Annotated in this window: 51 protein-coding genes, 1 rRNA gene and 1 riboswitch (1 of these 53 running past the window's edge); of the genes, 24 read left to right on the top strand and 28 right to left on the bottom strand. The window is 63.2% G+C overall.

The genetic code is table 11. From position 1 onward, the window contains the following. Positions 1-405 carry the 5' portion of an Lrp/AsnC family transcriptional regulator gene (locus tag BM059_RS08705; protein ID WP_036998683.1) on the bottom strand. The gene continues 15 nt to the left of window position 1, outside the view, so only the first 405 of its 420 coding nucleotides appear in the window; it begins with the start codon at positions 403-405; the stop codon falls past the left edge of the window. Positions 406-528: 123 nt separating this feature from the next. Here BM059_RS08705 and yjeH point away from each other — a divergent pair, with 123 nt between their 5' ends. From yjeH to BM059_RS08685, 4 genes are all read left to right on the top strand, one after another. Then, positions 529-1,782, top strand: a complete 1,254-nt coding sequence (gene yjeH, locus BM059_RS08700; RefSeq protein ID WP_074938039.1) for an L-methionine/branched-chain amino acid transporter — start codon at positions 529-531, stop codon at positions 1,780-1,782. A 125-nt stretch (positions 1,783-1,907) separates the two neighbouring features. Beyond that, positions 1,908-3,233, top strand: coding sequence for a TAXI family TRAP transporter solute-binding subunit (locus BM059_RS08695; protein WP_074938037.1), 1,326 nt, complete (start codon positions 1,908-1,910; stop codon positions 3,231-3,233). Between the two features lie 264 nt (positions 3,234-3,497). After that, positions 3,498-4,505, top strand: a complete 1,008-nt coding sequence (gene yejK / locus BM059_RS08690; RefSeq protein WP_036998677.1) for a nucleoid-associated protein YejK — start codon at positions 3,498-3,500, stop codon at positions 4,503-4,505. A gap of 224 nt (positions 4,506-4,729) precedes the next feature. Next, positions 4,730-5,050, top strand: a complete 321-nt coding sequence (locus BM059_RS08685; RefSeq protein WP_036998675.1) for a glutaredoxin family protein — start codon at positions 4,730-4,732, stop codon at positions 5,048-5,050. Positions 5,051-5,068: 18 nt separating this feature from the next. On the opposite strand, the gene BM059_RS08680 is transcribed toward BM059_RS08685, so the two are convergent. From BM059_RS08680 to BM059_RS08665, 4 genes are all read right to left on the bottom strand, one after another. Then, entirely contained in the window at positions 5,069-6,004 is a 936-nt protein-coding gene (locus BM059_RS08680) for a glutathione S-transferase family protein (protein WP_074938034.1), read from the bottom strand. Between the two features lie 64 nt (positions 6,005-6,068). Further along, on the bottom strand, positions 6,069-6,350 hold the full coding sequence (locus BM059_RS08675; RefSeq protein ID WP_036998671.1) for a GIY-YIG nuclease family protein: 282 nt from the start codon (positions 6,348-6,350) through the stop codon (positions 6,069-6,071). Continuing rightward, complete coding sequence (gene pcsA, locus BM059_RS08670) at positions 6,347-7,066, bottom strand: phosphatidylcholine synthase (protein WP_074938032.1); 720 nt, start codon at positions 7,064-7,066, stop codon at positions 6,347-6,349. Before pcsA ends, BM059_RS08675 begins: the two co-directional genes overlap by 4 nt. 99 nt (positions 7,067-7,165) lie before the next feature. Continuing rightward, entirely contained in the window at positions 7,166-7,636 is a 471-nt protein-coding gene (locus tag BM059_RS08665) for a nuclear transport factor 2 family protein (RefSeq protein WP_036998668.1), read from the bottom strand. Positions 7,637-7,800: 164 nt separating this feature from the next. Between BM059_RS08665 and BM059_RS08660 the strand changes: the two genes are divergently transcribed. Further along, a complete protein-coding gene (locus tag BM059_RS08660; RefSeq protein WP_074938030.1) occupies positions 7,801-8,742 on the top strand; it encodes a GlxA family transcriptional regulator in 942 nt (313 codons plus the stop codon). A gap of 50 nt (positions 8,743-8,792) precedes the next feature. Here BM059_RS08660 and BM059_RS08655 read toward each other — a convergent pair whose 3' ends face one another. The 4 genes from BM059_RS08655 to BM059_RS08640 form a co-directional block, all read right to left on the bottom strand. Then, positions 8,793-9,554 carry an amino acid ABC transporter ATP-binding protein gene (locus BM059_RS08655; protein WP_036998663.1) on the bottom strand — a complete coding sequence of 254 codons (762 nt, stop codon included), beginning with the start codon at positions 9,552-9,554 and terminating at the stop codon, positions 8,793-8,795. A gap of 156 nt (positions 9,555-9,710) precedes the next feature. Then, positions 9,711-10,808 carry an amino acid ABC transporter permease gene (locus tag BM059_RS08650; RefSeq protein WP_036998658.1) on the bottom strand — a complete coding sequence of 366 codons (1,098 nt, stop codon included), beginning with the start codon at positions 10,806-10,808 and terminating at the stop codon, positions 9,711-9,713. 9 nt (positions 10,809-10,817) lie between these two features. After that, entirely contained in the window at positions 10,818-12,002 is a 1,185-nt protein-coding gene (locus tag BM059_RS08645; protein ID WP_179526879.1) for an amino acid ABC transporter permease, read from the bottom strand. A 97-nt stretch (positions 12,003-12,099) separates the two neighbouring features. Next, positions 12,100-13,128, bottom strand: coding sequence for an amino acid ABC transporter substrate-binding protein (locus BM059_RS08640; RefSeq protein WP_036998654.1), 1,029 nt, complete (start codon positions 13,126-13,128; stop codon positions 12,100-12,102). A 477-nt stretch (positions 13,129-13,605) separates the two neighbouring features. On the opposite strand from BM059_RS08640, the gene BM059_RS08635 reads away from it, so the two are divergent. The 7 genes from BM059_RS08635 to BM059_RS08605 all read left to right on the top strand — a co-directional run bounded on the left by BM059_RS08635 (position 13,606) and on the right by BM059_RS08605 (position 21,786). Next, a complete protein-coding gene (locus BM059_RS08635; RefSeq protein ID WP_036998652.1) occupies positions 13,606-14,265 on the top strand; it encodes an alpha/beta hydrolase in 660 nt (219 codons plus the stop codon). A 24-nt stretch (positions 14,266-14,289) separates the two neighbouring features. Continuing rightward, a complete protein-coding gene (locus BM059_RS08630) occupies positions 14,290-16,191 on the top strand; it encodes an acyl-CoA synthetase (protein WP_074938028.1) in 1,902 nt (633 codons plus the stop codon). A gap of 191 nt (positions 16,192-16,382) precedes the next feature. Continuing rightward, positions 16,383-17,321 carry a GGDEF domain-containing protein gene (locus BM059_RS08625; RefSeq protein ID WP_074938026.1) on the top strand — a complete coding sequence of 313 codons (939 nt, stop codon included), beginning with the start codon at positions 16,383-16,385 and terminating at the stop codon, positions 17,319-17,321. A 104-nt stretch (positions 17,322-17,425) separates the two neighbouring features. Beyond that, positions 17,426-18,589 (top strand): dipeptidase, encoded by a 1,164-nt coding sequence (locus BM059_RS08620; RefSeq protein ID WP_074938025.1) that lies wholly within the window; start codon positions 17,426-17,428, stop codon positions 18,587-18,589. Between the two features lie 110 nt (positions 18,590-18,699). Next, on the top strand, positions 18,700-20,148 hold the full coding sequence (gene rhlB / locus BM059_RS08615; protein WP_074938023.1) for an ATP-dependent RNA helicase RhlB: 1,449 nt from the start codon (positions 18,700-18,702) through the stop codon (positions 20,146-20,148). Between the two features lie 73 nt (positions 20,149-20,221). Further along, positions 20,222-21,361 (top strand): NAD(P)/FAD-dependent oxidoreductase, encoded by a 1,140-nt coding sequence (locus BM059_RS08610; protein WP_074938021.1) that lies wholly within the window; start codon positions 20,222-20,224, stop codon positions 21,359-21,361. After that, a complete protein-coding gene (locus tag BM059_RS08605) occupies positions 21,346-21,786 on the top strand; it encodes a hypothetical protein (protein WP_241766080.1) in 441 nt (146 codons plus the stop codon). Before BM059_RS08610 ends, BM059_RS08605 begins: the two co-directional genes overlap by 16 nt. On the opposite strand, the gene BM059_RS08600 is transcribed toward BM059_RS08605, so the two are convergent. The 5 genes from BM059_RS08600 to BM059_RS08580 form a co-directional block, all read right to left on the bottom strand. Beyond that, a complete protein-coding gene (locus BM059_RS08600; RefSeq protein ID WP_244154396.1) occupies positions 21,767-22,711 on the bottom strand; it encodes a hypothetical protein in 945 nt (314 codons plus the stop codon). The two genes, BM059_RS08605 and BM059_RS08600, sit on opposite strands and share 20 nt — an antisense overlap. 2 nt (positions 22,712-22,713) lie before the next feature. Continuing rightward, positions 22,714-23,283, bottom strand: a complete 570-nt coding sequence (gene mntP / locus BM059_RS08595; RefSeq protein WP_074938019.1) for a manganese efflux pump MntP — start codon at positions 23,281-23,283, stop codon at positions 22,714-22,716. Between the two features lie 5 nt (positions 23,284-23,288). Further along, positions 23,289-23,461: riboswitch (yybP-ykoY riboswitch) on the bottom strand. 77 nt (positions 23,462-23,538) lie between these two features. Further along, positions 23,539-23,841: a hypothetical protein gene (locus tag BM059_RS08590; RefSeq protein WP_051563877.1), complete on the bottom strand. Its 303-nt coding sequence runs from the start codon at positions 23,839-23,841 to the stop codon at positions 23,539-23,541. Between the two features lie 62 nt (positions 23,842-23,903). Beyond that, positions 23,904-24,890 (bottom strand): TerC family protein, encoded by a 987-nt coding sequence (locus BM059_RS08585; RefSeq protein WP_074938017.1) that lies wholly within the window; start codon positions 24,888-24,890, stop codon positions 23,904-23,906. 262 nt (positions 24,891-25,152) lie between these two features. After that, the gene (locus tag BM059_RS08580) at positions 25,153-27,516 is read right to left on the bottom strand and encodes a DNA polymerase II (RefSeq protein ID WP_208606098.1); all 2,364 of its coding nucleotides are present in this window, start codon (positions 27,514-27,516) and stop codon (positions 25,153-25,155) included. A gap of 211 nt (positions 27,517-27,727) precedes the next feature. Between BM059_RS08580 and BM059_RS08575 the strand changes: the two genes are divergently transcribed. The 3 genes from BM059_RS08575 to BM059_RS08565 are packed head-to-tail and all read left to right on the top strand — an operon-like array spanning position 27,728 to position 29,416. After that, a complete protein-coding gene (locus BM059_RS08575; protein ID WP_208606097.1) occupies positions 27,728-28,162 on the top strand; it encodes a group II truncated hemoglobin in 435 nt (144 codons plus the stop codon). Then, a complete protein-coding gene (locus BM059_RS08570) occupies positions 28,159-28,497 on the top strand; it encodes an FKBP-type peptidyl-prolyl cis-trans isomerase (RefSeq protein WP_036998640.1) in 339 nt (112 codons plus the stop codon). Before BM059_RS08575 ends, BM059_RS08570 begins: the two co-directional genes overlap by 4 nt. Further along, a complete protein-coding gene (locus tag BM059_RS08565; RefSeq protein WP_074938011.1) occupies positions 28,490-29,416 on the top strand; it encodes a class I SAM-dependent methyltransferase in 927 nt (308 codons plus the stop codon). The genes BM059_RS08570 and BM059_RS08565 overlap by 8 nt, the downstream gene beginning before the upstream one ends. Before the next feature lie 43 nt (positions 29,417-29,459). Here BM059_RS08565 and norR read toward each other — a convergent pair whose 3' ends face one another. Further along, positions 29,460-31,010 carry a nitric oxide reductase transcriptional regulator NorR gene (gene norR, locus BM059_RS08560; protein WP_074938010.1) on the bottom strand — a complete coding sequence of 517 codons (1,551 nt, stop codon included), beginning with the start codon at positions 31,008-31,010 and terminating at the stop codon, positions 29,460-29,462. A 192-nt stretch (positions 31,011-31,202) separates the two neighbouring features. Here norR and hmpA point away from each other — a divergent pair, with 192 nt between their 5' ends. The 3 genes from hmpA to BM059_RS08545 are packed head-to-tail and all read left to right on the top strand — an operon-like array spanning position 31,203 to position 33,816. Continuing rightward, on the top strand, positions 31,203-32,384 hold the full coding sequence (gene hmpA, locus BM059_RS08555; RefSeq protein WP_074938008.1) for an NO-inducible flavohemoprotein: 1,182 nt from the start codon (positions 31,203-31,205) through the stop codon (positions 32,382-32,384). Positions 32,385-32,402: 18 nt separating this feature from the next. Further along, positions 32,403-32,654: a hypothetical protein gene (locus tag BM059_RS08550; RefSeq protein ID WP_036998632.1), complete on the top strand. Its 252-nt coding sequence runs from the start codon at positions 32,403-32,405 to the stop codon at positions 32,652-32,654. Beyond that, positions 32,641-33,816 carry an NnrS family protein gene (locus BM059_RS08545; RefSeq protein WP_074938006.1) on the top strand — a complete coding sequence of 392 codons (1,176 nt, stop codon included), beginning with the start codon at positions 32,641-32,643 and terminating at the stop codon, positions 33,814-33,816. The genes BM059_RS08550 and BM059_RS08545 overlap by 14 nt, the downstream gene beginning before the upstream one ends. A 132-nt stretch (positions 33,817-33,948) precedes the next feature. Here BM059_RS08545 and rimI read toward each other — a convergent pair whose 3' ends face one another. The 3 genes from rimI to BM059_RS08530 are packed head-to-tail and all read right to left on the bottom strand — an operon-like array spanning position 33,949 to position 36,184. Further along, positions 33,949-34,401: a ribosomal protein S18-alanine N-acetyltransferase gene (gene rimI, locus BM059_RS08540; protein WP_074938005.1), complete on the bottom strand. Its 453-nt coding sequence runs from the start codon at positions 34,399-34,401 to the stop codon at positions 33,949-33,951. 32 nt (positions 34,402-34,433) lie between these two features. After that, positions 34,434-35,225, bottom strand: a complete 792-nt coding sequence (locus BM059_RS08535; protein WP_139220725.1) for an energy transducer TonB — start codon at positions 35,223-35,225, stop codon at positions 34,434-34,436. 20 nt (positions 35,226-35,245) lie between these two features. Continuing rightward, positions 35,246-36,184 carry a LysR family transcriptional regulator gene (locus BM059_RS08530; RefSeq protein ID WP_074938003.1) on the bottom strand — a complete coding sequence of 313 codons (939 nt, stop codon included), beginning with the start codon at positions 36,182-36,184 and terminating at the stop codon, positions 35,246-35,248. A gap of 110 nt (positions 36,185-36,294) precedes the next feature. Between BM059_RS08530 and BM059_RS08525 the strand changes: the two genes are divergently transcribed. The 3 genes from BM059_RS08525 to BM059_RS08515 are packed head-to-tail and all read left to right on the top strand — an operon-like array spanning position 36,295 to position 39,321. Next, positions 36,295-37,644: an acyclic terpene utilization AtuA family protein gene (locus tag BM059_RS08525; protein ID WP_074938001.1), complete on the top strand. Its 1,350-nt coding sequence runs from the start codon at positions 36,295-36,297 to the stop codon at positions 37,642-37,644. Then, positions 37,644-37,964: an AtuA-related protein gene (locus tag BM059_RS08520; protein ID WP_036998623.1), complete on the top strand. Its 321-nt coding sequence runs from the start codon at positions 37,644-37,646 to the stop codon at positions 37,962-37,964. Before BM059_RS08525 ends, BM059_RS08520 begins: the two co-directional genes overlap by 1 nt. A 49-nt stretch (positions 37,965-38,013) precedes the next feature. Continuing rightward, positions 38,014-39,321, top strand: coding sequence for a CitMHS family transporter (locus tag BM059_RS08515; protein WP_074937999.1), 1,308 nt, complete (start codon positions 38,014-38,016; stop codon positions 39,319-39,321). 61 nt (positions 39,322-39,382) lie between these two features. On the opposite strand, the gene BM059_RS08510 is transcribed toward BM059_RS08515, so the two are convergent. The 6 genes from BM059_RS08510 to BM059_RS08485 form a co-directional block, all read right to left on the bottom strand. After that, entirely contained in the window at positions 39,383-40,627 is a 1,245-nt protein-coding gene (locus tag BM059_RS08510) for a saccharopine dehydrogenase family protein (RefSeq protein WP_074937997.1), read from the bottom strand. Positions 40,628-40,786: 159 nt separating this feature from the next. Beyond that, positions 40,787-41,884, bottom strand: coding sequence for a carboxynorspermidine decarboxylase (locus tag BM059_RS08505; protein ID WP_036998618.1), 1,098 nt, complete (start codon positions 41,882-41,884; stop codon positions 40,787-40,789). Positions 41,885-42,160: 276 nt separating this feature from the next. Beyond that, complete coding sequence (locus tag BM059_RS08500; protein WP_074937995.1) at positions 42,161-44,488, bottom strand: hypothetical protein; 2,328 nt, start codon at positions 44,486-44,488, stop codon at positions 42,161-42,163. 11 nt (positions 44,489-44,499) lie between these two features. Continuing rightward, complete coding sequence (locus tag BM059_RS08495; RefSeq protein ID WP_074937993.1) at positions 44,500-45,090, bottom strand: DUF6160 family protein; 591 nt, start codon at positions 45,088-45,090, stop codon at positions 44,500-44,502. After that, positions 45,077-46,138, bottom strand: a complete 1,062-nt coding sequence (locus BM059_RS08490; protein WP_074937992.1) for a hypothetical protein — start codon at positions 46,136-46,138, stop codon at positions 45,077-45,079. The genes BM059_RS08495 and BM059_RS08490 overlap by 14 nt, the downstream gene beginning before the upstream one ends. Before the next feature lie 2 nt (positions 46,139-46,140). Then, the gene (locus tag BM059_RS08485; RefSeq protein ID WP_074937990.1) at positions 46,141-47,178 is read right to left on the bottom strand and encodes a DUF6160 family protein; all 1,038 of its coding nucleotides are present in this window, start codon (positions 47,176-47,178) and stop codon (positions 46,141-46,143) included. Positions 47,179-47,488: 310 nt separating this feature from the next. Here BM059_RS08485 and mksB point away from each other — a divergent pair, with 310 nt between their 5' ends. From mksB to mksF, 3 genes are all read left to right on the top strand, one after another. Continuing rightward, entirely contained in the window at positions 47,489-48,730 is a 1,242-nt protein-coding gene (gene mksB, locus BM059_RS08480; RefSeq protein ID WP_036998613.1) for an Mks condensin complex protein MksB, read from the top strand. Between the two features lie 84 nt (positions 48,731-48,814). Then, positions 48,815-49,504: an Mks condensin complex protein MksE gene (gene mksE, locus BM059_RS08475; protein WP_074937988.1), complete on the top strand. Its 690-nt coding sequence runs from the start codon at positions 48,815-48,817 to the stop codon at positions 49,502-49,504. Next, entirely contained in the window at positions 49,501-52,332 is a 2,832-nt protein-coding gene (gene mksF / locus BM059_RS08470; protein ID WP_074937986.1) for an Mks condensin complex protein MksF, read from the top strand. The genes mksE and mksF overlap by 4 nt, the downstream gene beginning before the upstream one ends. A 104-nt stretch (positions 52,333-52,436) precedes the next feature. Here the strand turns inward: mksF and BM059_RS08465 are convergent, their stop codons facing one another. The 4 genes from BM059_RS08465 to rrf all read right to left on the bottom strand — a co-directional run bounded on the left by BM059_RS08465 (position 52,437) and on the right by rrf (position 56,296). After that, positions 52,437-54,740: a PqiB family protein gene (locus BM059_RS08465; RefSeq protein WP_074937984.1), complete on the bottom strand. Its 2,304-nt coding sequence runs from the start codon at positions 54,738-54,740 to the stop codon at positions 52,437-52,439. After that, a complete protein-coding gene (locus BM059_RS08460; protein ID WP_074937983.1) occupies positions 54,733-55,350 on the bottom strand; it encodes a paraquat-inducible protein A in 618 nt (205 codons plus the stop codon). Before BM059_RS08460 ends, BM059_RS08465 begins: the two co-directional genes overlap by 8 nt. Continuing rightward, positions 55,337-55,996 (bottom strand): paraquat-inducible protein A, encoded by a 660-nt coding sequence (locus BM059_RS08455; RefSeq protein WP_074937981.1) that lies wholly within the window; start codon positions 55,994-55,996, stop codon positions 55,337-55,339. The genes BM059_RS08460 and BM059_RS08455 overlap by 14 nt, the downstream gene beginning before the upstream one ends. A 184-nt stretch (positions 55,997-56,180) precedes the next feature. Further along, positions 56,181-56,296, bottom strand: a 5S ribosomal RNA gene (rrf, locus tag BM059_RS08450). Positions 56,297-56,510 lie beyond the last annotated feature (214 nt).

The following is a 56,510-nucleotide window of genomic DNA, read 5'->3' as shown; positions in this document are numbered from 1 at the left end:
CTGCACGACGACATGGGTCTTGACCCGCTGCATGTGCGGGAAGGCCTCGATGGCCGCGCGCACTTCGCTCAGGCGCGCCATGCTCGGCGCCTCGACCAGCACCAGCATGTCGGTCTCGCCGCTGATACCGCTGCAATGGCGGATTTCAGGGTATTCGCGCATGCGCTCGACGTAATCCTGGCAACGGGCGTTCTGGTAGAAAAGTTCGAGGTAAGCCCTGACCCCACCTTCGCCCGGCACCGCGACCTGGGCGTGATAACCACGAATCACCCCGCTCTCTTCCAGGTGACGAATCCGCTCACTGACCGCCGAACGTGACAAGTTGACCTCACGGGCGATCTGGCTGACGGAGGTACGCGCATCGCTGCGCAGCAGGGCGAGGATCTGGCGATCGAACTTGTCCACGGGGCTTCTCGGGGCGGCAATCAGGTTGACGGTGGAAACCGCCATTTCGTCGGCAAAAGGCGTCAGCCTGTAATCGGGCGGCGCTCTACCATGGCGGGATCTGCAAAGGCGTGAGCATACCCCATGAGTCGATTGAACAAGGAATTGGGCCTGCTGCAGGGTATCGCCCTGCTCAGCACGTCGCTGCTCGGCACCGGCATCTTCGTGGTGCCGGCACTGGCCGCTACGGCAGCGGACGAGGCGTCGCTGTGGGCCTGGATGATCCTCATCGCCCTGGTGCTACCAGTGGCCTTCACCTTCGCTCAGTTGGGCAAGCGTTTCCCCCATGCCGGCGGCGCGCCGCACCTGATCGGCCGCGCCTTCGGCCTGCGCATGGAAGGCGTCAGCGCCTTGCTGTTTCTCGCCGTGCTGCCGGTCGGTCTGCCGGCTGCGCTGCATATCGCCAGCGGCTTCTGGCTGGCGCTGTTCGATCTCGATCGCAGCGGCCTGCTGGCTATCGAGCTGCTCACGCTGGGGGCCATCCTCCTGCTTGGCCAGCGCCCGCCGAAGGCGTCAGGACTGCTGCAGGGCTTGATCGCCGTGGCTATCGTCGCCAGCGTGGCGTTGATCTGGTGGATGGGTGATCTGCCGCGTGCCAGCCAACCTCTGCTGCCGCCCATGGACGGCCAGTGGCACCTGCTGCCGACCGCGCTGGGAGTGATGTTCTGGTGCTTCGTTGGTATCGAGGCTTTCACCCACCTGGGCGAGGAATTCAAACACCCGGAGCGTGACTTTCCCCTGGCACTGCTGCTCGGTGTACTGCTGGCCGGCCTGGTGTATTGGGCCTGTTCAGTGGCGGTGCTGAGCTTCGTCACCTACGGCGACGTGCACAGTGATACCACCGCCCTGCCCCGTCTGTTCGAGCAACTGCTCGGCGAGCGCGCCCGCGTGCTGGTAGCGGTGCTCGGCTACCTGGCCTGCTTCGCCTCGATGAACGTGTATATCCAGGGCTTCGCCCGGCTGATCTGGAGCCTGGCCGAGGAAGGCCGGCTGCCCGCCACACTCGCCGTGCGCAACCGTCAGGGCGTGCCCGGCAAGGCCCTGTTGCTGGTGGTGATCGCTTGCGCGCTGTGCGCAGTGCTGTCGGCCACCTTGCAGCTGTCGGTGGACGACCTGATCCGCTATGCCAACGGCAACTTCGTGCTGATCTATCTGCTCAGCATGGCGGCAGGCTGGGTACTGTTGCGCGGCATCTGGCGCCTGCTGGCCGGGCTCAGTGCACTGCTGTGTGCTGCCGTGCTGGTGATGCTCGGTAGCGATGCGTTGTATGCGCTGGCGCTGCTCATCGCCCTGCTGCTGCTCGATCATCTGCGCGCAAGGCACAAGGCGCTGGCGTAGGGTGGATCACGCCTCACCGCTCCACCGCGAGCTGACGGTGGATGGAAGAGCTTCAATCACCCTACGGATGACCTCGAGGCGCATAGGGTTCTATCCTTACCTCGTATTCGCTGAAAGGAAGCACCATGCGCCGCGTACTCAATGACCTGAAAATCATGATCCTGGCCAACCTGTGGATAGTCCCGGTGGTGGCAGGCCTGGTCTGGGCACTGTTCCAGTTCGTCGCACCGCCACCGCCGATGAGCGCCAGCATGGCCACCGGAGCCCAGGGTGGGGCCTATCAGCAGTTCGCCGAGCGACTGAAAGAGGAGCTGGCCAAGGAAGGTTTCGAGCTGAACCTGGTACCAACCTCCGGTTCGCGCGATAACTTGCAGCGCCTGCTGGCCAACGACCCACAGGTCGAGATCGCCCTGGTGCAGAGCGGACTGGAGCGCCAGCTGGCGCCCGAGCAGCAGCGCAAGCTGGAAAGCCTAGGGGCGATCTATCAGGAGCCGCTGTGGCTGTTCTACCGCCGCGACGTCGGCCTGGATCGCATTGCCGACCTGCTGCCGCTGCGCCTCGGCCTCGGTGGCGAAGGCAGCGGAACCCGCGCCGCCAGCGACGCCATCCTCGGCGCCAATGCCATCCTGCCCGAACAATATCCTGAAAGCTGGCAGAGCATCGGCGGCGGCAAGGCCGCCCGCGCGCTGATGGCGGGCGAACTGGATGCCGCCTTCTTCGTCGGCCCGGCAGAAAACACCCTGGTGCAGCAACTGGCAGCCAACCCGGACATCGCTCTGGCGCACTTTCGCCGCGCCGCGGCCTATGAAGCGCGCCTGCCGTTCTTCAATCAGGTGACCGTCGGCGAGGGCCTGCTCGATCTGGCCAGCAACGCCCCGGATCGTGACATCGTCACCCTGGCGCCGGTCGCCACCCTGGTGGTCAACGACGACTTCAACCCCGGACTGGTGCCGCTGTTTCTCGAGGCCAGTCGCGAAGTAATGCGCGACGGCACCCTGCTCGACGCTGCCGGCACCTTTCCCAGTGCCGAACCACGCACCTTCGAACTGCACAAGGATGCCGGGCACTACTACGACAAGGGGCTGCCGATCCTGCAGCGCTACCTGCCGTTTCGTATCGCCTCGCTGGCCGACCGCTACATCATCCTGCTGATCCCGCTGATCGTGGTGATGATCCCGCTGTTCAAGGCCGTCGGGCCGATCTACCAGTGGCGAATTCGCGCGCGTATCTACCGCTGGTACAAGTACCTGCGCGAAGTCGACCGCAAGCTGCACGCCGGCTCCCTGCCCGACGAGCTGGGCAGTGAGATCGAACGCCTGGAGCAGATGGAAGACGAGCTGGCATCTGTGGAAGTGCCGCTGTCGTACTCCAACCAGCTGTATGAGCTGCACCTGCATGTGCGCTATGTGATCGAGCGATTGCGCGCACTGCAGCAACGCCGCCAACCGTAGGGTGGATCACGCTTCATCGACGCACCAAAGCGGTGGATGTAAAGAGCGACATCCACCCTACGCAACAGCAGCACCGCCAGTAGAGAACCATCGCGGCTAAAGCCCCTCCCACGGGCGTTCGTGATACCTGTGGGAGGGGTTTTAGCCGCGATCTGCTGTGTGGTCTTCAACGCTTTTCACGGATAGATCCACACCCAGCCCCGGAATCCATTTTCTGCTTCGGGTAAACTTCGCCCTTCGTTTCATTTGCCCATCGAGACCGCCATGCCGATCCGTCACTGCATCGTCCACTTGATCGACAAGAAGCCCGACGGCAGCCCTGCCGTGCTGCACGCCCGCGACAGCGAGCTGGCCACGTCGCAAGCCATGGAGAACCTGCTGGCCGACCTCAACGAGAGCTACAACGCCAAGCAGGGCAAGGCCTGGGGTCTGTTCCATGAAGAGTCCGGCGCCTACCCGTTCAGCGGCTGGCTCAAGGCCTACCTCGACGGCGAGCAGGATTTCACCGCCTTCAGCCGCCAGGCCGTGGAGCACCTGCAAAAGCTGATGGAGGAATCCAACCTCTCCACTGGTGGCCACGTGCTGCTGGCCCACTACCAGCAAGGCATGACCGACTACCTGTCCATCGCCCTGTTGCACCACAGCGAAGGCGTGGCGGTGACCGACGCACTGGACGTGGCCCCGGCCAAGCACCTGGACCTCGGCCAACTGCACCTGGCTGCACGCATCAACATCAGCGAGTGGCAGAACAACAAGCAGTCCAAGCAGTACATCTCGTTCATCAAGGGCAAGAACGGCAAGAAGGTCTCCGACTACTTCCGCGACTTCATCGGTTGCCAGGAAGGCGTCGATGGCCCGGGCGAAACGCGCACCCTGCTCAAAGCCTTCAGCGACTTCGTCGAAAGCGAAGACCTGCCCGAAGAGCAGGCCCGCGAGAAAACCAAGACCCTGGTCGGCTACGCTACCAGTCAGGCCAAGCTCGGTGAGCCGATCACCCTCGACGAGCTCTCCGGCCTGATCGACGAAGAGCGCCCCAAGGCCTTCTATGAACACATCCGCAACAAGGATTACGGCATGGCCCCGGAATTTCCGGCGGACAAGCGCACCTTGAGCCAGTTCCAGCGTTTCACCGGCCGCGCCGAAGGGCTGTCGATCAGTTTCGAGGCGCACTTGCTGGGCTCGAAGGTCGAGTACGACGAGGGTCGCGACATGCTCATCATTCGCCAATTACCGACCCAGTTGAAGGACCAGCTCAAGCGTCGTCAGGATTGATGCATGTCGGGCGGCGATCCGCTTTAGTTTCTGTAGGGTGGGTGGGCTTTAGCCCACCGAAGTAGTACAAGCACCGAAGGCACCCGGCCTACCTTACGAGGCTGAGATCGTTCTGGTGGACTGAAGCGGATCGCCGCCCGGCCCACCCTACTGACTGATATGGCGGCACGGCCGGGTGCGGTTTACCCTGAGATGACAGCGCCATCACACAAGGACGCGACACGATGAAAACGATTCTACTGTTGCTCACCGCCCTAGCTCTCTGGCAGAACTGGGACAAGATCGAGCGCTGGATCGACCCACCTCAGGCCGGCAACGCCAGTGGCGAAATCGTCCTGTATGCCACGCAATGGTGCGGCTACTGCGCCAAGACGCGCGAGCTGTTCGCCGAGGATGGCATCGCCTATCGCGAAGTGAATATCGAGACCGATGCCGCCGGTCGCGCTCAGTATCAGGCGCTTGGTGGCCGCGGCGTGCCGGTGATCGACCTGCGCGGGCAGGTCATCCACGGCTACGACGTACGGGCCATCCGCGCCGCCTACTGACAGGCGGCGCGAGACGCCTCAGCGCGCCTCGATACGAAAGCCCAAGCGCGGGAAGTGCACATGCACGACGCCGGCGCGCTCGTCCTCGCGACGCAGAATCAGCTCGTCACGACCGGCATGCAGCAACTCGCCCTGCACCGGATCAACGCCATAGTCCACTGCCGCGATGCTCACCGCCTGGCCAGCCTTGAAGCCATTGGGATCAACGAAGGTTTCGTCCGGCAGCGCAGCCGGCGTCGCCTCACGCGCCACGGTGACGGCCTGTTCGCCACTCATCTCGCTCAACGAGCCATGGCCGAAGCCGAGTACACGGGCGAGCCAGGCGGCGACTTCCGGATAGTCGTCGACCAGCGGTGAGGTGACCGGCGTGCCGCGCAGGAACCACAGGCAATGCGCCACGGAAAAATCGGCGTGCGAAGGCTCACCGAAGAGGAAGTCTCCCTGCTCGCGCTGCAGCTGACGCTGCAACGCGCCCATCAGTGCCGGCCACTGATGCTTGGCCTGCTCAAGCGGCAAGCGGCTGGCCGTACCACCGGAAAACAGCGCACCACGGTCGGCAGCGAAGGCCTTGGCAAACTCTGGCGGCACCTTGGCGAAGCGCAGCGCCATGGACTCAGGCTGGAACACCAGTGCCACGGCATGCTGGAACAGCACCGAATCGGCCCACTGCGACAGCAGGCTGACATTGAACTCCTGACCTTCAGGGAACAGTGCCGGGGTGGCTTTCTCGGCCTCCAGACGACGCGCGATCAGCGCGGTATCGCAATAGATATCAGCACCAACCTGCAGTACCGGCGTCTTGCGGTAGCCGCCGGTGAGCGCGGTGAGGTCCGGTTTGGGCATCAACGGCGGGATCATCACCGAGCGCCAGGACAGTTGCTTGAAGCCCAGCATCAGGCGGGCCTTCTCGGCGAACGGCGAGGTCGGATAGTGGTGAAGGATCAGCTCGTGCATGGCGCGCTCCGCGTCAGTTCGAAAGCGCCCAGCTTACCCGCGCAACCTATCCACGCACACCGCCTCAGGCTGATGAAGCGCCATCAACGGCCAGAATGAGCGCCTCTTTGGCGCTTTTGCTCAGGCGCTTGATCGCACGCTCACGACGCAGCGCGTCACCCTTGCCGGCACAGGCTTCGACATAGGCCAGCGCCAGCGCTGGGCTGGTATGGAAGAAACGAGCGCCCTTGCCGCTCTGGTGCTGGGCGAAGCGCCGCTGCGGGTCATCGCTGATGCCGCAATAAAGCGCGCCATTGGCGGCGCGCACCAGATAAACGAACCAGGCCTTTTCGACTGCTGCATTCATCCGCGAGCGGGAAACCACTCGCGCACCGAGCGCCACAGGCACATGCCGACGAAGTAGGCTGAAGCCAACCACCAGAGCGCCAGCAGCCAGAACTGGCTGACCGGATACTGCAGGACCAGCAATGCGCTGGAAAGCATCCAGACGAAGGTCACCAGAATGTTCAGCGGCATGAACTGGCGAACGCGGAACGGGTGCAGGAACTTCATCTTGGTCAGGGTCAGGCCGGCCAACAGCACGATCATGCCAAGGGTAATCCAGGGATGAATGTCGAGGATGTAGAAATACAGCACCACCACGTTCCAGGCCGCAGGGAAGCCGACGAAGTAGTTGTCCTTGCTCTTCATGTTCAGGTTGCAGAAGCAGAACAGCGAGGACACCAGGATCAGACCCACGGCGAACAGCGGCGTGTAGTCCGGCAACGGGATAAAGCGATAGAGGAAGATGGCGGGAATGAACACATAGGTGAGGTAGTCGATCACCAGGTCGAGGGTCGAGCCATCGAAATGCGGCAGCACACCCTTGACGTCGTAACGTCGAGCCAGCGAACCGTCCAGGCCATCGACCAGCAGTGCCAGGCCGAGCCACAGCAGGCACTGCTTGGGTTGGCCGTCGAGTACGGCCAGCAATGCCAGCAGTGCGAGGATCACACCGCTGGCGGTAACGGCATGGACCCCCCAGGCTTTGGCCTGTTTTACGGCAACGATCAGTTCGGTCACGGCAGGTCTCGATTGGCAGTGGAGGTGCGGCACCCGATGTGCGCACTCTTTATTGAAGGCTAAGACCGGCTAGCCTACCACTGCGTTCCTTCGCCCGCCTCAGCGAGTGCCGCGAAACTGGGCCAGACCGCGTGCCGCTTGTCGACGAATGGCAGCCTGAACCGGCGGAGCCCAACCCAGTAGCAGCCCTTTGCCACCCAGCGCCTGACGTGCCCAGCGCCACAGATCGAAGTGATCGCGGTGCTCGACGATGAGTCCGTCGCGAAACACGAAGCGCGCCTGGATATGGTTGACCACCTGACGACCGGTGGCGCTGAAACGGTAGCTGGCGACCCAGCGGGCGCTGCCGGCATGATCATCGGCGTGTACCGAGTCGAAGGTCAGCGAGAAGCCTTCGGCACGGGTGCAGAGCATGCGCCACATATCGCCCGCCTCAGCACCACGCAGACCGATGAAGACCGGGTCGGAGAAACGCACGTCTTCGGCGTAGCAAGCCGCCATGGTTTCGGCATCGAGCTTCTGGAAGGCGCTGTAGAAACGCTGGATCAACTCGGCGTTGGGATGACTCATGGCTCGCTCCTGCGTATTTGCTGGTGATGACGACGGTGCGCGCGGCGCACCTGACGGCTCGATGGTGAATGCAGCCTAGTGTGTCCCTCGCCCGCCCGCGCGGCGATTGGCCATAAGGACAACTTTGTGTCAATAATCGCCAACCCCCACGCCAGGCCATCGTCATGCTGCGCATCGCGCTTTACGTCTGCCCGCAAACCATCTGCTCCAGCCTGAGCATGGCGCAGGACGCCTTCAGCCTGGCCAATCGCCTGGCCGGTGCGCCCCGTTTTCAGTTGCAGCGTTTCAGCCTTGATGGCCAGCCCGTGCAGTTGGAGTTCGCGCAGATTCAGGTCGATGGTGGCCTGCAATTGGCCGAGCAGGCCGATCTGCTGATCGTTCCCGCCACCGGCAGCGCCGTCACCCGCACTCTGGAGAGCAACGCCGAGCTCCTGCCCTGGCTGGCCCGACGTGACCAGCAACAGGTGGCTAGCCTGTGCAGCAGCGCCTTCCTGCTGGCGGCTGCCGGCCTGCTCGATGGACGCCAGGCCACCACCCACTGGGCATTGGCCGATGCGTTCTCCCGCCACTTTCCCCAGGTGAACCTGCGCAGCGACCTGCTGCTGACCGAAGATGGCCCGCTGTTCTGCTCCGGCGGCGCCCAGGCTGGGCTCGACCTGTGCCTGCACCTGATCGCCCTGCATGCCGGCGAATGGCTGGCGCAACAGGTCGCTGGTGCCATGGTGATCGAGCGCCAGCGCGGCACGCAGACCCGTTTCGCGCCGCTGCTACCCAGCAGTGAGGACAAAACCCTTGCACCGCTGCTGAACTGGCTGCGCGAGCATCACGCCGAGACGATCGACCTCAACCGTATTGCGCAGCAAGCGCACTGCTCACCGCGCACTCTGCTACGCCGCTTCAAACAGGCCATCGGGCTGACCCCTGGCGACTACCTGCAACGCCTGCGTATCAGCCTGGCGCAGCAGGCGCTGGCCGATTCGGCCTGTTCGCTGGAGCAGATCGCCAGCCAGGTCGGTTTCGCCGACCGTGCGACCTTCGCCAAGCGCTTCAAGCAACTGTGCGGGGAAACGCCGGGGGCCTTCCGCAAACGCACGCGGCGTAGCTAGCAACAAAAAAGGGAGCCCGAAGGCTCCCTGATTCACAACGCAATACCGACTCAGTGCAGGATCTGGCTGAGGAACAACTTGGTGCGCTCGTTCTGCGGGTTGGTGAAGAAGGTGTTCGGTTCGGCCTCCTCCACGATCTCGCCCTTGTCCATGAAGATCACGCGGTTGGCCACAGTACGAGCGAAGCCCATTTCGTGGGTCACGCAGAGCATGGTCATGCCGTCTTCGGCCAGGCCGATCATGGTGTCCAGCACCTCTTTCACCATTTCCGGGTCGAGGGCCGAGGTTGGCTCGTCGAACAGCATGATCTTCGGCTTCATGCACAGTGCACGGGCAATCGCTACACGCTGCTGCTGGCCACCGGAGAGCTGCCCCGGAAACTTGTTGGCCTGCTCGGGAATGCGCACGCGCTCGAGAAAGTGCATGGCGATTTCCTCGGCCTGGCGCCTGGGCATCTTGCGTACCCACATCGGCGCCAGGGTGCAGTTCTGCAGCACGGTCAGGTGCGGGAACAGGTTGAAGTGCTGGAACACCATGCCCACTTCGCGGCGAATCGCCTCGATGTGCTTGAGGTCGCTGGTCAGCTCGGTGCCATCGACCACGATGCGGCCCTGCTGGTGCTCTTCCAAACGGTTGATGCAGCGAATGGTCGTAGACTTGCCCGAACCGGACGGGCCGCAAAGGACGATACGCTCGCCCGGCTGCACGCTCAGGTTGATGTCTTTGAGCACGTGGAACTGGCCATACCACTTATTCACGCCCTGCAGCAGGATCATCGGCTCAGCGCTGGGTTGTTTGATTGCTTCACTCATAAATTCACTCCTCTCGAGGGGCTGATCCAGGATTTAGCGAGCTAGAGCCAGGCAAGGCGAAAACATTCGAGGGAGCGCAATGTACGGTTGTACATGAGCATCCCGAGAGTGTTTTCAACGCCGCCAGGCCGACGCGCAGCAAATACTGATCAGCTCCTAACGCTTGTGGCCGGTATCCAGCTTCCGCTCGAGATGCAGCGAATAGCGGGACATGCCGAAACAGAAAATCCAGAAGACCAACGCGGCGAATACATAACCTTCGGTAGCCATACCCAGCCACGCCGGGTCGGTGGTCGCCTGCTTGATGCTGTTGAGCAGATCGAACAGGCCGATGATGATCACCAGGCTGGTGTCCTTGAACAGGGCAATGAAGACGTTAACGATGCCCGGAATCACCAGCTTGAGCGCCTGCGGCAGAATCACCAGCCCCATCATCCGCCAGTAGCCCAGGCCCATGGCCGCAGCGGCCTCGTACTGACCTTTGGGAATGGCCTGCAGACCACCGCGCACCACTTCGGCGATGTAGGCGGACTGGAACAAGATCACCCCGATCAGCGCGCGCATCAGCTTGTCGAAATGCATGCCTTCAGGCAGGAACAGCGGCAGCATCACCGAGGACATGAACAGCACGGTAATCAACGGTACACCGCGCCAGAACTCGATGAAGGTGACGCAGATGACCTTGATCGCCGGCAGGTTGGAGCGTCGCCCCAGCGCCAGCAGGATACCCAGCGGCAAGGCACCGGTGATGCCGACAGAGGCGATCACCAGGGTCAGCATCAGGCCGCCCCACTGGCTGGTGGAGACTACGCTGAGGCCAAACACGCCGCCGTGCAGCAGGCACCAGGCGATGATCGGGTAGATCACCAGAAACGCCAGGCCGTAGAGCGCCTTGCGCGGCATCTGCGGGACGAACAGCGGCGCCGCACCGACGATGGCCAGCCACAGCGTGGCGTCCACGCGCCAGCGCAGTTCGCTGGGGTAGAAGCCGTACATGAACTGACCGAAGCGCTGCTGGATGAACACCCAGCACGCGCCTTCCTTGGTGCAGTCGGCACGGGTGCTGCCCACCCAATTGGCATCGATGATCGCCCACTGCAGCAGTGGCGGCACCACCAGCCAGATCAGGTAGATTGCGAAGAGGGTCAACAGGCTGTTGAACCAGTTGGAGAACAGGTTGCTCTTGAGCCAGCCCACCACACCGACGCTCATGCGCGGCGGCGGTAGGTCCGGTTTGAATGTATGAGTCTGCATGGCTGCTCCTTACCGCTCAGTCAGCGCGATGCGCTTGTTGTACCAGTTCATCAGCAGGGAAATGCTGATGCTGATTGCCAGGTACACGCTCATGGTGATGGCGATCACCTCGATGGCCTGGCCGGTCTGGTTGAGTACGGTACCGGCGAACAGCGAAACCATGTCCGGGTAACCGATACCGGCGGCCAACGAGGAGTTCTTCGCCAGGTTGAGGTACTGACTGGTCAGCGGCGGGATGATCACGCGCAGTGCCTGCGGGATGATCACCAGACGCAGAGTAACGCCCGGACGCAAGCCCAGCGAGCGCGCTGCTTCGGTCTGGCCATGGCTGACCGCCATGATCCCGGAGCGTACGTTCTCGGCGATGAAAGCCGCGGTGTAGATGGTCAGAGCCAGGGTCAGTGCCATCAGCTCGGGGATCATCACCCAGCCGCCACGGAAGTTGAATCCGGTCAGCTCCGGCACACTCCACACCAGCGGGTTGCCACCGATCAGTACGGTGAGGCCAGGGATGACGACGAGCAGCGCCAGCGATGTCCACAGCAGTGGGAATATCTGGCCAGTGGCTTCGCGACGCTTCTTGGCCCAGCGTCCCAGGGCGATGATGCCGACGATGGTCGCTAGCAAGACCACGGCGAACAGGCCGAAATTCTCCGAAGGGCCAGGCGCCGGCATGTACAGGCCACGACTGTTGAGGAAGAACGTTTCGCCAAGACCCAGGCTCTGCCGCGGTCCAGGCAGAGCGAGGAAGACCGCGAAATACCAGAAGAGGATCTGCAGCAACGGCGGAATATTACGGAAGATCTCGATATAAACCGTGGCCAGCTTGCTGATCAGCCAGTTCGGCGACAGCCGCGCCACACCCAGCAGGAAGCCAAGGATGGAGGCCAGCACGATACCGATGAACGAGACCAGCAGGGTATTGAGCAGACCGACGAGGAATACCCGTGCGTAGGAATTGCTCTCGGTGTAGTCGATCAGGTGCTGGGCAATGCCGAAACCGGCGCTGTTATTGAGAAAAGCGAAGCCGGAGATGATCCCGCGCTTCTCCAGGTTAGCCTGGGTGTTCTGGAAGAGAAACCAACCGAGCGCCACAACGGCGACGACGGCAATGATCTGGAAAGCCCAAGCGCGCACCTGCGGATCGTTTAGAAGCGATCCTCGCGGGCGCGGGGCATTAGCAGTCGTTTGCATAACAACCCTCATGGAAGCCCCGGCCGCATACAAGCCGGCCGGAGTTCACGTAATCGGAAACGACAGCGGCAGGCGCTAGGCCTGCCGCTGTGGACGGTCAACGCACCGGCGGTGCGTACTGCAGACCACCCTTGTTCCACAGGGCGTTGAGACCACGCTCGATCTTCAGCTCGCTGCCAGCACCAACGTTGCGGTCGAACGACTCACCGTAGTTACCGACTTGCTTGACGATCTGCACTGCCCAGTCTTTCGGCAGTTTGAGGTCCTTGCCGAACTCACCTTCGGTACCCAGCAGACGAGCGACGTCCGGGTTCTTGGTGTCTTTGGCAGTGGCTTCGACGTTAGCCGCGGTCACGCCCAGTTCTTCGGCGTTGAGCATGGCGAACAGGGTCCAGCGCACGATGTCGAACCACTCCTCGTCACCCTGACGAACGGACGGGCCGAGCGGCTCCTTGGAGATGACTTCCGGCAGCACGACGTAGTCGTTCGGGTTGGCCAGCTTGATGCGCTGTGCGTACAGCTGCGACTGGTCGGAGGTCAGCACGTCACAACGGCCAGCTTCGACCGACTTGGCGCTCTCGTCAGAGGTATCGTAAGTGATGGGGGTGTACTTCATGCCGTTGGCACGGAAGTAGTCGGAGAGGTTCAGCTCGGTGGTGGTACCAGCCTGGATGCAGACGGTTGCGCCGTCCAGTTCCTTGGCGCTGGAAACACCCAGTTTCTTGTTCACCAGGAAGCCCTGGCCGTCGTAGTAGGTAACACCGGTGAAGTTCAGGCCCAGTGCGGCGTCGCGCGAGCTGGTCCAGGTGGTGTTACGCGACAGGATGTCGACTTCGCCGGACTGCAGCGCGGTGAAGCGCTCCTTGGCGGTCAGCGGGCTGTACTTGACCTTGGTGGCGTCACCGAAGACCGCAGCTGCAACAGCACGGCAGACGTCGACGTCCAGACCCAGGTAATTGCCTTTTTCATCGGCGTAGGAGAAGCCAGGCAGACCGTCGCTGATACCGCACTGCACGAAGCCTTTCTTCTGCACTGCATCCAGGGTGGCGCCTGCCTGAGCAAAGCCACTGACACCGAGCACAGCTGCGGTGGTCAGCACAGCCAGGGTGGATTTCACCATCTTCATCAAAAACCTCCAGTTGCTCTTGTTGTGTTGGAGTCTCCGTCCGCCTTCCCCACCCTTTTGAGGCACGCGATCCGCTGGCAGCAACGGTATCGACGAGAAGTTCGAACGTCAGGCGGGAGTCTAGTCGGCTTTACCCTCTGCTGGCCAACTGCTCCTGCCCAGCCCATTGGTTGAACGGGCCAGAGACGGATCGTGATCCGCCTGGGCGATCAAGCGCCCCGACGGTCTATTAGGAACCCCACACAGCAGATTCCTGCCTGTTGAGCGGTGCGCGATGGCACAGTGTTACCGTTAGCGCACCACGTCGTCAGTTCGTATGAGCCATAGCAAGCGCCGTACCAGCACATGGCAAATGGCCGGATATACGAGGGTCAAGGGCAAAACTTTCACCCGTGCGACAACTTATTCACAGATTAGCCAAGCCTTGAACAGGGCGCCGCCCCAAATCAAGGCGCCCGCACCACACTGGAGCTACCAATGACCGCACCCATGATTTTGCAGCCCCCACAATCCGCCGATGCCAGCGTGATCTGGCTGCATGGGTTGGGGGCTGACCGCTACGATTTCCTCCCGGTCGCGGAGATGTTGCAGGAGCGCTTGCCCAGCACACGCTTCATCCTGCCGCAGGCGCCAACCCGCCCGGTGACCATCAACGGCGGCTGGAGCATGCCGAGCTGGTACGACATCCTCGCCATGAGTCCGGCCCGTGCCATCGACCAGGCGCAGCTGGAGGAATCGGCCGATCAGGTGATCGCCCTGATCGAAGCGGAACTCGAAAGCGCCATCGCCCCCGAACGCATCGTTCTCGCAGGCTTCTCCCAGGGTGGCGCGGTGGTGCTGCACACCGCCTTCCTGCGTTATCCGCAAACCCTGGGCGGGGTACTGGCACTGTCGACCTACGCGCCGACCTTCAGCGACGACATGCCGCTGGCGGATACAAAAAGACAACTGCCGGTGCTTTGTTTGCATGGCAGATTCGACGACGTGGTGACACCCGACATGGGTCGTGCCGCGTATGACCGCCTGCACGCCTGCGGGGTGCCGGTGCAATGGCGTGACTATCCGATGGCGCATGAGGTGCTGCCGGAAGAGATTCGCGATATCGCCGAATGGCTGGGCCAACTGCTGGCCGGCTGACCGAACCGAAGAGATGCACGATAAATGAGCACAGCGCCCCTGATTCGCACCCTGCAGGATATCGAACAGATCGAGAGCACCCCGCTCAGCGATCGCGACCTGCCCAGCAGCACTTACGAGCTGATTCGTCGTACGGCGCTGGCCCATCCCGAAGCAGCAGCGCTGTCGTTCCTCCTCCAGGGCACGGCCGAAGAAACTCCGCTGCGCCTGAACTACGCCGAACTGCTCGGCAAGATCACCCAGACCGCCAATGCCTTTCATCGTCTGGGCCTGCGTCCAGGCAAGGCGGTTTCGTTCCTGCTGCCCAACCTGCCGCAGACCCACTACACCATCTGGGGCGGCGAGGCGGCTGGCATCGTCAACGCGATCAACCCGCTGCTCGACCCCGAGCACATCGCCGAGCTGATCCATGCCTCGGACTCCGAACTACTGGTGACCCTGGCGCCCTTCCCCGGCACCGACCTGTGGGACAAGGTCAACGCTCTGCGTGATCAGTTGCCAGCGCTGAAAGCGATTCTCTGCGTGGACATGGCCAATCTATTGCCCGAGCCACAGCGCAGTGCGCTCAAGGCCCAGCGCGGCCAGTTGCCAGAGGGCGTGCTGGACTTCGACGAGACCATCGCCGCCTGCCCGGCCGACCATCTGCAAAGCGGTCGCGTGATCGCTGCCAACGACATCGCCAGCTACTTTCACACCGGCGGCACCACTGGCACGCCGAAACTGGCACCGCACAGCCACGGCAATGAAGTGGCGATGGCCTACAGCATGAACCTGGTCACCCGCTTCGGCGTGGGCGACGTGACGCTCTGCGGCCTGCCGCTGTTCCACGTCAACGGCGTGATCGTCACCGGTCTGACGGCCTTCATCGGCGGTGCCGAGGTACTGTTGGCCACGCCACAGGGTTATCGCAACACCACCTTGATCGGCAATTTCTGGAAGGTGATTGAACGGCACAGGGTCAGCTTCTTCAGCGGCGTTCCCACCATCTATGCCGGCCTGCTGCAGGTTCCCAGCGAGGGTCACGATCTGTCCACGCTGAAATACGCCCTGTGCGGCGCCGCGCCGATGCCGGTGGAGCTGATTCGCCAGTTCGAGGCCAAGACCGGCCTGACTCTGCTCGAAGGTTATGGCCTGACCGAAGGCACCTGCGGCAGTTGCGCCAACCCGCCGGCCGGCGAGCGCCGTCCTGGCTCCATCGGCTTGCCGATGCCTTATTGCGAAGTGCGCATCAAGGTGCTCGACGAACAGGGGCAGTACCTGCGCGAAGCCGCGCCCAACGAGATCGGCAACCTGTGCATTCGTGGCGCCACGGTGTTCAAGGGCTATCTGCAGGCGAGCAAGAACGTCGGTATCTGGGTCGATGGTGATTGGTTCAATACCGGTGACCTCGGCCGCGTCGATGCCGACGGCTATATCTGGCTGACTGGCCGCAGCAAGGACCTGATCATCCGTGGCGGCCACAACATCGATCCGCAGATGATCGAGGAAGCCCTGCACAAGCACCCGGCGGTGGCCATGGCCGCCGCCGTTGGCAAGCCCGACGAAAAGGCCGGCGAACTGCCCGTGGTCTACGTCCAGCTCAAACCCGGCGCACAGGCCAGCGAGGCCGAGCTGCTGGCGCATGCCGCCGCACATATCCCCGAGCGCGCCGCAGTACCCAAGGACGCCTGGATCATCGACGCCATCCCGCTCACCGCGGTAGGCAAAACCTTCAAGCCGGCGCTGCGCTTCGACGCGATCACCCGCGTCTACCAGGCCGCTGTCGGCGAGCTGCATCCTGCTGCACGTGTTGAAGTCCTGAGCGATGACAAGGCAGGTCAACTGGCCCACATTCACCTGCCGAACCAGGATCAGGCATTAGCTACTGCAATCGGCGAGCGCCTGGCCGGTTATGCGGTAGGCCATCGCATCCACTTCGCCGCGTGATCCAGAGCGCGCAGGGACGCGCGCCAGTTAACAGCTTTGCACTTTCGTGCAACCACTGGTCGGCCGAACTTTGGGCAAGCATTGCCACGCCTGAAAGCCGGGAATACTGTCGGCAACTATCCGTAGACACAACAGGGAGCGTTGGTGGTGCCCTCAGGCCTATTCGCCCGACCAGGCCCGACGAGATCGCGATGAAACCGGCGCACTGGCAGGCAGACCTGCAGCAAGTTCAGCATCTGCGACTATTTCAGAATGTCGCCACCAGCAGCCTGGATCAGTTGCTGCAGGAATTTCGCGCCTGCGAACTGGAAGCAGGCGAAGTGTTGCTCTCCCCGTTCAATCGCAACCAATACCTCTATCTGTTGATCGAGGGACAGTTGCGCGTCTACCTGGGATCACTGGATAACCAGGCCGTCAGCACGCTCGAAGTCGGCGATTGCGCCGGTGAAATCAGCTTCATCGATAACGAACACCCCTCCGCCTACGTGGTGGCCGAGCGCCCCTCCACCGTATTGCGCCTGCATCGTGAATCCCTGATCGCGCTGTTCCAGCAATCCCCACAGATGATGCAGAACCTGTTGGAGTTGCTCTGCGAGCGTGTGCGCCAGGGCAACCGGCAGATTCTCGACAGCGAGCAGAATGCCAACGTCGATACCCTGACCGGCTGCTTCAACCGGCGCTGGCTGGAACACGTGTTCGAGCGCGAAAGCACGCGTTGTGCCTTCAACGACGAGCCGATGTCACTGCTGATGCTGGATGTCGACCATTTCAAGGCCTACAACGACCAGCACGGCCACCTCGCTGGCGACTACGCGCTGTGCCTGGTGGCACATACCTTGCGCAGCCAGTTGCGCCCCAAGGACAGCCTGATACGTTTCGGCGGCGAAGAGTTCGTCATCCTCCTGCCGGAGATCGCTGCCGAGGACGCACGCAGCATCGGCGAACGCCTGCGCATCAGCCTGGAGCAGGTCGCCTCCTTCTACTCGCCGGTCGGCGTTCTGCCAGGCGTCACCATTTCCATTGGCCTGGCGCAGATGCAGCATCAGGACAGCCTGCAAGGCCTGATCGCGCGGGCCGATGCGGCGCTGTACCAAGCCAAGCAGCAGGGACGTAACTGCCTCAGCGGCTGAGTCTTGTTGACCTTGGAGGTCACCGCGCCCCTGCCGCAGGGGCGCTGTGCGCAGCGCTTCCCTGCTAAAGTGCCCGGCATAACAACACGCCTGGATGGCTCCTCATGCGCAAACTGCTGATCGCCGGACTTCTGCTCGTTCCCCTCTCCGCCCTGGCCGTTCTGGGCCTGCCCCAGGTGCTCGACGCACAGATGAATAGCGTCGCCAGTCCGCCGCCCTATCCGGCCAGCGCCAGCGCGCAGAAGCTGCATCAGGGCTTGTTCGTCGCCGACCTGCACGACGACGCTCTGCTCTGGGAGCGCGACCTGCTCAAACGTTACGACTACGGTCACTCCGACCTGCCGCGCATGCTTGAAGGTCGCCTCGGCCTGCAGGTGTTCTCCACCGTGACCAAGACGCCACGCGGCCTGAACATGGAAAGCAATGGCGCCGACAGCGACAACATTACCCTGCTGGCCATGGCCCAGCGCTGGCCGCGAGAAACCTGGAGCAGCCTGCTGCAACGTGCGCTGTACCAGGCGCAGAAGCTCAAGGACGCCGCAGCCGGCAGCGACGGTCGCCTGGTGCTGATCCGCACCCGCGCGGACCTGGCCCGCTTCGTCGAGGCCTGGAACCAGGACCCGCGCCGCGTCGCCGGCCTGCTCGCCACCGAAGGCCTGCAGCCCATCGAAGGCAAGCTGGAAAACATCGACGTGCTGTATGACGCGGGTTTCCGCATCGCTGGCCTGACCCACTTTTTCGATAACGAAGTCGGCGGCTCGGCCCATGGTCTGAAAAAAGGCGGGCTGACCCCGCTGGGGCGTCAGGTCATCGCGCGCCTGGAAGAGAAATCCATGCTGGTGGACCTGGCACACGCCTCGCGCCCACTGATCGACGACGTACTGGCCATGGCCACGCGCCCGGTGCTGGTCTCACACACCGGCGTCGAAGGCACCTGCGCCGGCACACGCAACCTCAGCGACAAACACCTGCAGGCCATTGCCGCCACCGGTGGAGTAGTCGGCATCGGCTACTGGAGCACGGCCGTGTGCGACACCTCGGTCGCGGCCATCGTCAAGGCCATCCGCTATACGGCGGACAAGGTCGGCGTCGAGCACGTCGCCCTGGGCTCGGACTTCAATGGCACCGTGCATACGCCGTTCGATGTCACCGGCCTGGCGCAGATCACCGAAGGCCTGCAAGGTGCCGGCTTCGATGACGCGGCCATTGCCGCGATCATGGGCGGCAACGTGCAGCGCCTGCTGCTGACCAGCTTGCCGGAAAACTGAGAGGCTGGTTGCGCAGTCCTCTTGACAGACGCGAGCGAAGCACTTCGCCACGCCCGCGTCTTGCATTACACTGGCGAGCGTTCACTCCTTAACCAATCGATGAGAAGCCCGTGCTCAAAGCACTCAAGAAAATGTTCGGCAAAGCCGAAGACGAGCAGCCACAACCAGCGCCGTCACCCGTAGCAGCGCCGGCCCAGAGCCGTGACGCCGACGACAAGCGTCCGCGCAAGAACAAGCCCGCCCGCACCGCCAGCGAGAGCGCAGGCGAGAGCCCCGAGCAACAGCAGCCCCGCCCGCCGAAAGCCGACAAGCCACGCCGCGAGCGCCCGGCCAAACCGGTGGACACCTGGAAGCTGGAAGACTTCGCGGTCGAACCCGCCGAAGGCAAGACCCGTTTCCATGACTTCAAGCTCGCCCCGGAGCTGATGCACGCCATCCACGACCTCGGGTTCCCCTACTGCACGCCGATCCAGGCCGGCGTACTGGGCTATACCCTCAAAGGTCAGGACGCCATCGGCCGCGCCCAGACAGGTACCGGCAAGACCGCTGCCTTCCTCATTTCGATCATCACCCAGCTGCTGCAGACCCCGGCGCCGAAAGAGCGCTACATGGGTGAGCCGCGCGCGCTGATCATCGCGCCGACCCGCGAACTGGTGGTACAGATCGCCAAGGACGCAGCCGAGCTGACCAAGTACACCGGCCTCAACGTCATGCAATTCGTTGGTGGCATGGACTTCGACAAGCAGCTCAAGCAGCTGGAATCGCGCTTCTGCGACATCCTCGTGGCCACACCGGGCCGCCTGCTGGACTTCAACCAGCGCGGTGAAGTGCACCTGGACATGGTCGAGGTGATGGTGCTGGATGAAGCCGACCGCATGCTCGACATGGGCTTTATCCCGCAGGTACGCCAGATCATCCGCCAGACGCCGATGAAGGGCGACCGTCAGACCCTGCTGTTCTCCGCCACCTTCACCGAGGACGTGATGAACCTGGCCAAGCAGTGGACGGTCAACCCGGCCATCGTCGAGATCGAGCCAGAAAACGTCGCCAGCGACACGGTCGAGCAGCACGTCTACGCCGTGGCCTCGGCGGACAAGTACAAGCTGCTGTACAATCTGATCTCGCAGAACGACTGGACGCGGGTCATGGTCTTCGCCAACCGCAAGGACGAAGTACGGCGCATCGAAGAGCGCCTGACCCGCGACGGCATCAGTGCCGTGCAGATGTCCGGTGACATTCCCCAGCACAAGCGCATCCGCGCGCTGGAAGGCTTCCGCGAAGGCAAGATCCGCGTGATGGTCGCCACCGACGTGGCCGGTCGCGGCATCCACGTCGATGCCATCAGCCACGTGATCAACTTCACCCTGCCGGAAGACCCGGACGACTACGTGCACCGCATCGGCCGCACTGGCCGCGCCGGCACCAGCGGCACCTCGATCAGCTTCGCTGGTGAGGACGACGCCTTCGCCCTGCCGCCAATCGAAGAGCTGATCGGCCGCAAGATCCAGTGCGAAATGCCGCCGGACGAGTTGCTCAAGCCGGTGCCGCGCAAGCACTGATAAGGCCGAAGCAGAACAAAGGCGAAGCCCTCCAGCTTCGCCTTTTTTATTTGACCCAGTTGATCGATACGCCATGCAACACTGCGATTACCTCATCATCGGCGCCGGTATTGCTGGCGCATCCACCGGCTACTTTCTCGCCAACCACGGCAAGACGCTGCTGCTCGAGCGCGAGGCGCAGCCCGGTTATCACGCCACCGGCCGCTCGGCGGCACTGTACACCGTGGCCTACGGCACGCCGCAGGTACGCGCGCTAACCGCCGCCAGTCGCGCCTTTTACGATGCCCCACCAGCCGGTTTCGCCGAGCATCCGCTACTCACGCCGCGTGGCGAGTTGGTGGTGGATTTCAGCGGTGACGCCGCCGAGCTGCAGCGTCAGTACGTGCAGGCCCGCGAGCATGTCGCAGAGGCTCGCCTGCTCAACGCTGACGAAGCCTGCGCGCGGGTTCCGGTACTGCGCCGTGAGCTCGTGCATGGCGCATTGCTCGACCCCAGCGCTGCCGATATCGACACCGCAGCGCTGCACCAGGGCTACCTGCGCGGCATCCGCCAGCAAGGCGGGGAAGTTCACTGCAACCGCGACGTGCTCTCGATCAGCCGTCACGCCGACGGCTGGCAGGTGGATTGCGCCGGGCAACGCTACCGCGCGGCCGTGCTGATCAACGCAGCCGGCGCCTGGTGCGACGACATCGCCCACCTGGCCGGCCTACCCGGCATCGGCCTGCAGCCCAAGCGCCGTAGCGCCTTCACCTTCAGCGGCCCGGCAGGCATCGATTGTCAGCACTGGCCGGCACTGGTCAGCCTGGATGAGTCGTTCTACTTCAAGCCCGATGCCGGCCTCTTACTCGGCTCGCCAGCCAATGCCGACCTGGTGGCGCCGCATGACGTGCAGCCCGAGGAGCTGGACATCGCCCTGGGCATCCATCAGATCGAGGCGCACACAACCTTGCAGATTCGCCGCCCGGCGCATACCTGGGCCGGCCTGCGCAGTTTCGTCGCCGACGGCGATCTGGTCGGCGGCTTCGATCCCCAGGCCGAGGACTTCTTCTGGGTGGCGGCGCAGGGCGGCTATGGCATCCAGACCAGTGCAGCCATGGGCCAGGCCTGCGCAGCCTTGATTCGTCGGCAGCCGCTGCCGCCTTCGCTACAGCGGTTCGGCCTCAGCGAAGCGCTACTCAGTCCAGCACGGTTACCCACATGCAAGCGATGCTGATTCGACTGCTACAGGGACTGTGCCTGCTGCCGGGCACTGCCCTGTTCATCGGTCTGCTGACCTGCCAGTTACAGCACGCGTGCCAGGTAGTGGCCTGGCCGCTATTGGCAGAGCCGGATGGACATCTCGCCATTGAGCTGGTGCTGGCCTGCTTACCTGCGTTTGCGCTGTTTCTTCTGGCCGCCGCCTGCGGTCTTCTGCGGCGTGTGCCTCCCGTGATTGTCATGCTGGTGTTCAGCCTGTGCGGTGCACTTGCGGCGTACTGCGCCGTCAGCCTGCTCGCCAGCGCCTATGGCAATACCTGGACGCCAGGCGAGGTTTTCCACGAGTTGCTCCTGAGCAACCTGGGCTTGCTTGTGCTGGCACTGTCGCCAGGTCTGGGGCTGCTGGCACTGCTGGAATGGCTCAACCGCCCGCGCCCTTGAGCACGTTCTGCTCCCGCTCGGCCGCTTCTCCGTGCTTGGCCGAGCTGTCTGGCTCGCGACGGAAACCGTCATCCTTGTTCAGGCTCAACTCCAGCACGCGGTCCCGACCGCCTTCGGCTATCAGGTAGCGACCACTCTCCAGCGGCAGTATCGCCTGTGGCGCCTTGAGGAAGGACAGCACCGTGGTCTGCTCGCCCTGGGCATCGACCAGCAGCAGGCGGGCGCGATGGGTCGAGTCCTCGCTGATCCACAAACCCTGCTCGTCGCAGAGCATGAACGTCGGGTTGCGCAGGCCCTCGATCACCACCGGATCGCGGCCATCCTCGCGCAGCTCGCGAATCACCCCGGTTTCCTTTTCGCTGTAGAGCATGCGCCCGTCCGTGCAGCGGGTGATCGACTCGGTTTCCGACAGGTTGTCGCGCACCACGCTCAATTTCCGGTCATCCCAGCGGTAGCGCCACAGCCGGCCGTTGCCCTTGCGATCCTCGATGGCATACAGGTAATGGCCGTCATCCCACAGCCCCTGCACCTGGTCGCCCTCGAACAACTCGGAAACCCGCGTGCCCTGCAGGAAGCTGACCGGCTTGTCGCCCGACTCCTGGCTGAACACCAGGCCACCACGCGCGCTGAGCAGGCCATCGGGCTTGGACAGCCCGCCGACCACCACCTCGCGTTCACCATCGGGTTGCATCAGCAGAATGCTGCCCTGGCCATCCTGCAACTCCTGACTGACCAGAATGCCGCCACCTGGAGCCCGCGCCAGCCCGGCGGCCTTCTGCACGCCGTCGTAGGCGACGCGGTACGACCAGCCACTGGCGGCCTGCACCGGAAAGAAGTACTGCCAGGAGAAGAAAATCAAAGCGGCGGCGACCAACGCGGCAGCGGCCAACAGTGCGTTTTTCAGCAAACGCAGGGGCATGTTCATGGTTACAGACTCGCAAAGTGTTCGTAGAGAATCGTCGCACCAACCAGCATCAGTACCACACCACCGAGAATCTCGGCACGCTTGCCGACCAGTTGGCCCAGCATACGACCCAGCAACATGCCCAATGTCACCATCAGGGTGGTGGCCAGACCGATACAAAGTGCTGCGACCAGGATGTTCACCTCGACGAAGGCCAGGCTCACGCCAACGGCCAGCGCGTCGATACTGGTGGCCACCGCGGTGACGGCCAGCACCCAGAAGGAATGGCGCGAGGGCTTGTCTTCAGGCGCGTCGTCATCGGCGCTGAGCCCGGCGTGGATCATGTGTACACCGAGCCCGACCAGCAGCACGAAGGCGATCCAGTGATCCCATTCGAGGACGAAACGGCTGGCGGCCTGGCCGATCAGCCAGCCGATGATCGGCGTGATGGCCTCGATGGTGCCGAAGATCACCCCGGCACGCAGGGCTTCGGCAAAGCGCGGTTTGTGCAGACCCGAACCCCTGCCGATGGCAGCGGCGAAGGCATCCGTCGACATGGCGAAGGACAGAAGCAGTAGCGAAAGAGGATTCAAGGGAAACTCCAGCCGGACCTGAGTCAACGACAAGCCACTGCGCGCCCGACCTGGCACAGGACTGTCGTTGGTCTCACCAATCCCAGCGGATGCGTTGGCCACGGCAGGTTGCCGAGAATGTTGACCAACGCGCCGACGCTAGCGCGACGGCAGGCTACTCCCCAAAGAGGCGCGCAGGATACTCCCCCGTGCGCCGAGGAGGAAGTGGCGGAGCCCAGCAACCGCTCAGCGGTAGCGAACGCCGCCGCCTTGGCATCAGGTCTCGACGCCCTGCTCAATCGGCTTCTCTGGCTCCACCTGCGGCGCCTCGGCGTCCTGCTCCTGTTCCTTGTCGTCCTTGCCCAGAGCACGGTTGGTGGAGTCCTGCAGAGAGTCCACCTGGCGGTTGACCTCATCGACCACTTCGCCGACCGAGTCGTTAATCAGTGCCTGCGCCTCCTTCTTCGCCTCTTCGGCAAGCTTCTGTGCGGACTGCTCGGCAGCATCACAGCCAGCCAGGGTGATCAGCACCAGGCCCAATGCGGCAGGCGCCAGGCGGGTTTTCCAGTGTTTGTGCATCATGCTTCTCCGGTTTCAAGGGCCCGGCCAGGCGTCATGCATAGCCGGGCGAAAATCTGTGATCAGGTTGGCTCGGGAGACTGGCCGCGGGTCTTGTACAGCGACAGCAGCACGCCGCCGATCAGCAGGCCCAGGGTCACGCTCAGCGACACCACGGCCGGGATCTTGCCGATGATGCCGACCAGGAAGATCTTCGCGCCGATGAATACCAGTACCAGCGCCAGCGCGTACTTGAGGTAGGCGAAGCGGTGGATCAGCGCCGCCAGGGCGAAGTACAGGGCGCGCAGGCCGAGGATGGCGAAGATGTTCGAGGTGTAGACGATGAACGGATCCTGGGTGATGGCGAAGATCGCCGGCACGCTGTCGATGGCGAACATCAGGTCGGCGCACTCGATCAGGATCAGCGCCAGGAACAGCGGCGTCACCCACAGCACGCTGCGGCCCTTGCCATCGTCCTGGCGGACGAAGAAGCGCTCGCCATGCAGGTCGTCGGTCACACGCAAGTGCTTGCGCAGGAACTTCACCAGCACGTTGTTCTGCAGATCCGGCGCATCGTCGAGCTTGGAGAACAGCATCTTCACACCGGTGAAGAACAGGAAAACGCCGAACACGTAGAGGATCCAGCTGAACTCGTGGAGCAGCGCCGCGCCCAGGCCGATCATCAGCGCCCGCAGCACCAGCACGCCCATGATTCCCCAGAACAGCACCTTGTGCTGGTACTGCCGCGGGATCGCCAGGAAGCTGAAGATCATGGCCATGAGAAACACGTTGTCCATGGACAGCGATTTCTCGATCAGAAAGCCGGTGAGGTAATCCATGCTGGCGTCGCCGCCTTTCTGGAAGAACACCCAGACACCGAACAGCAGGCCTGCGCTGATGTAACCAGCGGACAGCAACAGGCTCTCGCGCACGCCGATTTCGCGGTTATCGCGATGCAGCACGCCAAGGTCGAAGGCCAACAGGGAGATGACGACAGCGATGAAGACCAGCCACAACCAGGTGGCCGTGCCGAGGAAGTCGGCGAAGAGAAACGGTTCTAGGGCAGTCATGAGCCCCTCCTACAGTCAGATTGAACAGACTGTGATTCCGACATCGCGGTATTAACCGCCAGAGGGGCCCGGCATCACGGGCGCCAATATATTCAGGCTGCGAACGCCACTCAACGGGGCGAATTTTACAAAGTATTTCCGGTTCTACGCCGCTACAGCGCCTGCTGCCGTCTTGTAGGAGCCAGCTTGCTGGCGATCAGCCGCCGGCACCAGGATCGCCCGCAAGCGAGCTCCTACGGGATTCGCTGTTTATCCGCAGGTTTCAGAACAAACCGAGCTGCCCGTCTACCAGCCGCTCGAACTCGCCGCCGACGAACGGCAGAATGGCATCGGCCACCGGTTTCAGTTGGCGGCTGATGTAGTGCTCGTAGTCCACCGGCGCCAGCAGACGCTCCAGCGGTTGCGGCCCGCCGGTGGTGATCAGGTAGCTGATCCAGCCGCCACGCTGGTACTGCAAGGGCCGGCCAAGACGCTGGTTATGTTCGTCGGCCAGGCGCGCAGCACGCACGTGCGGCGGCACGTTGCGCTGGTAGTCGTCCAGCCGCCGACGCAGTCGCTTGCGGTAGACCAGCAGCTCGTCCAGCTTGCCGGCCAGCGTGCGTTTCACGTAATCACGCACGTAGTCCTCGTACGGCAGCCCGGCGAACACCAAGCGGTACAGCTCCTGCTGGAAACGCTGGGCCAGCGGCGACCAGTCGGTACGTACCGTCTCCAGGCCCTTGAACACCATGCGTTCGCTGCCGCTGGCTTCGCTCACCAGGCCTGCGTAGCGCTTCTTGCTGCCCTCCTCGGTGCCACGGATGGTGGGCATGAGAAAGCGTCGGTAGTGGGTCTCGAACTGCAGCTCCAGCGCGCTGATCAAGCCGTACTCACGCTGCAGATGCTCGCGCCACCAGGCGTTGACGCGGGCCACCAGCGCGCGGCCGATGCGCGTTGCCTCGTCCTCGTCGTGGGCACGGCCGAGCCAGACGAACGTGGAATCTGTGTCGCCGTAGATCACCGCATGCCCCTCGGCTTCGATCAGCTCGCGGGTACGCTTCATGATCTGGTGCCCGCGCAAGGTGATCGACGAAGCCAGGCGCGGATCGAAGAAGCGACAACCGCTGGAACCGAGTACGCCGTAGAAGGCGTTCATGATGATCTTCAACGCCTGCGACAAGGCCGCATTGTCCTCGCGCTTGGCCGCCTCACGGCCCTGCCAGACGCGCTCGACGATGGCCGGCAGGCAATGCCGGGTGCGCGAGAAGCGCGCGCCGCGAAAGCCTTCCACCGAGTGTTCGTCATCCGGCTGGTGCAAGCCTTCGACCAGCCCCAGCGGGTCGATCAAAAAGCTGCGGATGATCGACGGATACAGGCTCTTGTAGTCCAGCACCAGCACCGAGTCGTAAAGGCCGGGACGCGAGTCCATGACGAAGCCGCCAGGGCTGTTCTCGCCACGAATGTCGCCAAGATTAGGCGCGACGAAGCCCAGGCGGTGCATGGGTGGCAGGTACAGGTGAGTGAAGGCCGCCACCGAGCCACCGCTGCGGTCAGCCGCCAGGCCGGTGACACTTGAGCGCTCCAGCAGGAAGGCGAGCAGATCGGTGTGGGCGAAGATGCGCGTGACCAGCTCGCAGTCCTTGAGGTTGTATAGCGCCAGCGCCGGCTTGTCCTCGTCGAACATGCGCTGGATCTCATCCATCCGCGCATAGGGCGTGTCGATGGCCTTGCCCTCGCCGAGCAACGTCTGCGCCACCGACTCCAGGCTGAACGAGGGGAAGCTCCAGGTCGCCGAACGCAGCGCCTCGATGCCATCGATGATCAGCCGCCCGGCCGCCTCGGCGAAGTAGTGCTGACTGCTGTTGTGCTGGCGCCAGCCCATCACGTCACCGCCACGCCCCAGCAGCAGTGGCACCTTGAACTGCTCGGCATGCTCGCGCAGCACACGCAGGTCGAACTGCACCAGGTTCCAGCCGATGATGGCGTCCGGATCATGCAGCGCCAGCCAGGTATTGAGGCGTTCGAGCAAGGCCTTGCGGCTGTCGCAGTACTCCAGGTCGAAGTCAACGATGCTGGCGTCGCCATTGGCCGGACCGAGCATATACACCTGGCGCTGACCGCAGCCTTCCAGGGCGATGGAATACAGCTCGCCCCGCGCGCTGGTTTCGATATCAAGCGAAACCAGGCGCAGCGTCGGGCGGTAATCAGGCGCGGGTTTGAGCGACTTGCATAGCAGGCTGCCGTCCTGCTGCTCAACGCCCTCGAAGCTGACGGAGGCGGTGATGAAACGCTCCATCAGGTAGCGATCTGGCGGACGGATATCGGCCTCGTAGACATCGACACCAACCTGGCGCAGCTTCTTCTCCAACTGCAGCAACTGGCGGTACTGACGGCAGTATAGGCCCAGCACCGGACGACGCTTGAAGTCGCGCAAGGCCAGCTCGCGCAGCTCGACGCCCGACTCGGCGCGCAGCAACGGCTCGGCCCAGGCGCGCTGCTCGACCGGGATGAAGGCCACCGACTCCTGGCACGGCAGGCGTATCTGGCGCGGGCCGGCATCGGTCGCCAGCCAGAAGGCCACTTCTGTGCCCTCCGCCGTGTCGCGCCAATGGCGGCTGAGCACGAAGCCTTGCTGGGGTTGCGTCATCATCTTTTCAGGCAAGCACGATCTGCCCCCTCTCCCGCTTGCGGGAGAGGGCTGGGGAGAGGGTGTGAGCTTTTCCCCTCTCCCCCGGCCCCTCTCCCATGAATGGGAGAGGGGAGAAAACAGCCTCTGCAGTTGCCCCTTACCTCGAACCAAACTGGCCGGCCATTCTACGCCAGCGGTTACAATGGCGCCTTTTCCGCGGAACAACGCGATGAGCCACATTCCTCCCTACGGCACCGGCGACGCCTCCTACCAGGCGGCTGGCGGTATCGACGGTCTGCGCAATCTGGTCGATGATTTCTACCGGCTGATGGACGAACGCCCCGAAGCCGCCGCCCTGCGCGCCCTGCACCCAGCCGACCTGAGCGCCTCGCGCGACAAGCTGGCGTGCTTTCTCAGCGACTGGCTGGGCGGGCCGCGTCTGTTCGCCGAGAAATACGGCAGCATCAGCATCCCGGCCTTCCATGCGCAGTGGCCAATCGACCAGGCGCTGGCCGAAAGCTGGCTGAGCTGCATGGCCGGCGCCATCGCCCTGCAGAACTATGCACCGGCCTTCGCCGACTACCTGCTGACCCAACTACGCGTCCCCGCCGAACGCTCGGTGCAGGCCAGCCAAAACCGTCACCGCAAGGAAACCCCAACATGAGCCTTGAGCTAATCATCGAAGACCTGCAACCCGGCGACGGCAAGGCCGTGGTCAAGGGTGCCCTGATCACCACCCAATATCGCGGCTGGCTGGCCGACGGCAGCGAGTTCGACTCATCCTGGTCGCGCGGCAAGCCGTTCCAGTGCGTGATAGGCAGCGGTCGTGTGATCAAGGGCTGGGACCAAGGGCTGATCGGTATGCAGGTGGGCGGCAAACGCAAGCTGCAGGTGCCGGCGCACTTGGGTTATGGCGAGCGCAGCATGGGCGCAATTCCGCCCAATTCTGACCTGACCTTCGAGATCGAACTGCTGGAAGTACTGACCCGCGATGACTGATACCGCCCTCGCCACCCTGCGCGAGCACCTGCTGCAGGCACTGGAAAATCACCCCGGCAGCGAGACTCGCCGCCTGTTCCACGGTCGCGGCCGCTGCTGGCCGGGGCTGGAGCAGATCACCGTCGACTGGCTGTCCGGCATGGTGCTGGTGATGCTGTTCCGCGAGCCGTCGCCAGCGCTAAGGCCGCTGCTCATGGAGTTGCTGGAAACGCCGCAATGGCAGGCCAGCGGCGCGCGCGGCCTGCTGCTGCAACATCGCTACGTGCAGGGCAGCGAGAGTGAATGGCTGGCCGGCGAGCCGCAGGCGCAATGGCCGATCATCGAGGACGGCCTGCACTACCTACTGGATCTGGGCAGCAAGCAGAACAGTGGCCTGTTCCTCGATATGCGTCTGGGCCGCCAGTGGGTGCGCGAGCAGGCTGACGACAAGCGCGTGCTCAACCTGTTCGCCTATACCTGCGGCTTCTCCGTGGCAGCTATCGCCGGCGGCGCTACGCACGTGGTCAACCTGGACATGGCGCGCGCCGCACTGTCACGCGGGCGTGACAACCATCGCCTGAACCAGCATGACCTGAGCCGAGTGGAGTTTCTCGGCCACGAGCTGTTCAAGTCCTGGGGCAAGGTGCGCAAGAGTGGGCCGTACGATCTGGTGATCATCGACCCGCCGAGCTTTCAGAAAGGCAGCTTCGCCCTCACCCAGGACTACGCCAAGATTCTCCGGCGCCTGCCTGAGCTGCTGACCGAGCGCGGCACGGTGCTGGCATGCGTCAATGACCCGGACATCGGCCCGGATTTCATTGTCGACGGCATGGCTGCAGAGGCATCGCAACTGCACTTCGTCGAGCGCCTGGAAAACCCAGCGGAGTTTCCCGACATCTCGCCCGAGAGCGGCCTGAAAGCGCTGGTGTTTCAACTGTAGCCCGGATGCAATCCGGGAATTGCTGGCCCCGGATGCAATCCAGCTACCGAATACCCAGGCGCCTGGCCAAGCGACTGAGGTTGGCGCGATCCACCCCCAACTCGCGCGCGGCATCGGCCCACTTGCCCTGATGGCGCGCCAGGCACTGTTCGATCACCTGACGCTGGAAGGCATCCACCGCCGCGCGCAGCTCCACCCCTTCCGGCACCGGCTCGCCAGACGCCAATACGGCCTCGACAGCGACGTTCTTCTCGCTAGCGGGCAAGTCCAGATCCTGCACATCCAGGCTGAGAATGCGCGGCCGCTCGCCATGGCGCGCCAGCGCCTTGATCGCTGCACGGCCGATCAGGTGCTCCAGCTCGCGCACGTTGCCTGGCCAGTCGTGACCCAGCAACGCCTTCTGCGCCTCGGCACTCAAGCGCAGGCTACGCAGACCGAGCCGGGCGCGATTTTCTTCGAGGAAATAACCAGCCAGCAGCAACACGTCACGGCCACGCTCGCGCAGTGGCGGCACCGGTAACGGATAGACGCTCAGGCGGTGATACAGATCAGCGCGAAACCGCCCGGCACGCACCTCCGCCGCCAGGTCACGATTGGTGGCAGCGATCACCCGCACGTCGACACGGTGCTCGCGATCCGAGCCGACCCGCTGCAACTGGCCGCTCTGTAGCACGCGCAGCAACTTGGCCTGGATCGCCAACGGCAGCTCGCCCACTTCATCGAGGAACAGGCTGCCGCCATCGGCCAACTCGAACTTGCCACTGCGCTCGCTCATCGCCCCGGAGAAGGCGCCGCGCACGTGGCCGAACAGCTCGCTCTCCACCAGTGCATCGGGCAGCGCCGCGCAGTTGATACTGACCAGCGGCCGTTGCGCACGCAGTGAGGCAGCGTGGATGGCCTCGGCCACCAGCTCCTTGCCAACGCCGGTCTCGCCAGTGATCAGCACGGTCAGCGGGCTGTCGCCGACCAGACGAATCTCGTCCTGCAGCTTGCGCAGCGCCGCGCTCTGCCCCACCAACTCGCGCGGTTGCTGGCGCGCCTGCTTGTACAGTTCGGTGAGCTGGCGCTCGGCTTCGACCCGCTGCGCCAGGCCGCTGATGCGCTGGCTGACCTTGACCGTGGCTGCCGCCAGGCTGGCGAAGGCTTCCAGGTTGTCCAGCTCGAAACGCCCGAAGCTGGCCGGGTCGAGCGAATCCAGGGTCAGCAGGCCCCAGAGCTGCTCATCCAGATACAGCGGGCAGCCGAGGCAATCGTGCACCTCCAGGTGGCCATGCAGCCCCTCGACCAGACCGTCATAGGGGTCAGGCAGGCCGCAATCAGCGGCGAAGCGGGTCGGCCCGGCGTGTTCCAGCAACGCGGCCAGACGCGGGTGTTCACTGACTCGGAAACGCCGCCCCAGGGTGTCCGGACTCAGCCCCTCGACCGCCAGTGGCACCAGCACCTCGCCGTCGAGTCGCAGCAGCGCCACGGCATCGCAAGGAAAGAGCTGGCGCAAGGCAGCAAGCAGCCGGCGGTAACGCTCACCGTCATCCAGCTCGCGGGACAGATCGGCGACCAGGGGTATCAAGGTTTCCAGCAGAGGATTAGCGGTCATTTCGACTACTCAAAGTCTTTATGACTCACACGCAAGGCGAGTCATTAATACAACAATAAAAGCAAGCCATTGATATTTAATGATTATTTATCTGGCACGCTTACTGATAGGTATCTCGCGCTAACGCTAGCACGCCACCACTGGCCAGACGAGCCACAGCGGCGTCTTTTATTTGCCTTGCGGAGATACCCCATGCTGACCCCTGCTCAACGCGACCTGATCAAAGCCACCGTGCCCCTGCTGGAAGGCGGCGGCGAAGCGCTGACCACCCATTTCTACCGGATGATGCTCAACGAGTACCCCGAGGTGCGCCCACTGTTCAACCAGGCGCACCAGGCCAGCGGTGACCAGCCGCGTGCACTGGCTAATGGCGTGCTGATGTACGCCCGCCATATCGACCGCCTCGAAGCCCTCGGCCCGCTGGTGCGCCAGGTGGTGAACAAGCACGTTGCCCTGCAGATCCTCCCCGAGCACTACCCCATCGTCGGCAGTTGCCTGCTGCGCGCGATCCGTGAAGTGCTGGGCGAAGAGATCGCCACCGACGCGGTGATCGAGGCTTGGGCCTTGGCCTACCAGCAACTGGCCGATATCTTCATCGGCGCCGAGGAACAGCTCTATACCGAGAATGCATCGGCGCCGGGCGGCTGGCGCGGCGCGCGGGCCTTCCGCGTGGCGCGCAAGGTCGTCGAGAGCGCCGAGATCACCTCGTTCCACCTGGTGCCGGTCGATGGCCGCGCGTTGCTCGACCATCAGCCTGGCCAGTACATCGGCATGCGCCTGCTGCTGGACGGCGAAGAAGTACGCCGCAACTACTCGCTATCGGCCCTGGCCAACGGCCGCGAATACCGCATCAGCGTCAAGCGCGAGCCGGGTGGCCGGGTGTCCAATCACCTGCACGATAACGTCCAGGTCGGCGACGAGCTGGAGCTATTCCCACCGTCAGGCGAGTTCACCCTGAGCGCCTCGGACAAGCCATTGGCCCTGATCAGCGCTGGCGTCGGCATCACTCCGGCGCTGGCCATGCTCGATGCCGCGCGGCACAGCGGCCGGCCGATCCACTTCATCCACTGCGCGCGCAATGCCGAGGTGCATGCCTTCCGCGACTGGGTCGACGCCCATGCCGCCGAACATCCGCAGATTCGCCACTACGTCTGCTACAGCGAACCGCGCGAGGGTGACACAGCTGACGCCACCGGTTTTCTGAGCCGCGATCTGCTAGCGCAATGGCTACCGGCCGAACGTAACCTGGACGCCTACTTCCTTGGCCCGAAACCGTTCATGGCCCAGGTAAAGCGCCACCTGCAGGCACTGGGTGTACCGGACGAGCAAAGCCGCTACGAGTTCTTCGGCCCGGCCTCGGCCCTGGATAGCTGATCGATGAGGAGGTGAACCATGTACCCGCTGAACCTGCCACCCGCGCACATCCTGCATCTGTCCAGCCAACTGCTCTGGAGCGGTCTGTTTCTGCTGCTTCTGGGACTGCTGGCGGCCTACGGCATGGAACGCTACCTGAACGTGCCGACACTGGTGCTGGCGCACAGCCTGACGCTGCTCGGTCCCAGCATCTTGAAGATCGGCTACGTGCTGCGCCTAATCGCGCAGGAACGTTTGAAAGAGGAGGCATGCTCTCATGCACTTGCTTGATCGCCAGCGGGCACTGGCCATCGCGCCGCTGTGGCGCCTGGGCTTTCGCTCGTTCTTCCTCGCTGGCGCGTCGTTCGCCCTGCTCGCCGTCGCCCTCTGGGCGGCGGTGCTGCATGGCGCACCGGGTCTGGCGGTGCCCGGCGGCATGCTGGCCTGGCATCGTCATGAGATGCCCTTTGGTTTCGGCCTGGCGATAATCGCCGGTTTTCTGCTCACCGCCGTACAGAACTGGACGGGCCGCCCAGGCCTGAACGGGCGGCCGCTGATCATGCTGTTCGGCGTGTGGCTAGCGGCACGTCTGGCCTGGTTCGCACCCGTACCGCTGGCGGTGCTGATTGCCTTGCAGCTGGCTTTCACCGGCCTGTTCATCACGCAGATGGCGCGCCAGCTGATCGCCGCGAGACAGCGCAACAACTACCCGATCCTGCTGGTGCTGAGCCTGCTCGCGCTATGCCAGTCACTCACTCTCGCCGGCCTGGCAATGGGCGACGACGGCTGGCAACGCCGTGGAGCGTTGGCCGCACTGTGGCTGATTGCGGTCATGCTGAGCCTGATCGGTGGGCGAGTCATTCCCTTCTTCACCCAGCGCGGCCTGGGCCGAACCGAGGCCTTCGCCGCCCATCCCTGGCTGGATCGTCTGTTGCTGGTCTGCGGTGTGCTGGTCGCGGTCTTGTTCGCCAGCGGGCATAACCTGCAGGCGAACTCATGGTTGGCCACGCCGTTCATCGTGCTGAGCGCGCTGCATGGCCAGCGCCTGTGGCGCTGGCACCTGCGCGGTATCTGGCGCGTGCCGCTGCTGTGGTCGCTGCACCTGGGCTACGCCTGGCTGCTGGTCGCCAGCCTCGGCATGGCCGCCTGGCACCTGGGCTGGCTGACGCAACCCAACCTGGCCAATCACGCGCTGGCGGTGGGGGCAATGGGCGGGCTGATCCTGGCGATGATGGCGCGGGTCAGCCTAGGCCATACCGGGCGTGCCCTGCAGTCGCCTAATGCGATGGCCTGGGCCTTTGGCCTGCTCAACTTGGGCGCGCTGATTCGGGTCTCGGCGGGCGGCAGTTGGTTATGGCTGGCAGCAATCTGTTGGGGCGCGTCCTTCGCGCTGTTCGTCGGGTATTACGCGCCGATACTTTGCCGGGCGCGGGTCGATGGACATCCGGGGTGAGTGGAGGAAATTTCGGTGCGCACGGCGCACCCTACGGGTCGGGTGCGATCAAACGGCCAGACCGTAGCCGGATGCAATCCGAGGCAACGATTTCCCGGATTGCATCCGGGCTACGTTTTTAAAGTAATGACATCAATCGACCAGCGTGCAGGCCATCACCAGCGCATCTTCGCGGCCACCCACGGCCGGGTAGTAATCGCGGCGGCGTCCCACTTCGTTGAAGCCAAAACGCTCGTACAGGCGGTAGGCACCCTGATTGCTGGCACGCACCTCAAGAAAGCACTCGCGCCCGCCCAGCTCATAGGCCTCTTTCATCAGGTGTTCGAGCAGACGCAGGCCAAGCCCACGGCCCTGACTTTCCGGCTTGACGGTGATATTGAGCAGGTGCGCTTCGTCAAGGATCAGGTTGATCACGCCGTGGCCAACCTGCTGGTTGCCTTCGAACATCAGCCAGCAGTTATAGGACTTGAGGCTGTCGGTGAAGATGCCGCGCGTCCAGGGGTGGCTGAAGGCGGCGTATTCGATCTTCAGCACAGCATCGAGATCCGCTTCGGTCATCGGGCGGAAGGTAATCGCATCGCTCATTGGGCGTAACTCAGGCACAAAGACGGGTGTTCTCAGGAGTGAGCAGGGGCTGACCAGCGTTGACGAACCCGCCGCATGGCCTGCCACAGTTCACGCTTGCGCGCCGGCTCTTCCATCAGCAGTTCCAGGCCCGGCAAGGCCCAGCAGGCGCCGAGGCCTTCGACCTGCAGCTCGCGGTTGTAACTGTGCTCATCGCCTTCGCCGGCAAAGCGAATGGCCGGCAGACCAACCAGCCACAGGCAGGCGCTGGGCTGTTCTTCGAGACGCGCGGCCACGAAACTCTGCACGAACTCCAGCGCCGCTTGCGGGCCTTGATCCATATTGCCGCGCACCAGCAGCGGCCAGCGCACCGGCTCGCCGAGCAGTTGCGGGCTGTCCGGCAGACCGGCGGCGCGCAGCAGATCCTTGAGCAGGATGTAAGCCGGGTCGCGGCTCTGGAATGGCTGGCCGGTGGGCAATTCCACCAGCAGGGCGCAGTCGCCGGCACGCAGCAACTGCAGGGAGAATCGCGGCGGTGGAACGCTGACGCGAAGCGGTTTTTCCTCGACTGGCTCCGGCTCTGTCGCTGGCACTTCGGCCGCCACCTGGCGCGGCTGGGCGCCCGGGCGCGGAATCTCGATCTTCGGCCGCACGACCGGCGCCTCGCGTACCGGCTCGGCCACTACGGCCACCGGTTCGCTCACGATAGCCAGCGGCGCTTCGGCAGGCGGCGGCGCAAGCAATTCGGCACGCGACGGCGCGGCAAAGGGCAGCTCGGTACGCGGGAGCCAGGTGGCCACCTGCATGGCATCGAGATAGGCGCGACGGCGCAGCTCGGCATTCAAACCAGAAGTATCCAGTGCAGTCATTTGATCGGGGGGCGATTGTCGCGTGAATCGAGGGGCGCGGATAGTCCCTGAGCGTCGCCCACCTGTTGCCGCAACAGGGTAATGAAGACCTGCGCCGGCGGGCTCAAGTAGCACGGCTTGCGCTGCAGCAGGCCGATGCTGCGCGCTGGCGCTTGGCTGAGCACGTGCACAGCGAGGCTGCCGTCGCTGTTGAAGGTATCGGCGACGCTGGCCGGCAGCAGAGCGAAACCCAACCCCGCACGCGCCAGCGCGGCCGCGCTGCTCATGTAGGCCACTTCCCAGGCAGGATCGCGCTGCAACCCCATACGCAGCAGGGTTTCATCGGCCATACCGCGCAGGCTGGTGTCGCGGGTGGTGGCAATGTAGTCCTGCTCACGTAACGCAGCGAGCAACGCCTTGCCGCGCAGGTGCTCTTGACCGCTTACCAACAGCACCAGGCTGTCGTCGTAGAGCGGCTGAAAATCCAGCGCGCCGAGGTCGTCAGCCGCCGAGGTAATAGCGAAATCCACCTCAGCCGCACTCACCCACTGGCGGATTTCCCCGGCGCGGCCGTCGTGCAGGCTGATGTCGATACCGGGATAGCGTCGCCGGTATTCCTGCATCACCCGTGGCAGGGGCTCGATGGCCACCGACGGCAAGACAGCGATGCGTAGCGAGCCACTCTCCAGATGCAATTGCTCGTGCGCGTCGTGCACGGCGTTGTCCATGTCACGCAGCAAGCGACGAGCCTGTTCGAGAAAACGCAGGCCGGCGGCGGTCAGCTCCACACTGCGCGTGTTGCGCGCCAGCAGCGTCAAGCCGAGGGCATCCTCGAGTTTGCGCAGGCTGTAGCTGAGCGCCGGTTGCGACAGGTGAACCTGCTCGGCGGCGCGACTGAAACTGCGGTGTTCGGCAATCAGGACGAAGGCCTGAAGCTGGCGAAAGCTGATGTCCATGGCTCGGCAACTTATAAAATTCTCTTATTAATTCATATCACATTTCGAATTCACAACTAAATCCACAGGCATCACCCTTGCTGCATATCTGACCGTGAGATGGATCGACAATGACCACAACAGTCCATATCGGGTGCGGCGCGGGCTTCGCCAATGATCGCCCCGATGCCGCGCTGGCTCTGGCCAACGACCTCGCCGGTCGCGACGGCCGACGCTTCCTGTTCTTCGAACTGCTGGCCGAGCGCACCTTGGCCGAAGCCCAGCTACGCCGCCTCAACGATGCCCAAAGCGGCTATGCCCTGCGCCTGTTCGACTTCCTCGAACCGGTACTGGAGACCTGCCTGGACGCAGGCATCGCCATCGTTACCAACGGTGGCGCTGCCAACCCCACCGCCGCCGCCACGCGCCTGCGCCAGCAGTTGCAGGGCACGCGTCACGCTTCGGCACGCATCGCCTGCGTACTGGGCGACGACCTGCTCGGCAGCGATATCGATCTGCAGCAGTGGCTGCCCGCACAACTCGACGGCGAAGTGGTCTCGGTCAATGTCTACAGCGGTGCCGATGGCATCGTCCAGGCGCTGGATCAGGGCGCCGACATCGTCCTCTGCGGCCGCGTTGCCGACCCCAGCCTGGCGGTCGGACCGCTGCGCCATGCCTTCGGCTGGCAGGCCCATGAGTGGGACCGCATCGCCCAGGCCACGGCAGTCGGTCACCTGCTCGAATGCTGTACCCAAGTCAGCGGCGGTTACTTCGCTCACCCAGGCCTGAAGGACGTACCGGACCTGGCCAATGTCGGCTGCCCTATCGCCAGCGTATCGGCCGAGGGACAGATCGTCATCGGCAAGGCGGCCGGCACCGGAGGCTGCGTCACCGAACGCACGATCAAGGAACAACTGCTCTACGAGGTCCACGACCCGGCCAGCTACCTGACACCGGACGTGATCATGGACCTGAGCCAGGTTCATGTCCGGCAGATCGCAACCGATCAGGTGGTGGTCGAGGGTGTGCGCGGCAAACCGCAGCCAACGCACCTCAAGGGCCTGGTCGGCCTGCGCGGCAAGTGGTTCGCCGAAGCGGAGATTTCCTACGCGGGCCCTGGCGCCGTGGCTCGCGCAGCGCTGGCGCGCGACATCCTGCTGCAGCGCTGCACCAAGCTGGCGCCGCAGCTCACGCCATGGATCGATGTGATCGGCGTTGCCAGTCTGTTCAACGACACTGGCGGTCAGTGGCTGCAGCAGCGCCTGGCCCAGGCGCCCGATTGCCAGGACGTGCGCCTGCGCATCAGTTTCCTGGACCGTGACAAGCCCCTGCTGGAACGCCTGTTGCTCGATGCCGAATCGCTCTACACCAACGGCCCCGCCGGCGGTGGCGGCGTACGCCGGCATATCGGCGAATCCCTCGGTACCGCCAGTTTCCTCATCGAACGCACTGCGGTGCGGCAACAGCTGGAGTGGTTCTGATGACCGATGTACTGCTGTGCGACTACGCCCACGCCCGTGCTGGCGACAAGGGCAATACCCTGAGCGTGGCGGTGTTCGCCTTCGCTGCCGAGCACTATGCCTGGCTGGCCCGTGAGCTGACCTGCGAACGGGTGGCCGGCTGCCTGAACCACCGCGCCATTGGCACGGTGAAACGCTACGAGCTGCCGAACCTGGGCGGCCTCAACTTCGTGGTGGAGAACGCACTGGAAGGTGGCGTCAACGCCAGCCCCGGGCTGGACCGTCACGGCAAGAGCCTGAGTTACGCCCTGCTCGGCCTGAGGCTACCGCCTCCGGACTGAACCGTCATTTCACCCCGCCTCCAACAATAACAACACCGGAGAGATCGACATGATCACCGCCCTGGGCTTCGGCCTGATGTTTGTCATCGTCACCCTGATCCTGCTGCGTCGGATCAGCCCACTGGTCGCCTTCGTCACCCTACCGGTAATCGCCTGCGCCATCGCCGGTTTCGGCCTGAACGAGATCGGCAAGTTCGCCACCGACGGGCTCAAGGCCGTAGCACCGACCGCCACACTGTTCATCTTCGCCATCCTCTATTTCGGCATCATGCGCGAGCGTGGCCTGTTCGCGCCGCTGGTCAACTTCCTGCTACGCAGCACCGGCGGCAAGCCGCTGGCGGTAGCGGTGGTCACCGTTGCCGTGACGGCAGTGACCCACCTGGACGGCATCGGCGCCGCGACCTTCCTGCTGGTGATTCCGGCCCTGTTGCCGCTGTACCTGCGCCTGGGCATGAAACGCGAAATGCTGCTGTGCCTGGTGGTGCTCAGCGCCGGGGTGATGAACATGGTGCCCTGGGGCGGCACTACGGCGCGCGCCTCAGCGGTGACCGGCATCGACGCCTCGCAGCTGTGGATCTCGCTGATTCCCGTGCAGGCGGTAGGCCTGGCACTGGTCATGGCCCTGGCCGTATTCCTTGGTCTGCGTGCCCAACGCAGCTTCCATGGCTATGCCGTGGTCGCCGGCCACGAAGCCGCGCAGACGGCTGAACCTGGCGATGACAGCCATCAATTGAGCCCAATGAACTGGCGCTACTGGGCCAACCTGGCGCTGACCCTGATCATTCTCATCTGCCTGTTCACTGGCGCCTTTCCGCTGTTCGCCTGCTTCATGGTCGGCCTCGGCGTCGCCCTGGTGCTCAACTACCCGAGCCTGGCGGAGCAGAACCAGGCCGTACTGCGCCACGCCAGCGATGCCATGCAGATGGCCCTGGTGATGCTCGCGGCCGGCATCCTGCTCGGCGTGCTGTCCGGCGCCGGCATGTCCGATGGCATGGCGCACTGGATGATCAACGTCCTGCCCGAAGGCTCAGCCAACTGGCTGCACGTGATCATCGGCGCCTTCGGCGTGCCGCTGGGCATGCTGTTCTCGCCGGACGCCTACTACTTCGCCCTGCTGCCAGTGATTCGCGATGTCGCTGTGGCTGCAGGTGTCGATGCCCAAGCCGTGGCCAGCGCCATGCTGATCGGCGAGAACACCGGTTTCGGCATCAGCCCGGTAGTGCCGAGCGTTTACCTGGCCATCGGCCTGGCCGGCGTCGAGCTATACAAACACATCCGCTATACCGTGCTGTGGGCCTGGGGCATCAGCCTGGTGATGCTGGCAGCGGCAGTGCTGTTTGGTGTGGTGACAATCTGAGACTGCTCCGAAACGAAAAAAGGATCGCCGAGGCGATCCTTTTTTCATTCTGCAGGGCGAATCAGGCAGGCTGATTCCACGGGCGGTCGCCGTGCTCATCCTTGATGCGGGTGGGCAGGCCCATCACATCAAGCAGCTTGAGGAACGGCTCGGCCGGCAGCTCTTCGACGTTGACCATGCGCTTGGCATCCCACTCGCCACGCGCGACCAGCAGCGCGGCGGCGACCGGCGGCACGCCGGCGGTGTAGGAGATGCCCTGGCTGTCGGTCTCGGCAAAGGCGTCTTCGTGGTCGGCCACGTTGTAGATGAACAGCTCGCGCGGCTGGCCATCCTTGGTGCCTTTGACCAGATCACCGATGCAGGTCTTGCCGGTGTAGCCCGGCGCCAGCGAGGCGGGATCGGGCAGCACGGCCTTGACCACTTTCAGCGGCACCACTTCAAGACCTTCGGCGGTCTTGACCGGTTGCTCGGAGAGCAGGCCGAGGTTTTTCAGCACGGTGAACACGTTGATGTAGTGGTCGCCGAAGCTCATCCAGAAACGCACGTTCGGTACGTCGAGGTGCTTGGACAGCGAGTGCACCTCGTCATGGCCGGTCAGGTACAGGTTCTGCTCGCCCACAACCGGCAGATCGTCGGTGCGTTTGACTTCGAACATACTGTTGCTGGTCCACTGGCTGTTCTGCCAGCTGTAGACCGTGCCGGTGAATTCGCGGAAATTGATTTCCGGGTCGAAATTGGTGGCGAAGTACTTGCCGTGCGAGCCGGCGTTGACGTCGAGGATGTCGATCGACTCGATCGTGTCGAAGTACTGTTGTTGCGCCAGAGCGGCATAGGAGTTGACCACGCCCGGGTCGAAGCCGACGCCGAGGATGGCGGTCACGCCCTTGTCCTGGCATTCGGCCAGGTGCTTCCACTCGTAGTTGCCGTACCACGGCGGGGTTTCACAGATCTTGCTCGGATCTTCGTGGATAGCGGTGTCCAGGTAGGCGACGCCGGTGTCGATACAGGCGCGCAGCACGGACATGTTGAGGAACGCCGAGCCGACGTTGATGACGATCTGCGATTCAGTCTCGCGGATCAGTGCCTTGGTCGCGTCCACGTCCAGGGCGTTCAGCGCATAGGCGTTGATCTCGCCGGGCTGCTTGAGGCCGCCCTTGGCCTGCACGCTGTCGATGATGGCCTGGCATTTGGAGATGTTGCGCGACGCAATTGCAATGCGACCTAACTCGTCATTGTGTTGCGCGCACTTATGGGCCACCACCTTGGCAACACCTCCTGCACCAATGATCAGAACATTCTTCTTCAATTGTTTCACCTCCAGGGAACTGCGTTGTTGAAAGCGTTTTGATGCGTATTCTGGGTGGTGGGCTGAAGCCCACCCTACGGCGTGCCCATGTTGGTAGGGTGGGCCGGGCGGCGCTCCGCTTCAGCCCCGTAGGGTGGGCTTTAGCCCACCACCACGAAGTTACGACAGACTGGACAGGTAGTCGTCGAACTCGAACTTGCGAGCCACCTCGACACTACCGTCGAGTTGTTTCACCACGATGGACGGCATCTTCAGGCCGTTGAACCAGTTCTTCTTGACCATGGTGTAACCGGCGGCGTCGATGAACGACAGGCGATCACCGATCTGCAGCGGTTTGTCGAACTGGTACTCGCCAAAGATATCGCCGGCCAGGCAGGATTTGCCGCACACCATATAGGTGTGCTCACCGTCGTTCGGCGCCATCTTGGCGTTGAGGCGGTAGATCAGCAGATCGAGCATGTGCGCTTCGATAGAGCTGTCGACCACGGCCAGGTGCTTGCCGTTGTACAGGGTGTCGAGCACGGTGACTTCCAGCGAGGCGCTCAGGGTGATCGCCGCTTCGCCCGGTTCCAGGTACACCTGAACGCCGTATTTTTCGGAGAAGGCTTTCAGCCGTGCGCAGAAGGCATCGATCGGATAACCCTCGCCAGTGAAGTGGATGCCGCCGCCGAGGCTGACCCACTCGACCTGGGCAATCAGGTGACCGAAGCGCTCCTCGATGGTGGTCAGCATCTTGTCGAACAGCTCGAAGCTGCCGTTCTCGCAGTTGTTGTGGAACATGAAGCCGGAAATCTGCCCCATGACCTGTTCGATCTTGGCCGGGTCCCACTCGCCCAGGCGGCTGAACGGACGCGCCGGGTCGGCCAGCAGATAGTCCGAGCTGCTCACCTGCGGGTTGACGCGCAGGCCACGGATGGTGCCCTCGGTACGCTCGGCGAAGCGTTCGAGCTGGCCAATGGAGTTGAAGATGATCTTGTCGCAGTTGGCGACCATCTCTTCGATCTCGTCGTCGGCCCAGGCCACGCTGTAGGCGTGGGTTTCGCCGGCGAACTTCTGCCGACCGAGCTTCAGCTCATACAGCGAGCTGGAGGTGGTGCCGTCCATGTATTGCTGCATCAGGTCGAACACCGACCAGGTGGCGAAGCATTTCAGCGCCAGCAGCGCCTTGGCGCCGGAGTTCTCGCGCACATAGGCGATCTTCTCCAGGTTGACCAGCAGCTTCTGTTTGTCGATGAGGTAGTACGGCGTCTGGATCATGTCGTCGCCCCAGCAAGGTCGGCCAGTGGGAAGCGCAATGGCCCCCCGGAAAAAAGTGGACGCGAATTGTGCCGATAACCGACGCATATCGAAAGGGTATTGGGGATTTTTTGTACAACCGGTAATTGCCAGCGCCCCGAAGAACGCGGTTACAGGTAGGGTGCGCCCTGCGCACCACAGGCAGCGAAAACCTTTCGCCAGCGGCCGCCCTCCCCCTCATCCGGCCAGCAGGGGCACCTTAGCGAGCCGCCATGACAACCACGTGACCACCAGCGGTCAGTTGATCGGCGTCGCGGTCAGGTTGGCGCGGATATCGGCATTCTGCAGTTTCATGCCGTACATGGAGGTGACCGCCCCGCCCGTGGGATGCACATTCTGGATACGGTCGATATTGATTTCCTTGAAATGCACCCGACCGTTGACGGCGAACCCCAGCGGATCGGGCGACACCGGCGGACAACCGCTGGCGCCCTTGTTGCAAACCTTGGTCGGCGCCACGTCCAGATTGAGGTCGACACGCACACCGTAGCTGTTGGCATTGGCATCGCTCGGGTTGGCGTCGGAGGTATGGAAGTTGTCCACCACCAGTTGCGCCCCAGTGCCGTTGACGCCACCCACCCGATCCGTCTCGATGATCAGCTGGTTGCGCTTCTCGCTGGTCGACACGCTGCTTGCCGGATTGCCCGAGGTATCGCGGACGAAGACGTTCTTCAGCCCCGCCGTCAGCCCTTCGTTGCCGCGATCCTCCCAGCGTCCGCCACTGGCGGTACAGGCCGATGCGCTGGCACCACTGCCGCCGACGCACAGCGCACCCGCGCCACCTGAGCTGAGACTGAGGGTCGAACCCTGTTCGTAACGACGCAGCACGATGCGGCCAAGACTCTGCCCAGTGTTGCGGTCGCCCCAGCGTACGTCGTGCACATCCAGGGTCGACCAGTAGGTGCCCTTGCTCAGCTGCACGCCATTCTGGGTCACGTCCAGCGAGCCGTCGCGAAAGTGCATGTCATAGCGAGTGCCGGCCAACCACAGGCCCTTACCGGTTTCATCGACAGTAATCGCGGCATTGGCATCGGTGACGACGAAGTCGGCGTTGTAGCGCACGCCATCGCCGCTAGCGCCGCCAGGGCGCAGGGTCAGTTGGCCGTTGAGGGTGAAGTCATAGGCCGGGAAGATTTCCAGCAGCACCAGCAACTCGGTACCGCCCTGCAGCGGCGCATCGGCGCGACCGACGCGCAAGCCATCGAAGCTGTAACTGCCTTTGACGTTGTTCAGCCCCAGGCGCAGGCCGTCGAAGTGGCCGTCATAGCCACTGCTGCCTGGCTGGGTGTTGGTGCTGCCGGCGTAACAACCAGCGCTGATGCCAGTTGCGCAACTCTTGGTCAGGTCGACCGTCAGTTGGCCGCTGCCGTGGGTACGCAGGCCGCTGAACCACATGCTGTTACCGTTATCGGTGAGCGAGACCGAACTGCTGACCATGTTCCATGAAACGTCTGCGGTAATACCCTTGAGCCCGGAGTTGGGGTCGCCGCCAGGGCGCAGCCTGAACCAGTTCTGCCGGGAACCCTGGTCCTGGAAGTTGAGATCCAGCGCCAGGCTGCCGATTTTCTGATTATTGGGGTTGCCGATGATCAGGCCGCCGAGGCTGGCGTTGAGCTTGAGATCCTGAAAGGCCAACTGGGCATAACGCCCGCTGCTGTCCTCACCCAGATCGAGGGTGATGCCGTTCTGGCTGCTGAGCACACCGGCGAAGTTCTCGGCGCGCAGCACGCCATCGTCCTTGTACTGGAACAGGCTGTTGGCGATGGTGATCTGCGGAATCAAGCGCAGCCCTTCACCACTGGCGCCACCACCGGCGATGCGAATACTGCCGCCAAGGCGCAGATCCATATCCAGCTGACCGAAACTGCGTGCGTGGTCTGGATGCCGCGTATCCGGTGCGCCGGGCGTTACCGCAACGCCGGCCAGCGGATCGCCGTGCGCCAGATCCAGGCCAATGCCACCGATATGCGCGACGAAGCGCGTGTCGCCCAGATCGAGACGCACGGCGGAGCCGTTGCCGCCGCTGACGATGTCCAGGTAGGCGTTGTTCAGGTAGGCATCGAACGAGGCATTGCGCACGATCAGATCAAAACCGTTGTCGCGGTAATAGAAGGTCACCGCATCCAGGCTCAAGCGGCTGCCATCGACGCTGAAACCGGTCACACCGCTGGCCCCGCCGCCGCTGAGTTTGAGGCTGGCGCCGAGGGTATAGAAGGCGCGAAAGGCGCCAAAGCTCTTGTCGCTGCCGGCAAACCCGATGTTGTTCACCGCCAGCTCGTTCGGCCGGCCTTGATGCTCGACATGCAGGCGGTCATCGATCACGTCGACCTTGGTGGTGGCAACACTTCCGGCCTGCTGCGGCCGACTGGACACACCCTCGAGGCGCAGGCTGTGACCGTCCTCGCGGTATTCGAGGCTCTCTGCCGACCAGCCCCCGCCAGCGGTTTCGATGCTGATACCGCCACGGCCACTGACGCTGGCCAGGCCGTCATCATCCAGCGCCTGCATGGCCCAGACCGGTGAGCTGCCGAGAACGAGCGCTGAAAGCCATCCATAACGCTGCATGCTGCGCTTCCTCAGTTCGTGGGGAACACCAGCACGCTGCCTTGCATGCGGATGCTGCCATCGATCTTGGCCGAGAAGATGTTGGTCTGCTGATAGCTCGGGTCACCGCCATTGGCGGCGCTCAGCGCCTTGTTCTTCCAGCCGCCCTGGCTGGCCACGCCGAAGGAGAAATTGCCATCCTTGAAGCGGATTTCGTTGGGCAAGCCCAGCGCCAGCACTTCGCGCTCGCCACTGGCGCTGGTGAGCGTGCGGGTATCCAGGGTCAGGCCTTCGAAACTGAAGATGCCCTTGAGGTTGTCCAGCACGTACCAGCCGGCATTGGCACCGGAGCGCACGGCCACGCGCATGCCACAGCTCTCCGGGCTGGCCGCGCCGGCCAGGGCGCAACTGCGCTGGTTGGCTGCCCACTGCGCCGGGTTGTTGCTCGCTGGTGTGCCCCAGAGCACACCACCGTCCTTGTTGATGCTGAACTCGCCGGACAGGTAAACCCCGCCCTGCCCGCTCATCTCGCTGAGGGCACTGTCGTCCAACGCCTGCATTTCCGCCAGTGCCAACGCCGGCAACAGCGCCAGCAAGGCCATCGCCCCTCTAGCGCAGGTCATAGCTGCTCACCTTCAGGTAGTTGAAGCTCAGCCCGGAAATCTCGCTGCGGCCGAAGTTGTAGCCACCGGTGGGCACTGCGGAGGGACTGCTGCGGGTGCCGCCGACGGTCAGGTTCTCGAACACCAGGTTGGTGCGCGGCGCGTTAGCGTAGAAATCACTGGCCAGGGCCTGGCGTTGCGCCGCCGTGGTCGCGCCGCTGGTGGGGTTCTGCAGCTCCATGACGAACTGGCCATCGGCGCTGGAGCGCAGGCGCAGCGGCTGCGACTTGCCGTAGCCCAGAGCGATATTGGCGTAGCCATTAGTGATGTAGAGCGTGCGCGCGCCACGCTGCGCCGCGGTTTCACCCGTGGTGTTGCAGTTGGCCTGCGCGCAGGACATCACTTCCAACGTCTTGGCGAAGATATTGATGCGCGCTTCGCCCACCAATTCACCGTTGCCGTTCTGCCCACGGTCGCCCCATAGGCGCAGGTAGGAGCCGTCCATCACCAGTTGGTGAAAATCCAGCGCGAGCATCTCGGTACGCCCGGCCGCCACCTGGAAGTCGAAGCGCATCCCCAGGTCGGCACGCCCACTGGCGCCGCTGGAGCAGTTGGAGCCTGCGCCGGCATAGCTGGCGATGCAGGGGCTGCCGCCAGAGGTCAGGCGCTCGGGAAACTTGAACGACAGCACCGTGATATTGCTCGGCGTGGTCTGCACCCACTGCCCGTCATCGCGCAGGGTGCGCAGCTCCTCGCCCTTGGCCAGTTCCAGCTCGAACGGATGATCGAGGCTGCCGATGGTCACCGGATTGAGATTGCTGCCCTTGTTGCTGCCGGCGGCGCCGAGGTAGAGATTCTTCAGCGAGATGGGCACGTTGCGGCCCTGGCGGTCGGTGATGTCGTTGATCACGATCTGCGCGCCGGAGCCATCGAGCAGCACCTGATCCAGCACGAAACCCAGGCCGGCGCCCTGCACGTCGGACATTTCCGCATCGCTCAAAGGCTCCATCGCCTGAGCCGAAGCGCCGAGCAATACCCCAAGCAGCAGATAGAGCGCGCGAGCATCCATGGTCAGCACCCCGAAACGGCGCTACCGAGGCAAGTGTCGCGGCGCAGAATGCCTTCCAGCGCCTGCTGGAATGACAGCGTCACGGCACCCGAACCGTCGGCATTGCGCGGCATGTTCATGAAGGCACCCGCCAGCGCATTGATGAACTGCCCGGCGTTCTGCTGATCACGCCAGGGCACGTTTTCCGTCTGCAGGGAAATGAACACGCCCTTGGAGGTGTCGAGAAACTGGTTGGTATTGGTATCGAACTTGCCCACCGGCAGGGTTTTGTAGTCGGTCAGGTTGAAGCAGGTATTCACACCCAGCAGCTTGCAGTTACCGGCATTGAAGAACCCGGATTGCAGCAACCAGTTGGCCAGGCTGCTACCGTCAGGCATGGACAGTTGTGTGCCGTTGCTGAGGCCGGCCATGGCAGCCCTGACCGGATCCAGATTGCCATTGCTGTCCAGCAGCGTCGCCTGCGCTTTGAAATCGTCATTGGCCCACGCACCACTCACCAGCGCCTTCGCCGGCAAGCACCACAAGAAGTCCAGACCGCAACTGATCTTCGGCCCCAAATAACTGCCTTTGCCGTAGATATCGATCGCCAGGTTGCCGGTAAAACTGTTGATGTCGCCGGAAAGGAACCCTTGGGCTTCACCGAAGCCGACGCGCACCCCCACCACCCGGTCGCCCTTGTAGGCCAACTCGATGTAGGGGTTGTTGATCAGGAATGGGTTGATGCTGTCGTCCGCATTGACCGTGCCCAAGGCGAAATTGTTGATCGACAGATCCGCCGGCCGCGTCTCTCCTGCTCGCGTGTAATTACCCAGCTCCAGCTTCTTGACGTTCATCTGGGTTTCCACCTTCACGCCGAAGTCGATCTTGGTGAAGTTCATCCCGGAATGAGCGTCGGTGCTGAGGTTGATGAACGCCTGCCCGGTGATGTTCGACAGCTCGCTGTCCTCCAGTTCGACCATGTTGGCCTGGGCATTGACACTCAACAGGCCGGCGCAGATCAGCGCTGAAGCATGTTTGGCGAAGCGGAAGGAATGGCGCATGGCGAAACCCCTGTTCTTATAGTGGTGTCGAGCACTCCGACTCGAATCCTTATGGCCACTATAAGGACAGCAGCGCCAGAGCGGCCCGACCCATAGTCGAGAAAGGGCCAGCAAATGGCCGCCAGTGGCCATGCCGGAGCGCAGCGGGTGTTACCGGCGGCCACAACGGCGTAACACCTCGTCAACCACGCCAGGCAAATCAGCCAGCTCCGTGCATCAAGTCACCTGCCTCTGATCGATTCGGACTCAAACCCGGCCTCCAGCTTGCAGTACAATCTCCCCTTTTCACTTGCCTGGAACCGGCGCCTCGATGATCGATCCCAAGCGCGTGTTGCGCGCCCTCGCCGAACACTGGACGTTGCTCGAACCGCTCTGTGAGCGCTTCGACGCCGGCACCCTGAGCCTGGTGGAGCTGCGCGGCCAGCTCACCGCGCAATTGCCCGACGCCACGCCCAGCGACACCACTGCCCTGCTCGACACCTGGATTCGCCTGGACATCCTGGTGCCGGTGGCCAAGAGCCCCAACCGCTTCGAACTCAACGCGCAGATCCACGACTTCCTCGCCTACCTGCGCCGCGAGCATCGGCTCGGCCTGTGCCTGGAGATCGAAGCCTACCTGCGTCACCTGGAGCGTCTGGCCGGCTACATCCAGGACGCCTTCGAGGTGCGCGACGCCAACGACCTGGCGCGCCAATTGCGCCTGCTCGACATGCGCGTGCGCGACGTACTGAAGAAGCTGATCAACGACGAACAGGCGCTGGTCAGCGTGGCTGATCGAGCCAAGACCAGCGATCGGCAGATTCCCCTGCGCCAGCGCTATGCCGAGGTACTGGCGACCTGGGACGAATATGTCGAACCGATGATCCAGCTGGTCGCTGCCGACGGCGCCTTCGAACAGGGCGTGCGCCGCGTCGAACAGGTGCTGCTGCGCCTGCTCGGCGATCAGCAGCGCCTTGGCCAGTTGGTCGACGACGACCTGCTGCTGCGCACCCATGCGCGCATCCTGGAAATGCAGACCACCGCCCAGCTGACCCTGCGCAAGGCCCGCGAACTGCTGCTGCCGCTGCGCGAGGAAGCGCGCCGGCACAACGCCGTGACCCGTGGCGCTGCACTGGCGCTGTCGGTGATCCGCAAGAAAGGCATCGACGCCGTACCGCAAGCCGCCATGCCGCTGTTCACCCGACCGCAGAGCAACTTCTTGGGCAGTGCCAGCCAGGTCGAGGCCTACGTCTACGCCCTGGCGCGCTTCGAAGCCAAGCCGGCGCATTTCCCCAAGGCCAGCGGCAGCCGCAAGGGCGGCACGCCCAAGGCGCCGAAGACCGCGCGGGAAATGATCGAACGCTGCGAACAGGCCCTGCCGCTGCCGGACCTGATGGCCTGGCTACTGGAACAGGAGCCGGAAGGCGCCACCGACGAGCTGCTCTACTGGTTCTCGCGCCTGTCGCGCGAATCGCGCTTCCAGCGTGAACGCCTGGAACGCCGTCCGTACCTGACCCGTGAGCATGAAGTCAGCCTCAGCTCCTATGCCCTGCTAGGCCAGCCCAATGGCTGAGCTGCCCGTAGGGTGCGCTGTGCGCACCACAACCGACGACATGGTGCGCACAGCGCACCCTACGACTGCCCGTGAGCATTGCGTATGAATATCGATCTAAAAGAAATGACCCAGCTCGCGGCTGCCTTCCGCGACCTGTTCAAGGGCTACCACATCTCGCGCAGCGAGCCGGAGTGCTACGCCCAGCTGTCCAGCATGCAGGACCAGTACCGTGCGCTGTTCCGCGCCCTCGGTTTCGAGTTGGTCTGCGACCCGCGCGGCTTCTACTACTTCGTGCCCGAGCAGGTCGCCCCGCAGGTGAACAAAACCGCCCAGCGCCTGGCGCTGTTCACCTTCATCCTGGTCGAGCACCTGGCTGACCAGGGCCGCGACCCGCTCTCCGTGCTCGACGGTGGCAGCATCGGCCGTGACGAGCTGCCGGCGCTGCTGGAGAAGTACCGCGACCTGTTCCTGCAAGCCGAAGTCACCACCTTCGAGGAGCTGGAAGACAAGATCATCCGCCGCCTCATTCAGCTCGGCTTCGCCGAGGATAGCAACGGCGTGTACCGCTTCCTGCCGCCGATGCACCGTTTTCTCGACGTCTGCCTGTCGGTGCAGCACGACCGCGACCTGGCCGCCAGCCTGCACAGCAGCGACCTGCCGTTGCCGGCGCCGGTGCTGCTGGACGATGACGGTGATGCCGATACGGCTGTCATCGACAGCGAAGAATCCGAGGAAGACGCCCTGGCCCGCGCCATGGCCGACGAACGTGCCGCACAGGAGATGGACGCATGAGCCAGGAACGCTACGGCATCCGCCGCTTCGCCCTGCTGAACACCGCCGGCTACAGCCTCGGCCTGTTCCCGCTGGAAAACCCGCTGTCGGTCTACGGCGCCAACAACCTGGGCAAATCCGCCTCGATCAACGCCCTGCAATTCCCGATTCTGGCGCGCATGTCGGACATGAGCTTCGGCAAGTACAGCCTGGAAGCCTCGCGCAAGTTCTACTTCGCCAGCGACACCAGCTACATCCTCGTCGAAGTCGCCCTGCCCCACGGCCCGCACGTCATCGGCGTGGCCGGTCGTGGCCCGGGTGGCGGCTTCGGCCACCAGTTCTTCGCCTACGCCGGCGAGCTGGACCTTGAGCACTACCAGCAAAACGGCACCTGCCTGCGCCAGCGCGAACTGTTCAAGAACCTCGGCCAGGCCGGCATCACTGCCTACGAGTTGAAGCCCGATGAACTGCGTCGCCTGCTGGTCGGCGGCCACACCAGCATCCCGCTGGACCTGACCCTGATCCCGCTGCGTTCGACCAGCGAGCAGAGCCTGAAGACCTTCCGCGCACTGTTCATCAACCTGCTGCACATGAGGGAAATCACCGCTGCTAAGTTGAAGCAGCTGTTCCTCGATGCCTTCGAACACAGCCTGCGCTCGGGCAGCGTCGACTACATCGCCGCCACCGAGGAAGCCTTCCGCGACGTGCGCCGCATGGAGCAGGACTACCAGGCCCTGGTGACCGCCGGGCCACAGATCGAGGCTCTGGCCGCCGGCGTGACCCAGCGCGAGACTCTGCGCGGCAAACTGCACCGTCTCTCGCCATTGCTCGACAACCTGCTGGGCACTTGGCACGACTACGCCGACGCGCGCAAGGAAGAGCTGGTGATCCAGGCCGAGCACTATCGCAACGAGCAGGACGGCCTGCAGAACGAGCAGCGCGGCGGCACCAGTGAGCTGATGCGCCTGGAGCGAGAGATCAGCGAAATCCAGCGCTGGCTGGGCGAGCTGTCCGTACTGAAGCACCGCTTCGTCCTGGTCGATGACGTCAAGGTACTGGAGGCTCAACTGCTGGCTGCCAAGGACGCCCACGACGAGCTGGCCGGCGCCCTGGCGCAGTCGCGGCAGTTCTCCAGTGAAGACCTGGACGAGCGCCTGCGCGACCTGGAAAAACGCCTCAAGTCGGTCAAACAGCAGCTCGACCACGCTGACAACAACAGCTACTCGCGCCTGCGCGAGGAGTTCAGCCAGCAGGACGTCGACCGCCTGATGCGCCTGTTCAACGGCCAACTGTTCAGCCTGCCGCTCGGCGAAAAAGGCATCCAGGCCGACGGCGACGACTGGGTCAAGGCCGTCGAAGCGGTGCTGGATCGCTTCAAGGGCGACACCTTCGCCGTACCGGGTCTGTCCATCGACCTCAGCCATATCGAACCACCGGCGCTGCAGGCGCTGGCCGACCGCGCCGCCCTGCGTGACCAGAAAGATCGCCTGGAGCGCGAGCTCAAGCAACTCAAGACCCAGCAGTCGGTCGCCGCCGACCGCGCCGCCAGCAAGGCCCAGGCCGAGACCCTGTACCAGGCCGTGCTGGATGCGCAGAAAGCCCTGGAAGACTTCCGCAAGAGCCAGACCCTGGCCGCCGAAGAGCCGCAGAAGCTGGAGCGCCTGGCCGAGCTTGAAGGCACTCAGGACGAACTCAAGCGTGCCAGCGATGCCTTCGCTGAGCGCGTGCAGCAGCTGTCCGCCAAGCTGCAACTGGTCGGCCGCCAACTGGCCGACCTGGAAGCCAAGGAACGCACCCTGGAGGACGCCCTGCGTCGTCGCCAGTTGCTACCGGCCGACCTGCCCTTCGGCACGCCGTTCATGGAGCCAGTGGACGACTCGCTGGACAACCTGCTGCCGCTGCTCAACGACTACCAGGACACCTGGCAGGCGCTGCAGCGCATCGACGGTCAGATCGAAGCGCTGTATGCCCAGGTACGCCTGAAAGGCGTGGCCAAGTTCGACAGCGAAGATGATGTCGAGCGTCGCCTGCAACTGCTAGTCAACGCCTACGCCCACCGCCAGGACGAAGCCCTGACCCTGGCCAAGGCACGTCGTGCGGCCGTCACCGACATCGCCCGTACCCTGCGCAATATCCGCAGCGACTACGACAACCTGGAACACCAACTGGCGCTGTTCAACCGCGAGATCAACAAACGCCAGGTCTCCAACTTGCAGAGCTTCCGCATCGTCCTGGCGCCGAACAAGGAAGCGCTACGCCATATCGATCAGATCATCCACAGCGCCGGCCAGTACGAAGAAGGCGAAACCCTGTCGGTGTTCGACCTGTCGCAATCGGCCGATCAGGACGCCAAGAACGAGGAAGCCAAGGATTACCTGTCGCGCCTGGTCGCCGCCAACGGCAACCAGTTGGGCCTGAAGGACCTGTTCGAGCTGGCCTTCGAGATCACCAAGGTGCACGGCCAGCCGATTATCCACACCGACATCGATGGTGCCGCCTCCAACGGCACCACCATGACCATCAAGGCGCTGACCAACATGTACCTGTTGCTGCACCTGATGGATCGCGAGCAAGCCGGGCGCGTACGCCTGCCTTACTACCTCGACGAGGCGGCGGACATTGACGAGCGCAACCAGCAGGCGCTAATCGAGACCAGCCTGCAGCTGGGCTTCGTGCCGATCCTGGCGTCGGTGAAGCCGCAGGTTTCGGCACACGTCGCCATCGACCTGGAAGGCGGCAGCGGCCCCAACGGCATCTACATCGATGAAGCCGACTGGAAGTTCATCAAGCCGCGCGAAAGTGCCAAGGTCGAGGTGCCTCAGCAGGAAGAGACAACCGAACCGGCCTGAGCCCATCGCGGCTCACGACCGTAGGAGCGGCTTCAGCCGCGAGCTTTTAAATCCTCGAAAATGAAAAGGGCCGCTCAGCGGCCCCTTTCATTTATATGATTTGCTCACTGCTCCAACACAATCTTCGGCGCCCAATCCAGCCACCCTTCAACAGGCTCATCGAACAGCGCGAAGGTCTGTCCCGGCAATGCCGGCCCGCCCATCTCCGGATTGTTCGGCGTGGCGAAAGCGATACCGCCCTCGATCAACGCCTCCAGCGATTCGGTGCGCACCTTCAGCCCCTTGAACAGACCGGCATCGACACCGATACCACTGGCATTCCAGAAGCGGCTGCCCGAGCGTACCAATGGCGCATAACGCGGCTCGATCAGTACGTGGATCAATACACGATCCGAGGTCGGCCCCAGTTCGAAATCCACCACCTTGCCCACCGGCACTTCGCGGTAGCTGACGATCACACCTGGTTTGATCGAACCTCGCCGTGGCGCACTCAACACCAGGCGCAAGCCTTCCTCGCGCACAGCCTGGTTCGGTGGGCTTGCCAGTGCGCTGAACTCTGTACGGCGGGCGCCTTTCTGCGCCGATAGCTGCACCTCCAGATACTGACCGCTGACCAGCGTGCCGAGATTAGCAGCCCGGGTCAGGCTCAGCTCCGGCTTCACCACCCAGAACTGCGTCCCCTCACGGGCGATCTGCTCGGCAGCCTGGGTGATACGTACATTCAGGATCACCGCTTGCAGGTCATCAGTCAGGCTGAGGTTCTCGACCTTGCCGACCTCCAGGCCCTTGTAGCGCAGCAATGTACCCGGCTGCAGGCCATCGCCATCGGCCACACGGATGGTGATCTGCTGACCCAGCTGCAATGCGCTATCACGATCAGTATGCAAGGCAAAACGCTGCACCTGACGGTTCGACCTGGCCGCCTGTAGATCGGGCGTCTCGAAAGCGATACCACCTGCCAGCAAGGTCTGCAACGACTCACTCTTGACCTCGACACCGGACAACCCGCCTTTGAGGGTGATGCCGCTGGCATTCCAGAAGCGTGTGGAGGTATTCACCAGGTGCACGTAGTCCGGCTCGATGTGCACGCCCAATACCACCTGGCGGTTATCACGCCCCAACTGATAACTCTGCACCGAGCCCACCTTGATCTGCTTGTAGAGCACCGGGCTGCCGACCTCGATGGAGCCGAGCTGATCGGTGAACAGCACCAGGTGCAGGCCCGGCGCACCCAGATCCAGGGGCGGGGCCTTGCTGCGAGCAACGAAACTGCGCGCCGGCGGATTGCCCTTCTCGCCTGGGCGCACAGCAATGTAGTTACCCTTGACCAGTGCCTCGAGGCCGGTGATACCGGCCAGAGAAATGGAGGGTTTGACCACCCAGAAGTCCGACCCTTCCACCAAATATTCTTCTGCCAGAGGGTTGATGGTCAGCTCGGCCGTGGCGCTATTGAGATCGCGGTCGACTTTCATGGCTTTCAGCGAACCGACCTGAATGCCCTTGTACATGACTGGCGTGCGGCCTTCCTGCAAACCGTCAAAGTCGCTGAGCTTGACGACGATCTTGATACCCGCCTGAGCCTCGTCGTAGTCCTCATAAAGACGGAACGGCAGCGCAGGATCGGTAGGCGGGCTGTCCTTGCGATGTTCGGGCGTGGCGAAGGCGATACCGCCGGCCACGATGCTGGCCAATGACTCGCTACGCAGCTTGAAACCGGAGAGATCGGCATCGACACTGATGCCGCTGGCATTCCAGAAGCGCGTATGTTTACGCACCAGATGTGCGTAAGCAGGCTCGATGAACACCTTCACCTCTACCGTGCTCTGATCCTCAGCCAAGGTGTAACTCTTGACCCGGCCGACCTGAATCTGTCGATAGAACACCGGGCTGTCCCGATCGAGCGAACCCAGCCGCTCGGCTTTCAACGTGATATGCAGCCCCGGAACATCGTCGCCCATCGGCGGCTCCTGGTCCAAGGCGGTAAAGCTACGCGTCGACTCGCCCTCTCCGGGGCTGAAGGTAATGTAGTTACCGGAGACCAGCGTCTCCAGGCCACTGATACCGGCCAGGCTGACATTGGGTTTGACCAACCAGAAACGAGTCCCTTCGCGCAGGAATTGCTCGATTTCCTTATTCACCTCGACCTGGGCCAGAACGCCGCGTTTGTCATCCGATGAATCCAGGCTGATGGCCGTTACCTTGCCGACCGCCATGCCCTTGTACATCAACTCGGTCTTGCCAGCCTGAATGCCCTCGCCGCTGGCGAATACCAACTCGACCTGAATACCTGCCTCGCTGTAAGCACGCCAGGCCAGCCAGCCGCCGATCAGCAGTGCGATAAGAGGCAGAACCCAGATGGCCGACCAGTTCGAAGCAGGACGCGTCTTGGCCAGAGGAAGGTCAGTCATGATCGGTTTCCGTGTTATCCCAGATAAGGCGAGGGTCGAAAGTCAGTGCAGCCAGCATGGTCAGGATCACCACACTGGCAAAGGCGGCGGCTCCCACTCCAGCTTCGATGCTGGCCAGGCTGCCAAAATTCACTAGCGCCACCAGAATGGCGATGACGAAAATATCGAGCATCGACCAGCGGCCGATCCATTCGATGAAGCGATACATCAGGATCCGCTGCTTGGCAGACATCGGTTGATGTCGCTGCACCGAATACAACAACAGGGCAATGCCCACCAACTTGAAGGTCGGTACCAGAATGCTGGCGATGAACACCACCGCAGCGATCGGTAGCATGCCGAAGTGAATCAACTCAAGAACGCCCCCCATGATGGTCGCTGGCTCACCTTTACCGAGGCTATTGACCGTCATGATCGGCAGCAGATTGGCCGGGATATAGAGAATCGCCGACGTCAGCAGCAAGGCCCAGGTCCTGACCAGACTATTGGGCCGACGGTCATGAACCTGGCCACCACAGCGGCTGCAGTACTGATGCTTGGCATCGACGTCGACTGGATTGAGTTGATGACACTCGTGACAGACCAGCAACTCTGCATCAATCGCCCGCATGGATGTCCTCCCCGGACAAGGCTTGCCAAATCTGATGCGGCGACATGGTCACCTCCAGCCAGACTTGTACCAGCAACAGCGCGATGAAACAGAACAACCCCAAGCCCAGGCTCAGGTCAGCCAGGTCCATCAGTTTCACCATCGCCACCAGGATGCCCATCAGGTAGACCTCGAGCATTCCCCATTCACGCATATGGTGGTATATCCGGTAGAGCAACAGTCCATAACTACGGCCAAAGTCGGTGCGAATACTGAGCAGCACCAGCAACTGACACAGCAGCTTGAGCAATGGCACCGCCATGCTGCACAGAAACACCACCACCGCGATGCCCTGCATATCACTTTCATACAGTCCAATCACGCCGCTCCAGACGGTGTCTTGCGAGGTCTGCCCCAGTAGATTGAGTTGCATGATCGGCAGGAAGTTGGCCGGGACATAGAGCAGCAGAGCCGTCAGCACCAGGGCCAGGCTACGCCGTACCACATGATGACGGTGACTGAACAACTCATAACCACAGCGCGGGCACTCGGCACTTTCACCATCCTGTAGCACCGGTTTGCGCATCAATAGATCGCACTCATGACAGGCGACCAGTTGCTCGATCGGCAACGATGACAAGGATGGTTCGGGCGGCGAGTCAGACATGAAAGTCCCCAGCAGAATTCGCGCATTCTACCCGAGCGAAGCCAAACGCCCTATCGTAGGGTGCGCCGTGCGCACTAGTCTGAACGCATCATGCCGGCGCGCGCAGCGCACCCTACGCCGCTCTATTTTCCGCGCCACAAAGAAGAAACCCCCGCCTCTTTCGAAGCGGGGGTTTCGTATAGGAGCTTGACGATGACCTACTCTCACATGGTGAAGCACCACACTACCATCGGCGATGCGTCGTTTCACTACTGAGTTCGGGATGGGATCAGGTGGTTCCAACGCTCTATGGTCGTCAAGCAATTCGGTTGGGAGATCGTCGTGAGACGCGCTCCCTTGGATACGTGATAGATAATTTGTAGTTCTTGCAAATTTTCGGCTTTCTGTCGACTTCACCATCGACACCCTCTGTCTCCGGCTTATGCCTTCGCAGATTGTTTGGGTGTTATATGGTCAAGCCTCACGGGCAATTAGTATTGGTTAGCTCAACGCCTCACAGCGCTTACACACCCAA

Origin of the sequence: Ectopseudomonas composti (assembly GCF_900115475.1) — a bacterium.
GTDB classification, from domain to species: domain Bacteria; phylum Pseudomonadota; class Gammaproteobacteria; order Pseudomonadales; family Pseudomonadaceae; genus Aquipseudomonas; species Aquipseudomonas composti.
Note: the sequence above shows the minus strand (reverse complement) of the source record. Positions and strands in the feature narration are given on the sequence as shown.

Bases quoted from the DNA above. Each gene is read 5' to 3' on its own strand.
- mksE (WP_074937988.1), top strand. From the start codon at position 48,815: ATGAATATCGATCTAAAAGAAATGACCCAGCTCGCGGCTGCCTTCCGC.
- BM059_RS08635 (WP_036998652.1), top strand. From the start codon at position 13,606: ATGACCGCACCCATGATTTTGCAGCCCCCACAATCCGCCGATGCCAGC.
- norR (WP_074938010.1), bottom strand. From the start codon at position 31,010: ATGACCGCTAATCCTCTGCTGGAAACCTTGATACCCCTGGTCGCCGAT.
- BM059_RS08460 (WP_074937983.1), bottom strand. From the start codon at position 55,350: ATGCGGGCGATTGATGCAGAGTTGCTGGTCTGTCACGAGTGTCATCAA.
- yejK (WP_036998677.1), top strand. From the start codon at position 3,498: ATGCCGATCCGTCACTGCATCGTCCACTTGATCGACAAGAAGCCCGAC.
- BM059_RS08650 (WP_036998658.1), bottom strand. From the start codon at position 10,808: ATGCAGACTCATACATTCAAACCGGACCTACCGCCGCCGCGCATGAGC.
- BM059_RS08500 (WP_074937995.1), bottom strand. From the start codon at position 44,488: ATGCAGCGTTATGGATGGCTTTCAGCGCTCGTTCTCGGCAGCTCACCG.
- BM059_RS08660 (WP_074938030.1), top strand. From the start codon at position 7,801: ATGCTGCGCATCGCGCTTTACGTCTGCCCGCAAACCATCTGCTCCAGC.
- hmpA (WP_074938008.1), top strand. From the start codon at position 31,203: ATGCTGACCCCTGCTCAACGCGACCTGATCAAAGCCACCGTGCCCCTG.
- yjeH (WP_074938039.1), top strand. From the start codon at position 529: ATGAGTCGATTGAACAAGGAATTGGGCCTGCTGCAGGGTATCGCCCTG.
- BM059_RS08625 (WP_074938026.1), top strand. From the start codon at position 16,383: ATGAAACCGGCGCACTGGCAGGCAGACCTGCAGCAAGTTCAGCATCTG.
- BM059_RS08575 (WP_208606097.1), top strand. From the start codon at position 27,728: ATGAGCCACATTCCTCCCTACGGCACCGGCGACGCCTCCTACCAGGCG.
- BM059_RS08465 (WP_074937984.1), bottom strand. From the start codon at position 54,740: ATGACTGACCTTCCTCTGGCCAAGACGCGTCCTGCTTCGAACTGGTCG.
- BM059_RS08585 (WP_074938017.1), bottom strand. From the start codon at position 24,890: ATGACTGCCCTAGAACCGTTTCTCTTCGCCGACTTCCTCGGCACGGCC.
- rimI (WP_074938005.1), bottom strand. From the start codon at position 34,401: ATGAGCGATGCGATTACCTTCCGCCCGATGACCGAAGCGGATCTCGAT.
- BM059_RS08640 (WP_036998654.1), bottom strand. From the start codon at position 13,128: ATGAAGATGGTGAAATCCACCCTGGCTGTGCTGACCACCGCAGCTGTG.
- BM059_RS08545 (WP_074938006.1), top strand. From the start codon at position 32,641: ATGCACTTGCTTGATCGCCAGCGGGCACTGGCCATCGCGCCGCTGTGG.
- BM059_RS08645 (WP_179526879.1), bottom strand. From the start codon at position 12,002: ATGCAAACGACTGCTAATGCCCCGCGCCCGCGAGGATCGCTTCTAAAC.
- BM059_RS08565 (WP_074938011.1), top strand. From the start codon at position 28,490: ATGACTGATACCGCCCTCGCCACCCTGCGCGAGCACCTGCTGCAGGCA.
- mksB (WP_036998613.1), top strand. From the start codon at position 47,489: ATGATCGATCCCAAGCGCGTGTTGCGCGCCCTCGCCGAACACTGGACG.
- BM059_RS08610 (WP_074938021.1), top strand. From the start codon at position 20,222: ATGCAACACTGCGATTACCTCATCATCGGCGCCGGTATTGCTGGCGCA.
- BM059_RS08600 (WP_244154396.1), bottom strand. From the start codon at position 22,711: ATGAACATGCCCCTGCGTTTGCTGAAAAACGCACTGTTGGCCGCTGCC.
- BM059_RS08520 (WP_036998623.1), top strand. From the start codon at position 37,644: ATGACCGATGTACTGCTGTGCGACTACGCCCACGCCCGTGCTGGCGAC.
- BM059_RS08495 (WP_074937993.1), bottom strand. From the start codon at position 45,090: ATGACCTGCGCTAGAGGGGCGATGGCCTTGCTGGCGCTGTTGCCGGCG.
- BM059_RS08570 (WP_036998640.1), top strand. From the start codon at position 28,159: ATGAGCCTTGAGCTAATCATCGAAGACCTGCAACCCGGCGACGGCAAG.
- BM059_RS08455 (WP_074937981.1), bottom strand. From the start codon at position 55,996: ATGTCTGACTCGCCGCCCGAACCATCCTTGTCATCGTTGCCGATCGAG.
- BM059_RS08590 (WP_051563877.1), bottom strand. From the start codon at position 23,841: ATGCACAAACACTGGAAAACCCGCCTGGCGCCTGCCGCATTGGGCCTG.
- BM059_RS08515 (WP_074937999.1), top strand. From the start codon at position 38,014: ATGATCACCGCCCTGGGCTTCGGCCTGATGTTTGTCATCGTCACCCTG.
- BM059_RS08490 (WP_074937992.1), bottom strand. From the start codon at position 46,138: ATGGATGCTCGCGCGCTCTATCTGCTGCTTGGGGTATTGCTCGGCGCT.
- BM059_RS08620 (WP_074938025.1), top strand. From the start codon at position 17,426: ATGCGCAAACTGCTGATCGCCGGACTTCTGCTCGTTCCCCTCTCCGCC.
- BM059_RS08505 (WP_036998618.1), bottom strand. From the start codon at position 41,884: ATGATCCAGACGCCGTACTACCTCATCGACAAACAGAAGCTGCTGGTC.
- BM059_RS08630 (WP_074938028.1), top strand. From the start codon at position 14,290: ATGAGCACAGCGCCCCTGATTCGCACCCTGCAGGATATCGAACAGATC.
- BM059_RS08655 (WP_036998663.1), bottom strand. From the start codon at position 9,554: ATGAGTGAAGCAATCAAACAACCCAGCGCTGAGCCGATGATCCTGCTG.
- BM059_RS08530 (WP_074938003.1), bottom strand. From the start codon at position 36,184: ATGGACATCAGCTTTCGCCAGCTTCAGGCCTTCGTCCTGATTGCCGAA.
- mksF (WP_074937986.1), top strand. From the start codon at position 49,501: ATGAGCCAGGAACGCTACGGCATCCGCCGCTTCGCCCTGCTGAACACC.
- BM059_RS08695 (WP_074938037.1), top strand. From the start codon at position 1,908: ATGCGCCGCGTACTCAATGACCTGAAAATCATGATCCTGGCCAACCTG.
- BM059_RS08675 (WP_036998671.1), bottom strand. From the start codon at position 6,350: ATGAATGCAGCAGTCGAAAAGGCCTGGTTCGTTTATCTGGTGCGCGCC.
- BM059_RS08680 (WP_074938034.1), bottom strand. From the start codon at position 6,004: ATGCACGAGCTGATCCTTCACCACTATCCGACCTCGCCGTTCGCCGAG.
- BM059_RS08665 (WP_036998668.1), bottom strand. From the start codon at position 7,636: ATGAGTCATCCCAACGCCGAGTTGATCCAGCGTTTCTACAGCGCCTTC.
- BM059_RS08580 (WP_208606098.1), bottom strand. From the start codon at position 27,516: ATGACGCAACCCCAGCAAGGCTTCGTGCTCAGCCGCCATTGGCGCGAC.
- BM059_RS08550 (WP_036998632.1), top strand. From the start codon at position 32,403: ATGTACCCGCTGAACCTGCCACCCGCGCACATCCTGCATCTGTCCAGC.
- BM059_RS08485 (WP_074937990.1), bottom strand. From the start codon at position 47,178: ATGCGCCATTCCTTCCGCTTCGCCAAACATGCTTCAGCGCTGATCTGC.
- BM059_RS08685 (WP_036998675.1), top strand. From the start codon at position 4,730: ATGAAAACGATTCTACTGTTGCTCACCGCCCTAGCTCTCTGGCAGAAC.
- BM059_RS08605 (WP_241766080.1), top strand. From the start codon at position 21,346: ATGCAAGCGATGCTGATTCGACTGCTACAGGGACTGTGCCTGCTGCCG.
- BM059_RS08525 (WP_074938001.1), top strand. From the start codon at position 36,295: ATGACCACAACAGTCCATATCGGGTGCGGCGCGGGCTTCGCCAATGAT.